Origin of the sequence: Thermus hydrothermalis (genome assembly GCF_022760925.1) — a bacterium.
Classification (GTDB): Bacteria; Deinococcota; Deinococci; order Deinococcales; family Thermaceae; genus Thermus; species Thermus hydrothermalis.
Genome location: NZ_JAKTNT010000008.1, coordinates 54,045 through 97,578 on the forward strand (window position 1 = coordinate 54,045; position 43,534 = coordinate 97,578).

At 67.4% G+C, this 43,534-nt stretch carries 51 protein-coding genes, 1 tRNA gene and 2 pseudogenes (1 of these 54 running past the window's edge); 27 read left to right on the top strand and 27 right to left on the bottom strand.

Going from position 1 to position 43,534, the window contains the following annotated elements; translation table 11 throughout:
- The 3 genes from L0C60_RS06705 to L0C60_RS06715 all read right to left on the bottom strand — a co-directional run.
- Positions 1-499, bottom strand: partial view of an ABC transporter permease gene (locus L0C60_RS06705; RefSeq protein ID WP_243092622.1) — the 5' portion only. 1,052 nt of this gene lie to the left of the window's left edge; only the first 499 of its 1,551 coding nucleotides appear in the window; its start codon is at positions 497-499; its stop codon lies off the left edge, out of view.
- Positions 500-502: 3 nt separating this feature from the next.
- Positions 503-1,504 (bottom strand): iron ABC transporter substrate-binding protein, encoded by a 1,002-nt coding sequence (locus L0C60_RS06710; RefSeq protein WP_234506504.1) that lies wholly within the window; start codon positions 1,502-1,504, stop codon positions 503-505.
- A gap of 64 nt (positions 1,505-1,568) precedes the next feature.
- Positions 1,569-2,345, bottom strand: a complete 777-nt coding sequence (locus L0C60_RS06715; protein ID WP_234506501.1) for a metalloenzyme — start codon at positions 2,343-2,345, stop codon at positions 1,569-1,571.
- Positions 2,346-2,419: 74 nt separating this feature from the next.
- Here L0C60_RS06715 and L0C60_RS06720 point away from each other — a divergent pair, with 74 nt between their 5' ends.
- The gene (locus tag L0C60_RS06720) at positions 2,420-2,848 is read left to right on the top strand and encodes an OsmC family protein (protein WP_234506498.1); all 429 of its coding nucleotides are present in this window, start codon (positions 2,420-2,422) and stop codon (positions 2,846-2,848) included.
- Here L0C60_RS06720 and L0C60_RS06725 read toward each other — a convergent pair.
- Genes L0C60_RS06725 through L0C60_RS06735 form a run of 3 tightly spaced genes read right to left on the bottom strand, consistent with a single transcriptional unit; the run spans position 2,845 to position 4,900 of the window.
- Positions 2,845-3,600, bottom strand: a complete 756-nt coding sequence (locus L0C60_RS06725) for a zinc ribbon domain-containing protein (RefSeq protein ID WP_234506495.1) — start codon at positions 3,598-3,600, stop codon at positions 2,845-2,847. The two genes, L0C60_RS06720 and L0C60_RS06725, sit on opposite strands and share 4 nt — an antisense overlap.
- On the bottom strand, positions 3,588-4,211 hold the full coding sequence (locus L0C60_RS06730; RefSeq protein ID WP_234506492.1) for an MBL fold metallo-hydrolase: 624 nt from the start codon (positions 4,209-4,211) through the stop codon (positions 3,588-3,590). The genes L0C60_RS06725 and L0C60_RS06730 overlap by 13 nt, the downstream gene beginning before the upstream one ends.
- Positions 4,208-4,900: a sulfurtransferase gene (locus L0C60_RS06735; RefSeq protein WP_234506489.1), complete on the bottom strand. Its 693-nt coding sequence runs from the start codon at positions 4,898-4,900 to the stop codon at positions 4,208-4,210. The genes L0C60_RS06730 and L0C60_RS06735 overlap by 4 nt, the downstream gene beginning before the upstream one ends.
- A gap of 98 nt (positions 4,901-4,998) precedes the next feature.
- Here L0C60_RS06735 and L0C60_RS06740 point away from each other — a divergent pair, with 98 nt between their 5' ends.
- Positions 4,999-5,463, top strand: a complete 465-nt coding sequence (locus L0C60_RS06740) for an Hsp20/alpha crystallin family protein (RefSeq protein ID WP_234506486.1) — start codon at positions 4,999-5,001, stop codon at positions 5,461-5,463.
- A gap of 24 nt (positions 5,464-5,487) precedes the next feature.
- Here the strand turns inward: L0C60_RS06740 and L0C60_RS06745 are convergent, their stop codons facing one another.
- The gene (locus L0C60_RS06745; RefSeq protein WP_234506483.1) at positions 5,488-6,570 is read right to left on the bottom strand and encodes a cystathionine beta-lyase; all 1,083 of its coding nucleotides are present in this window, start codon (positions 6,568-6,570) and stop codon (positions 5,488-5,490) included.
- A gap of 20 nt (positions 6,571-6,590) precedes the next feature.
- Positions 6,591-7,526: a tRNA (guanosine(46)-N7)-methyltransferase TrmB gene (trmB, locus tag L0C60_RS06750; RefSeq protein WP_234506481.1), complete on the bottom strand. Its 936-nt coding sequence runs from the start codon at positions 7,524-7,526 to the stop codon at positions 6,591-6,593.
- 72 nt (positions 7,527-7,598) lie between these two features.
- Here trmB and L0C60_RS06755 point away from each other — a divergent pair, with 72 nt between their 5' ends.
- A complete protein-coding gene (locus L0C60_RS06755; protein ID WP_234506478.1) occupies positions 7,599-8,216 on the top strand; it encodes a DUF4388 domain-containing protein in 618 nt (205 codons plus the stop codon).
- 2 nt (positions 8,217-8,218) lie between these two features.
- The gene (locus L0C60_RS06760; RefSeq protein WP_234506475.1) at positions 8,219-9,160 is read left to right on the top strand and encodes an HD-GYP domain-containing protein; all 942 of its coding nucleotides are present in this window, start codon (positions 8,219-8,221) and stop codon (positions 9,158-9,160) included.
- On the opposite strand, the gene L0C60_RS06765 is transcribed toward L0C60_RS06760, so the two are convergent.
- The 3 genes from L0C60_RS06765 to L0C60_RS06775 are packed head-to-tail and all read right to left on the bottom strand — an operon-like array spanning position 9,157 to position 12,640.
- Entirely contained in the window at positions 9,157-10,944 is a 1,788-nt protein-coding gene (locus L0C60_RS06765) for a menaquinone biosynthesis decarboxylase (protein ID WP_234506473.1), read from the bottom strand. The genes L0C60_RS06760 and L0C60_RS06765 overlap by 4 nt on opposite strands.
- 41 nt (positions 10,945-10,985) lie before the next feature.
- Positions 10,986-11,324: a YraN family protein gene (locus tag L0C60_RS06770; RefSeq protein WP_234506470.1), complete on the bottom strand. Its 339-nt coding sequence runs from the start codon at positions 11,322-11,324 to the stop codon at positions 10,986-10,988.
- Positions 11,312-12,640 (bottom strand): PASTA domain-containing protein, encoded by a 1,329-nt coding sequence (locus L0C60_RS06775; protein WP_234506467.1) that lies wholly within the window; start codon positions 12,638-12,640, stop codon positions 11,312-11,314. The genes L0C60_RS06770 and L0C60_RS06775 overlap by 13 nt, the downstream gene beginning before the upstream one ends.
- A 53-nt stretch (positions 12,641-12,693) precedes the next feature.
- On the opposite strand from L0C60_RS06775, the gene L0C60_RS06780 reads away from it, so the two are divergent.
- The 3 genes from L0C60_RS06780 (at position 12,694) to lysS (ending at position 15,345) form a co-directional block, all read left to right on the top strand.
- Entirely contained in the window at positions 12,694-13,236 is a 543-nt protein-coding gene (locus tag L0C60_RS06780) for an FAD-dependent oxidoreductase (protein ID WP_234506464.1), read from the top strand.
- Positions 13,237-13,278: 42 nt separating this feature from the next.
- Complete coding sequence (locus L0C60_RS06785) at positions 13,279-14,070, top strand: isoprenyl transferase (protein WP_234506461.1); 792 nt, start codon at positions 13,279-13,281, stop codon at positions 14,068-14,070.
- Positions 14,071-14,214: 144 nt separating this feature from the next.
- Positions 14,215-15,345 (top strand): homocitrate synthase, encoded by a 1,131-nt coding sequence (gene lysS / locus L0C60_RS06790; protein ID WP_234506459.1) that lies wholly within the window; start codon positions 14,215-14,217, stop codon positions 15,343-15,345.
- 2 nt (positions 15,346-15,347) lie between these two features.
- Here lysS and L0C60_RS06795 read toward each other — a convergent pair whose 3' ends face one another.
- The gene (locus tag L0C60_RS06795) at positions 15,348-15,554 is read right to left on the bottom strand and encodes a type II toxin-antitoxin system HicA family toxin (RefSeq protein ID WP_234506456.1); all 207 of its coding nucleotides are present in this window, start codon (positions 15,552-15,554) and stop codon (positions 15,348-15,350) included.
- Entirely contained in the window at positions 15,544-15,768 is a 225-nt protein-coding gene (locus tag L0C60_RS06800) for a type II toxin-antitoxin system HicB family antitoxin (RefSeq protein ID WP_234506451.1), read from the bottom strand. Before L0C60_RS06800 ends, L0C60_RS06795 begins: the two co-directional genes overlap by 11 nt.
- Before the next feature lie 22 nt (positions 15,769-15,790).
- Here L0C60_RS06800 and L0C60_RS06805 point away from each other — a divergent pair, with 22 nt between their 5' ends.
- From L0C60_RS06805 to L0C60_RS06865, 13 genes are read left to right on the top strand one after another with little or no spacing between them, the layout of a single operon-like run.
- Complete coding sequence (locus L0C60_RS06805) at positions 15,791-17,041, top strand: 3-isopropylmalate dehydratase large subunit (protein ID WP_234506448.1); 1,251 nt, start codon at positions 15,791-15,793, stop codon at positions 17,039-17,041.
- The gene (locus L0C60_RS06810; protein ID WP_234506446.1) at positions 17,034-17,525 is read left to right on the top strand and encodes a LeuD/DmdB family oxidoreductase small subunit; all 492 of its coding nucleotides are present in this window, start codon (positions 17,034-17,036) and stop codon (positions 17,523-17,525) included. Before L0C60_RS06805 ends, L0C60_RS06810 begins: the two co-directional genes overlap by 8 nt.
- Before the next feature lie 9 nt (positions 17,526-17,534).
- Positions 17,535-17,852 (top strand): TFIIB-type zinc ribbon-containing protein, encoded by a 318-nt coding sequence (locus L0C60_RS06815; protein ID WP_234506444.1) that lies wholly within the window; start codon positions 17,535-17,537, stop codon positions 17,850-17,852.
- A complete protein-coding gene (gene lysW / locus L0C60_RS06820; RefSeq protein WP_234506441.1) occupies positions 17,846-18,010 on the top strand; it encodes a lysine biosynthesis protein LysW in 165 nt (54 codons plus the stop codon). The genes L0C60_RS06815 and lysW overlap by 7 nt, the downstream gene beginning before the upstream one ends.
- A 51-nt stretch (positions 18,011-18,061) precedes the next feature.
- Positions 18,062-18,907: a lysine biosynthesis protein LysX gene (lysX, locus tag L0C60_RS06825; protein ID WP_234506439.1), complete on the top strand. Its 846-nt coding sequence runs from the start codon at positions 18,062-18,064 to the stop codon at positions 18,905-18,907.
- Complete coding sequence (argC, locus tag L0C60_RS06830) at positions 18,900-19,934, top strand: N-acetyl-gamma-glutamyl-phosphate reductase (protein WP_234506436.1); 1,035 nt, start codon at positions 18,900-18,902, stop codon at positions 19,932-19,934. Before lysX ends, argC begins: the two co-directional genes overlap by 8 nt.
- A 9-nt stretch (positions 19,935-19,943) precedes the next feature.
- A complete protein-coding gene (locus tag L0C60_RS06835) occupies positions 19,944-20,753 on the top strand; it encodes a [LysW]-aminoadipate kinase (protein ID WP_234506433.1) in 810 nt (269 codons plus the stop codon).
- A gap of 4 nt (positions 20,754-20,757) precedes the next feature.
- Complete coding sequence (locus L0C60_RS06840) at positions 20,758-22,320, top strand: 1,4-alpha-glucan branching protein (RefSeq protein ID WP_243092623.1); 1,563 nt, start codon at positions 20,758-20,760, stop codon at positions 22,318-22,320.
- Positions 22,321-22,329: 9 nt separating this feature from the next.
- Positions 22,330-23,205: a nitrilase-related carbon-nitrogen hydrolase gene (locus L0C60_RS06845; RefSeq protein WP_234506427.1), complete on the top strand. Its 876-nt coding sequence runs from the start codon at positions 22,330-22,332 to the stop codon at positions 23,203-23,205.
- Positions 23,192-24,037, top strand: a complete 846-nt coding sequence (locus tag L0C60_RS06850; protein WP_234506424.1) for an NAD+ synthase — start codon at positions 23,192-23,194, stop codon at positions 24,035-24,037. Before L0C60_RS06845 ends, L0C60_RS06850 begins: the two co-directional genes overlap by 14 nt.
- 2 nt (positions 24,038-24,039) lie before the next feature.
- Positions 24,040-24,690, top strand: a complete 651-nt coding sequence (locus L0C60_RS06855; protein ID WP_234506421.1) for a nuclease-related domain-containing protein — start codon at positions 24,040-24,042, stop codon at positions 24,688-24,690.
- Entirely contained in the window at positions 24,690-25,115 is a 426-nt protein-coding gene (locus tag L0C60_RS06860) for a CoA-binding protein (RefSeq protein WP_234506419.1), read from the top strand. The genes L0C60_RS06855 and L0C60_RS06860 overlap by 1 nt, the downstream gene beginning before the upstream one ends.
- Positions 25,112-26,110 (top strand): A/G-specific adenine glycosylase, encoded by a 999-nt coding sequence (locus L0C60_RS06865; protein ID WP_243092624.1) that lies wholly within the window; start codon positions 25,112-25,114, stop codon positions 26,108-26,110. Before L0C60_RS06860 ends, L0C60_RS06865 begins: the two co-directional genes overlap by 4 nt.
- On the opposite strand, the gene L0C60_RS06870 is transcribed toward L0C60_RS06865, so the two are convergent.
- Entirely contained in the window at positions 26,003-26,701 is a 699-nt protein-coding gene (locus L0C60_RS06870) for an FAD-dependent oxidoreductase (protein WP_243092625.1), read from the bottom strand. The two genes, L0C60_RS06865 and L0C60_RS06870, sit on opposite strands and share 108 nt — an antisense overlap.
- Before the next feature lie 36 nt (positions 26,702-26,737).
- Positions 26,738-26,813: transfer RNA gene (locus L0C60_RS06875), tRNA-Trp, on the bottom strand.
- 66 nt (positions 26,814-26,879) lie between these two features.
- Between L0C60_RS06875 and L0C60_RS06880 the strand changes: the two genes are divergently transcribed.
- The gene (locus tag L0C60_RS06880) at positions 26,880-27,677 is read left to right on the top strand and encodes a C40 family peptidase (protein ID WP_234506408.1); all 798 of its coding nucleotides are present in this window, start codon (positions 26,880-26,882) and stop codon (positions 27,675-27,677) included.
- Here the strand turns inward: L0C60_RS06880 and L0C60_RS06885 are convergent.
- Both L0C60_RS06885 and L0C60_RS06890 read right to left on the bottom strand, forming a co-directional pair.
- Positions 27,674-28,594: a nitroreductase family protein gene (locus L0C60_RS06885; protein WP_234506406.1), complete on the bottom strand. Its 921-nt coding sequence runs from the start codon at positions 28,592-28,594 to the stop codon at positions 27,674-27,676. The genes L0C60_RS06880 and L0C60_RS06885 overlap by 4 nt on opposite strands.
- Before the next feature lie 61 nt (positions 28,595-28,655).
- Positions 28,656-29,726: a prepilin peptidase gene (locus L0C60_RS06890; protein ID WP_234506403.1), complete on the bottom strand. Its 1,071-nt coding sequence runs from the start codon at positions 29,724-29,726 to the stop codon at positions 28,656-28,658.
- Between the two features lie 79 nt (positions 29,727-29,805).
- Between L0C60_RS06890 and L0C60_RS06895 the strand changes: the two genes are divergently transcribed.
- The gene (locus L0C60_RS06895; RefSeq protein ID WP_234506400.1) at positions 29,806-31,341 is read left to right on the top strand and encodes a carboxypeptidase M32; all 1,536 of its coding nucleotides are present in this window, start codon (positions 29,806-29,808) and stop codon (positions 31,339-31,341) included.
- On the opposite strand, the gene L0C60_RS06900 is transcribed toward L0C60_RS06895, so the two are convergent.
- From L0C60_RS06900 to L0C60_RS06920, 5 genes are read right to left on the bottom strand one after another with little or no spacing between them, the layout of a single operon-like run.
- Entirely contained in the window at positions 31,329-32,399 is a 1,071-nt protein-coding gene (locus L0C60_RS06900) for a YbfB/YjiJ family MFS transporter (RefSeq protein WP_234506399.1), read from the bottom strand. The two genes, L0C60_RS06895 and L0C60_RS06900, sit on opposite strands and share 13 nt — an antisense overlap.
- Positions 32,389-33,141, bottom strand: coding sequence for an ABC transporter permease (locus L0C60_RS06905; RefSeq protein ID WP_234506396.1), 753 nt, complete (start codon positions 33,139-33,141; stop codon positions 32,389-32,391). The genes L0C60_RS06900 and L0C60_RS06905 overlap by 11 nt, the downstream gene beginning before the upstream one ends.
- Positions 33,134-34,036, bottom strand: coding sequence for an ABC transporter ATP-binding protein (locus L0C60_RS06910; RefSeq protein WP_234506392.1), 903 nt, complete (start codon positions 34,034-34,036; stop codon positions 33,134-33,136). The genes L0C60_RS06905 and L0C60_RS06910 overlap by 8 nt, the downstream gene beginning before the upstream one ends.
- A gap of 4 nt (positions 34,037-34,040) precedes the next feature.
- Positions 34,041-34,625, bottom strand: coding sequence for an MBL fold metallo-hydrolase (locus L0C60_RS06915; protein WP_234506389.1), 585 nt, complete (start codon positions 34,623-34,625; stop codon positions 34,041-34,043).
- Positions 34,622-34,942 (bottom strand): nucleotide pyrophosphohydrolase, encoded by a 321-nt coding sequence (locus L0C60_RS06920; protein ID WP_234506385.1) that lies wholly within the window; start codon positions 34,940-34,942, stop codon positions 34,622-34,624. Before L0C60_RS06920 ends, L0C60_RS06915 begins: the two co-directional genes overlap by 4 nt.
- A gap of 22 nt (positions 34,943-34,964) precedes the next feature.
- Here L0C60_RS06920 and mgsA point away from each other — a divergent pair, with 22 nt between their 5' ends.
- On the top strand, positions 34,965-35,345 hold the full coding sequence (gene mgsA / locus L0C60_RS06925; protein ID WP_234506383.1) for a methylglyoxal synthase: 381 nt from the start codon (positions 34,965-34,967) through the stop codon (positions 35,343-35,345).
- On the opposite strand, the gene L0C60_RS06930 is transcribed toward mgsA, so the two are convergent.
- Positions 35,342-36,826 carry a YifB family Mg chelatase-like AAA ATPase gene (locus L0C60_RS06930; protein WP_234506380.1) on the bottom strand — a complete coding sequence of 495 codons (1,485 nt, stop codon included), beginning with the start codon at positions 36,824-36,826 and terminating at the stop codon, positions 35,342-35,344. The genes mgsA and L0C60_RS06930 overlap by 4 nt on opposite strands.
- 72 nt (positions 36,827-36,898) lie before the next feature.
- Here L0C60_RS06930 and L0C60_RS06935 point away from each other — a divergent pair.
- Positions 36,899-37,144: pseudogene (locus L0C60_RS06935) on the top strand (IS982 family transposase); the annotation flags it as partial.
- 71 nt (positions 37,145-37,215) lie between these two features.
- On the opposite strand, the gene L0C60_RS06940 reads toward L0C60_RS06935, so the two are convergent.
- The 3 genes from L0C60_RS06940 to L0C60_RS06950 are packed head-to-tail and all read right to left on the bottom strand — an operon-like array spanning position 37,216 to position 40,053.
- The gene (locus L0C60_RS06940; protein ID WP_234506374.1) at positions 37,216-38,355 is read right to left on the bottom strand and encodes an MFS transporter; all 1,140 of its coding nucleotides are present in this window, start codon (positions 38,353-38,355) and stop codon (positions 37,216-37,218) included.
- A 1-nt stretch (position 38,356) separates the two neighbouring features.
- Positions 38,357-39,169 carry a DMT family transporter gene (locus tag L0C60_RS06945; protein ID WP_234506372.1) on the bottom strand — a complete coding sequence of 271 codons (813 nt, stop codon included), beginning with the start codon at positions 39,167-39,169 and terminating at the stop codon, positions 38,357-38,359.
- A complete protein-coding gene (locus tag L0C60_RS06950) occupies positions 39,166-40,053 on the bottom strand; it encodes a DMT family transporter (RefSeq protein WP_234506368.1) in 888 nt (295 codons plus the stop codon). Before L0C60_RS06950 ends, L0C60_RS06945 begins: the two co-directional genes overlap by 4 nt.
- Positions 40,054-40,227: 174 nt before the next feature.
- Here L0C60_RS06950 and L0C60_RS06955 point away from each other — a divergent pair, with 174 nt between their 5' ends.
- Genes L0C60_RS06955 through L0C60_RS06965 form a run of 3 tightly spaced genes read left to right on the top strand, consistent with a single transcriptional unit; the run spans position 40,228 to position 43,009 of the window.
- Positions 40,228-41,355 carry an NAD(P) transhydrogenase subunit alpha gene (locus L0C60_RS06955; protein ID WP_234506365.1) on the top strand — a complete coding sequence of 376 codons (1,128 nt, stop codon included), beginning with the start codon at positions 40,228-40,230 and terminating at the stop codon, positions 41,353-41,355.
- Positions 41,355-41,657 (top strand): proton-translocating transhydrogenase family protein, encoded by a 303-nt coding sequence (locus L0C60_RS06960; RefSeq protein ID WP_234506362.1) that lies wholly within the window; start codon positions 41,355-41,357, stop codon positions 41,655-41,657. Before L0C60_RS06955 ends, L0C60_RS06960 begins: the two co-directional genes overlap by 1 nt.
- Positions 41,657-43,009, top strand: a complete 1,353-nt coding sequence (locus L0C60_RS06965) for an NAD(P)(+) transhydrogenase (Re/Si-specific) subunit beta (protein ID WP_234506361.1) — start codon at positions 41,657-41,659, stop codon at positions 43,007-43,009. Before L0C60_RS06960 ends, L0C60_RS06965 begins: the two co-directional genes overlap by 1 nt.
- A gap of 42 nt (positions 43,010-43,051) precedes the next feature.
- Here L0C60_RS06965 and L0C60_RS06970 read toward each other — a convergent pair.
- Positions 43,052-43,534 (bottom strand): annotated as a pseudogene (locus L0C60_RS06970) (E3 binding domain-containing protein); the annotation flags it as partial.

The window sequence follows — 43,534 nt, forward strand, 5'->3', positions numbered from 1 at the left end:
TCCGTGCAGCTTCTTCCAGCGTGGGGTCCAAACCCAAAAAGGCGGCCCGGAGGGAAAGGAAGAGATACGGATAGGTAAATAGGGAAAGGATCAGAAGCGCTCCCCAATAGCCTTCTGGGCGTGGCAAGGGAAGGAGGCTGGACGGGCCTGTGGCTGCTAAATAGACATAGGCTCCCACGTATCCCGGAATGGCCAGGGGAAGGCTAAGGAGGGTGGTGAGGAGGCGTTTTCCTTTCAGATCTGTGCGCGTGGTGAGAAAGGCCAAAGGTAGGGCGATGAGGGTGGTGAGGGCCAGGACCCCTACGAGGAGGGCTAAGGTGTTGAGGAGGAGTTCTAGGTTTTTGGGTCGGAGGACGATTTCCCTTAGGGTGTGAGGGTCGGCCTCGAGGGCTCTAAGGACCAGGTAGACGAGGGGCAGGGCCACCCCGCCCCCCGTGAGGAGGGCGGGGATTAGGAAGGGTAGGAGCCCCGAGCGGTGGGTTAGCGGATGAACGTTCAAGGTCTAGAGGATACCCAGTTCGCGCATGAGCTGCAGCGCCTGTTCCAGGGGAAGCTTCTCAAAGTCCAGGTTTGGCGTCTTCTTGAGTGCCTCTTCCAGGGGCAGGAGCCTGGGGTCAGGAACCACGTCCTGAACCACGGGGTACTCACCGATGTTGCCCACGAAGTACTGCTGTCCCTTCGGGGAGAGGAGGTAGGTGAGGAAGCGGGTGGCAGCGCTCAGGTTGCGGCTGTTGCGGTGGATGCCCGCACCCGTCACCAGGGCGAGATTCCCTACATCTCCGTCCCGGAAAGATGCCATGCCCACCTGAAAGCCTGCCCGTTGGAAGCGTACCACGTAGTAGTGGTTGGTGGAGGCGAGGTCAATTTCTCCAGCCCGGATGGCGTCCACCATGGCTACGTTAGAGGAGCCGTAGCTTTTGGGGTTAAGGGCCTTAAAAGCGGTGAGCCATTGGCGTGCTGCCTGCTCCCCATGGAGGAGGATAATGGCAGCCACCATGTCCTGGAAGCTAGAGTAGGTGGGGGTCCAACCTATCCTCCCCTGAAGACCCTTTTCCTGGACAAAGCGGGGTAGGTCTAGAAGGCTTTGAGGCAACTCCTCAGGCTTGAACTTTTGGGGGTTATAAGCCAAGACCCGAAGGCGCACGGTTACGGGTACCCACCGCTTGGAAGCGGGGATGAAGCCCACCGGCCGCTTGAGGAGGTTCTCGCTTAGAGGGCGGAGGAGGTTTAAGGCGGCAGCACGGCCTAAGGCGCCGGATGTGTTTAGCCAGACCACGTCTGCCGGAGACCGGCTCCCTTCCTCTTGGAGGGCCGCAAGGATTTGGGCGTCGGATCCGTAGCGAACCTGGACGCGGATGCCGGTTTCCCGCTGGAACTGCTGCACCAGGGGACCCACTAAGCTTTCACCCCGGCCAGAGTAAATCGTAAGGGTTTGTTGCTGAGCCAAGCCTAAACCAAGGCCTGCCAAGCCAAGGAGACCTACGAGGAAACTTCTCCGCACCATGGTTACCTCCAAAAGGAGAGGGCGCCCTCTCGGGGAACCACTCTAAGGGGGGTGAGCTATAAAGTCAAGTATTCCGGTCGGATTTTCTAAGTTTAAAAGCGATAATCACTTGCAACCAGGGAAGGACCCCCGCCAGGTCCTGCGGCCAGAAGGGGGCTTCCCCCGAGTAGACCAGGGGCACGGGGTTTCGGGTGTGCCTGGGGTGCCAGGGCTCTTCGGCGTTGCCGTGGTCCGAGGTAAGGAGAAGCTCGCCCCCTTCGGCCAGAAAGCCTTCTAGGAAGCGGGATAGCTCCCGAAAGCGCTCCCCTAACGTTTCGGGGGCGCGGTGGGCCGCCAGGTCCAAAGCCCAGTATTCCAGGACCACGAGGTCAAAGGCCCGGGACAGGCTGGCCGCCCGCGCGCCCATGCCGTAGGGATCTGCCCAGAAGGCGGGGGGAAGGGCCAAGGGGTGGCCTAAGGGGAGGAGGGGGAGGCCCGCCAGGCTTGCCGCCTGGGCGAAGGCGGAAAGGAGAAGCCGCCTCCCTTCCGTGGCCCGCCTGAGGTATTCCGGCCGGTAGGCGTTGGCGTGGAGGACCTTTAGGCCCGCCTCTTTAGCCCAGGCGTAAAGGCTTCGCCGGAGGAGGGGTCTAAGCCTGGGGCTAGGGAAGGGCCCCTGGTGGTGGCCGAGGAGCTGGGCGGCGTTGACCCCGGTGAGGAGGGTGGTCTGCCCCGTGCCCGACTGGGGGAGGCCCTCCACCCCCAAGGTGGCGTCCAGGGGCTTAGGGGAAAGCTCCAAAAGGAGGGGGAAGAGGCCTTCTAGCGCTTCCCCGAGCCCCAGGCCGTCCACGAAGAGGAAGAGCACAAGGCCAGTGTAAAGGTGCTTTGCCTTTCTATGGGCTTGGGGGATTTGGGTATTCTGGAACCGGAGGTAAAGCTATGCCGGTGCGCCAAGCGAATGCGGTATGGGAAGGCGGTCTCCGTCAGGGCAAGGGTATCATGCGGCTCCAGAGCCAGGCCTTTGAGGGGCCCTATTCCTTCCCCTCGCGCTTTGAGGAGGGGGAGGGCACGAACCCGGAAGAGCTCATCGCCGCAGCCCATGCGGGTTGCTTCTCCATGGCCTTGGCCGCCAGCCTGGAGCGGGAGGGCTTCCCCCCCAAGCGGGTTTCCACCGAGGCCCGGGTGCACCTGGAGATGGTGGAAGGAAAGCCCACCCTCACCCGGATTGAGCTCTTGACCGAGGCGGAGGTGCCCGGGATTAGTCCCGAGAAGTTCCAAGAGATCGCCCAGGCGGCCAAGGAAGGCTGCCCCGTCTCCCGGGCTCTGGCGGCGGTGAAGGAGATTACCCTTCAGGCCAGGCTGGTCTAGGCCTCCCCTTTCCAGAGGAGGCGGCCGCAGGAGGGGCAGCGGGTGAGCTGCCCCTGGATCACCTTTTGCGCCACGTGGGTGGGGAGGACCACGTTGCACCCCTCGCAGCGGAAGACCTGGCCCTGCCGGGCCATGCGCACGATCCCCATGCCCTTGCGGGCCCGGCGGATGGCCTCGTACTCCTTGAGGACGGGGGCGGGGATGCCTTGGGCCAAGGCCGCCCGTTCCTCTAGCCTGGCCTGTATTTCCGCCTTAAGGGCTTCCACCCGCACCCGATTGGCCTCCAGGAGTTCCTCCAGCCTGGGCCTAAGCTGGGCGAGCTCGGCTTCCAAGCGGGCGATCTCGGCCTCCAGGTTCTCCATGGCCTCCATGATGGGGGTGGAGAGCTCCAGGAGCTCGCGGATGCGGTCCTTGATCTGCTGGATGCGGTTCTCGTACTGGGTCTGCTCCCGGGCGCTTTGCGCTTGGCGCTGCTCGGCCTCCGCCTGCTTTTCCTTGGCGGTGAGGTCCTCTATGTCCAGGCTGTGGCGGTTGTACTCCTTCCGTAGCTCCGCCTGGCGCTCCAGCAGGTCCTCCAGTTCCCTTTCCAGGGCTTCCACCTGGGACTTTACGGAAAGCAACTCCTCGGGGAGGCTTTCCGCTTCTTGCTGGAGCCTATCTATTTCCAAATCCTTCTCTTGGAGCCCGAAGAGGGCCTTGAGCGCCTCATGTTGTCCCCTGTGGGGAGCGTCCGGCCCGTTCACGCTTCCCATTCTAACCCCGTGAGGAAGGGGTTCGTGCGGGCCTCGAGGCCCAGGGTGGTGGAGGGCCCGTGCCCCGGGTGGACCTGGGTGTCCGGGGGAAGGGCGAGAAGGCGCTTTAGGGAGGCGAAGAGGGCCTGGGGGTCGGCTCCGGGAAGGTCGTAGCGGCCGATGCTTCCCCGGAAGAGGAGGTCCCCGGAAAAGACCGCTTGGCCTTTGGGGTCCAGGAAGGCCACGTGCCCAGGGCTATGCCCGGGGAGGTGGAGGACCTGGAGGCCAAAAAGCTCCATCCCCTCCGCCAGGGGCTCCACGGGCAAGGGGGGTTTGGGGATGGCGAAGCCCCAGGCTTGCGCCGCTTCCGCCGCCCGCTCGTAAAGGGGAAGGTCCAGGGGGTGGAGGTAGACGGGTAGGCCAAAGGCGGCCACCAAGGGGGCCACGGCCCCCACGTGGTCAAAGTGGGCGTGGGTGAGGAGGATGGCCTTTGGGGCGAGGCCCGTTTGGGCGAGGAGGGCCAGGATCCTCTCGGGCTCGTCCCCCGGGTCTATGAGGACCGCCCCCTCGGGGGTTTCCACCAGGTAGGCGTTCGCCGCCAAGGGGCCTAGGACCAGGCGGTGGGCCCTCATGGTTCCGTGGGTAGCCCCTCCTGCAGCCACTCGTGCATGGAGCCCAGGTAGTTCTGGGCCCTTACCCCCAGGCTCCGCAGGACGAAGAAGGCCACGGCGCTCCGGGCCCCGGAGTGGCAGTAGACCCCCACCTCCTGCCCGGGCTCCAGGCCGAGCCGCTCTAGAAGGCCTTCAGGGTTGAGGAAGTGCTCTAGGGGAACGTTCCGGCTTCCGGGGATGCGCCCGCCCCGGGGGCAGCAGGGGGGGTGGACCTTCCCCTGATACTCCTCGGGGCTTCGCACGTCCAGGAGGAGGGGGTGGCGGGCGGCCTCGTCGGCGGTGAGGAGCCAGTCCCGCCTTAGGCGGGCCTCCACCTGGGTGCGCTCGGGTTTGGGTTCCTCCGTTTCCGTGGCGTAGGGCTCCCACCCCTCGGTCCAGAGCTCCACCTCGAGGCCCCCCAGGCCCAGGAAGAAGGCGGTGCGGCAAAGCCGGCTGGTGAGGCCCTCATCGTAGAGGACCACGGGGCTTTGGAGGCCGAGGCTTTGGAAAAGCTCGGTGAGGCCCGCCTCCAGCGCTTTCAGCTCCGCCTCCTCCCGCAGGCGGAGCCGGGGGGCGGAGAGGTCCAGGTGGCGGGCCCCCGGCAGGTGCCCCGCCTCGTAGGCGGCCCGGGGTCGGGTGTCCACCAAAACGGCGCCTTGGGGAAGCTTCATGCCCTTGATTATAGGGGACGCAAGGGTAGGCGCTTCCGGATGAGGATACTTGACAAAAGGAGGCGCAGGTGATATAAGCGTAATCGGAGGTGATGCGTATGGCCCTGGTGCGTAGGGACGCTCGCCCTCTGGAGATCACGCCCTTTAGGACCTGGGGCCCCTTCTCCCTCCTGGAAGAGGCCAACCGGCTCTTTGAGGAGGTCTTGGGCGACTTGGGCCGGCCCGCTGTGGCCTACGTGGCCCCCGCGGACCTCTACGAGACGGACGAGGCCCTGGTCCTGGAGATGGCGGTGCCGGGCCTTGCCCCCGAGGACCTGGAGGTGAGCCTCGAGGGCAACAAGCTCACCGTCCGGGGCCAGGTGAAGCCGGCCCAGGACGTGGGGGTGCGCCGCTACTACCTCCAGGAGATCCCCCACGGCTCCTTCGTGCGCACCTTTACCCTGCCCGTGGAGGTCAAGGGGGACGAGGCCAAGGCGGAGTTCCGCCACGGCATCCTCCGGCTCACCCTGCCCAAGGTGGCGGAGGCCCGGGCCAAGCGGATCCCCATCCAGGTGGTCCAGTAAGGGCCTAAAGGGCTAACCCCCAGGCTAGTCCTGGGGGTTTTTAGCTTTCAAGGCCCCTTCCAGGCGCCTTAGGGCCTCTTCCAACACCTCGGGGTAGGTGGCGAAGTTGAGGCGCACGTACCGGTCGTACCCTTCCCCGAAGCTCTCCCCGGGGTTTAGCGCCACCCGGGCCTCCTGGAGGAAAAAGGCGGCGGCCTTGGGGATTTCCGTCTTTATCCAGGCCAGGTAGGTGCCCTCAGGGGGGAAGTGCCCTAGGCCCACCCGCCTGGCCCAGGCCGCCACCCGCTCCCGGTTGGCCTTAAGGCGGGCGAGGATTTCCCGGAGCCAGGGCTCCCCTTCCCGCAAGGCCGCCTTCCAGGCGGCCATGGCCAAGACGTTGGGGAAGGTATGGGGGAGGTGGCGCTTCAGGGCCTCCACCAGGGGCTTGGGCCCCACCACGGCCCCCAGGGGTAGCCCCGCCAGGTTGTAGGCCTTGCCCGGGCCCAGGAGGGTGAGGGTGCGCTCGGGGAGGAAGCGGGCCAGGGGCACGTGGGGCCTTTCGTAGGTGAGGGGGGCGTGGAGCTCGTCGGAAACCACGATGAGGTCGTGCCTGCGGGCGATGGCGGCGAGGGCGGCAAGCTCCTCCTCGGTGAAGACCCGGCCCGTGGGGTTTTGCGGGTGGCAGAAGAGGAGGAGGCGGCTGGCGAAGGCGAGGCGCTCTAGGCCGGGAAGGTCCAGGCGGTAGCCCTCCTCCGTTTCCCGCAAGGGGTTGGCGAGAAGGGTGCGCTTCTGCTCGCGGATGGCGGCGAGGAAGGGGGGGTAGATGGGAAGCTGGGTCAAGACCCCTTGGCCAGGGGCGGTGAAGGCGGCCACGGCGGCGTAAAGCCCCACCACCACCCCGGGCATGAAGGCCACCTCCCCTTGCAGGCCCGTCTGTTCCAGGAGGAGGGCCTTGAGCTCGGGGTCCCCTTCCCGGGGCGGATAGCCCAAAAACCCCTCCGCCCGCTCCTTCAGGGCCCGCACGATGGGCTCGGCCACGGGGAAGTCCATGTCCGCAACCCACAGGGGCAACACGTCCTCGGGGTAGGCGCTCCACTTCAGGGAGTCCTTGCGGGGCGGTAGCGTCATGGGTTTATCTTACCCGGGGCCTAGGTGTGGTCCTGGACCACCTTGAGCCCCAGGGCCTTTAGCCTTTCCACCAGGGCCCGCACCGCCCCTTTCACCCCCTCGGTGATGAGGGGGCTTCCAAAGCGGCTCACCCCGGCGTAGACGCCGTGGGCGCTTGGCCGCACCTCCAGGAGGAGGTCTTGGGTGAGGTCCTCCTCCTCGAGGTGGGTGAGGACATAAAACCCCTTTTCTCCCTTTGCGGTTTCCAAAAACACCGCCACCCCGCCCGGCACCGGCACGGGGGTTTTCCCTAGCTCCAGGGCCTCGGGCAGGCTTCCTTCCAAGAGGGCGTGGGCCACAGCGTACCTCCTTATGGGGGGCCAAGGGGTGGGGTCCTCCCCCACCTTGGTGAAGACGGCGTGGAAGAAGGGGCGCCCCGCTTCCCGCCACTTGAGGGCGTACTTGGTCCTCAGGTGGGCCTCGGGGGGCGGCTTCACCTCCACCCGGTAAAGCCCCGTCTTGGCCGCCTCCTCGAGGGCGAAGCGGAAGTACGCCTCGTGGTCCGTGGTGAGGAGGAGGCTTCCCCCTTCCCGAAGCCGGGTGGAAAGCCTGCGGAAAAAGCCTTCCTGGAGAAGGCGCCTTTCCTGGTGCCGCTTCTTGGGCCAGGGGTCGGGGAAGTTCACGATGACTTCCTGCAGGCTTCCCGGGGGCACCAGGTTCCTTAGGGCGAAGGGGCCTTCCCCGTGATAAAGGCGCACGTTTTCCACACCAAAGCGGCGCATCCTCCTGTAGGCCCTGAGGACGCTCGCCGCCGAAACCTCGGCCCCCAGGACGAGCCAACCCGGACGGGCCAGGGCGTACTCCAGGGTGAAGCGCCCATCCCCAAAGCCGATCTCCAAGGCCAAGGGGCCTTCCCGCCCGAAGAGGTCCCGGGGAGCGGGCGGCCAGGTGGGGAGGAGGGCGGGGCGCACCAGCACGAGGGGGCATTATACAGGGCTTTCAAACCCCTTTCACAGGCCGGGCCTAGGGTGAGGCTAGAGGAGGTGCCCATGGCCCTATTTGGAAGCCTCAATTCCCTGCCCCTGGAGGAAATTTTGCAGATGCTTTCCCACAAGGAGGGGGCCTTGGAGATTTGGAACCTCAAGGGGATGCCCGCCACCACCCTGTACCTCAAGCCGGGCTTTATCCGCTCCGTGGACCAAAACGGCAAGCCCCTGGATCCCGTGGCGGCCAAGGCAACCCTTCAAGCCCTGCTTTCCGCCCGGGAGGGGAGCTTTGAGTTCCTGCCGGGGGCAAGGCCTTCCCACAAGGTGCGCTTAAATCTGCCCGTGGAGAAGGTGCTCTTGGGCTTTATCACCCTCCAAGACGAGCTAGAGCGGTACCGGCCATTCCTGCCCCACCCCGAGGCCCTTTTCCAGGCGGCGGGAAACTTTCCCAAGGACCCCCGTTTTAAGGAGTTCTTCTGTCAAGCCCTTCCCCACCTGGAGCGAGGCGCCTCGGCGCAGGAGCTCGCGCAAAAGCTCCAGCTACCCCTGGACCACGTGCGCCTCTACCTATATCGGCTTCAGCTTTTGGGGATGGTGGAGCGCCTTGAGGGCCAGGAAAGGGGTCAACTTGCTCGGGGCTTGATGGCCCAGCTTAGAGGCCTGTGGAACCGAAAGGGGTAGCTATGCGCCTCTTGGTGGTGGACGATGACCCGGTGCAGCGCCGCCTCCTCATGCGGGCCCTAGCCCCCTTGGAGGTGGAGGTGGTGGAGGCCAGGAATGGCCAGGAGGCCCTGGACCTTTTCAGGGATGGCTTGCCCCACGTGGTCCTCACCGACCTCCATATGCCCGTGATGGACGGGCTGGAGCTCACGCGGCGGGTCAAGTCCCAAGACCCGCTCCTTCCCGTCATCCTCCTCACCGCCGACGGCGAGCGGGAGATGCGGCTAAAGGGGATTGAGGCGGGGGCGGACGATCTCCTAAACCGGCCCGTGGACCTGGCGGAACTCCGCCTTAGGGTCAAGGGGCACCTGGAAAGACGGCGCCTCCAGGAACGCCTGGAGGACCTGGAGCGCACCCTGCTCGCCCTCATGCGGGCGGTGGAGATGAAGGACGCCTACACCGCCGGCCACAGGGAAAGGGTGGCCCGCTACGCCCTTTGGACGGCGGAGGAGCTGGGTGCCCGGGAGGAGGAGCGTAGGGACCTCTACCTGGGGGCTTTGCTGCACGATGTGGGGAAGATCGCCATTCCCGACCACATCCTGCGGGGCGGCTACACCCTCACGGAGGCGGAGTGGCGCCTTATCCGGGAGCACCCGGTGAAGGGGGACGAGATCCTGAAGCCCCTCAGGGCCTACCCCCGCCTCCGCCCCTACGTGCGCTGGCACCACGAGAAGCTGGACGGCTCCGGCTACCCGGACGGGATCACCGAGGTGCCCCCTTTGGTCCAAGCGGTGGCCGTCGCCGACATCTACGATGCCCTTACCAGCGTGCGCACCTACCGCCACCCGGCAAGGCCAGAGGAGGCCCTGGAAGCCCTGAGGAAGGAAGCGGACCAGGGCCGGCTTTCCCAGGAAGTGGTGCGGGCTTTTAGGAGCGCCCTTTTGCGAAACCGCGCCCTGCGTTAAAGCCCGTACTCCTCCCAGCGGGCCTCCACCAGGGCCTGCACCTTGGGGTCCATGCGGATCCGCTCGGGCCAGACCCGCTGGAAGCCCTCCTCGGGGAGCTTCCGGGTGCCGTCCAGGACCAGCACGGGGCCTTCCACCCCGGGCATCACCCGGGCGTCCCGCTCGGGGTCAATGTTGTTGAGCACGGCCCAAAGGAGCTCTTCCGGGGTCAGGGCGGTGTCGGCGTCTGCGAGGAGGAGGAGGCGGATGCCGGCGCTTTGGGGTGCCTTTAGGAGCCTTTCCGCCACCTCCCAGGCCTGGTGGGGCCGCCTCTTCTCCAAGGCCACCCCCCAAAGCCCCGGCCACTGCCGTTGGGCGAGGGCCTCCGGGTCCTCCGGGAGGGCGGCGTGGGCCTTGGGGGTGAAGGGCACCTCTCCTCCTTCTTCGGGGAGCTTGCGCGTGCCGTCTAGGAAGAGCTTCCCCCCGAAGGCGAAGGCGCGGGCACTATGGTCCAGGACGTCCACGGGGCCCCGGAGGAGGAGGGTGTCGCGGCCGGGGAGGGCGTGCTTTAGGGCTTCCAGGAGGGCGGCGAAGCCGGGTTTCACGGGCACCTCCCCGTCCACCGCCACAATGACCTTGGCAAACATCATCTGTCCGAGGCCCAGCATCCCGTAGGCCACCTTGTAGGCCTGGCCCGGGTACGCCTTCCTTAGGCTCACGTTCACCCAGTTGTGGGCCACTCCCTCGGGGGGCATGTGGTAGTCCACCACCTCGGGCAACACGAGGCGCAGGGCGGGGAGGAAGAGCCTTTCCGTGGCCTCAATGAGGTAGGCGTCCTCCATGGGGGGTACCCCCACGATGGTGGCGGGGTAGATGGCTCCCTTGCGGTGGGTGAGGGCGGTGACGTGGAAGCGGGGGTAAAGGTCCACGGGGGTGTAGAAGCCCGTGTGGTCGCCAAAGGGGCCTTCCTCCACCAAGGGCTCCTCCGGGTCAATGTAGCCCTCGAGGACGAACTCCGCCTCCGCCGGCACCGGGAGGTCCACCGTGACCCCCCGGGCGAGCTCCAGGGGAGCCCCCCGGAGGAAGCCCGCCAGGTGGAACTCGCTCACCCCGGGCAGAGGAGGAAGGGGGGCGGTGGCGGCGTAGGTGAGGACCGGGTCCCCCCCAAGGGCCACGGCCACCTCCAGCTTTTTCCCCATTTTTTTGGCCTTCTCCAGGTGGCGCCGGCCCACCTTGTGGAGTTGCCAGTGCATGGCGGTGCTCCTTTGGTCCAGCACCTGCATGCGGTACATGCCGAGGTTGATCTCCCCCGTCTCCGGGTCCTTGGTGATGACGAGGGGCAGGGTGAGGAAGGGCCCCCCGTCCAGGGGCCAGCACTTGAGGACGGGGAGGCGGCTTAGGTCCACCGCTTCGCCCCGATAGACCACCTCCTGCACCGGGGCGCGGCGCACCCGCCTGGGGAAAAAGCCCCTGAGGAGGGGGAGCTTGGGGAGAAGCCCCATGAGGGCGGAAAGCCCCCCCTTGCCCGGGTTCAGGGCCAGGAGGGCCTCCACCTTCTTGGCCAGCGCGTCCAGGTCCTCCACCCCCAGGGCGAAGGCCGTGCGCTCCCGGGTGCCGAAGAGGCCGATGGCCACCGGAAAGTCCTTTTCCAAAACCCGCTCAAAGAGGAGGGCAGGGCCGCCTTGCTTCACCATCCGGTCGGCGATCTCGGTGATTTCCAGCTCGGCGCTCACCGGGACCCGGATGCGCTTAAGCTCGCCCCGGGCCTCCAGGGCTTCCAGGTAGGCCCTCAGGTTCCTGAACACGCCCCTAAGCTTACCCAAAGCCCCAAGGGGCCAAAAGGGGCCTAGACCTCCAACACCCGGTGCTCCAACCGGAAGGCTTCGGGGCTTCCGTGGACCAAGACCGCCTCCAGGCGCACGGGGAGGTCGTCCCGTCCGAGGAGGTAGCGGGCGCTTTGGAGGAGGCGGGAAAGCTTCCTAGGGGTGAGGGCCTCGAGGGGGGTGCCGAAGCGGTCCGTGCGCCGTTGCTTCACCTCCACCACCACGTAAACCCCATCCTTTTCCATAAAAAGGTCCACCTCCCCGAAGGGGGTGCGGCGGTTTTGCCCAAGGAGCCGGTAGCCCTTTTGCCGGAGGTGGGCCAAGGCCGCCTCCTCCGCCCACCGCCCCTTCACGGCGCCCACTCCTGGAAGAGGACCCCGTCCAGGTAGAGCCGGAAACGGGCCTCCCCTCGCACGGGGTAGGTGCCTTCAAGCCTAAGCCCCGCTTGGCCTATCCCCTCGTAGACCACCCGTTCCCCATTTCCGTCCAAAAGGACCAGGCGCACCTCCCGTCCCTCCGCTTCCGGCGGGAGGTCTAGGGCCAAGGAAACGCTCCTTTCCGCCCCAGGGGGAGGCGAAGGGGGCAGGAGCACCTCGCCCCGGACCGCTACCCGGAGGCGCACCCCGCTCCCTTCGGGCATGGGGGTGCCGGGGGCGGGTTCTTGGGCGATCACCGTGTCCTGGGGGGCGCCGGAGGGCACCTCCTCCACCTCCACCTTGAGCCCAGCGGCGTTGAGGAGGAAGAGGGCCTCCTTGCGGGAAAGCCCCACCAGGCGGGGCAAGGGCCAGGTGGGCCCGGAGGGGGCCCCCTGGGAGAGGAGGAGCCGCACCCCGCCCCCCGGGGCCAAGGGGGTGCCGGCCGGGGGGAAGGCGGCGAGGACCGTGCCTAGGGGTTCTGGGCTCGGGAGCTCCGCTATCCCCTCCACCCGGAAGCCGAGGGCCCTAAGCCTGGCCTCCGCCTCTTCCCGCCTAAGGCCCAAAAGCTCGGGTACCGGGTTCAGCCGCGCCTGGTTGAGGGTGAGGCGCACCGTCCGGCCGGCCCTTAAGCGGGTGCCGGGCGGGGGGTCTTGGGCCAGGACCACCTCCTTGGGCTTGGTGGGGTCGTTCCCCTCTTCCACCGCGAGCGTTAGCCCGGTGTCCTTCAGGAGGAGGAAGGCTTCCCGGGCGCTTTTGCCCACCAGGTCGGGGACGGTGTACTCGGGGGGGTTGAAGTAGCGGTAGAGGCCTTGGGAGAGGAGGAAAACCCCTAGGGCGAGGAGGAAGACCCCGGGGGCCACCCCCAGGAGGCGGGGCCTTCGCCCGGGCGTGAGGGAGGAAGCCTTTTTCCCCAGGGGCCAGGGGGCGAGGTAGGCGACGCCGTCTTCCGCCATGGCCAGGTGCTCCCGGCCGAAGCCCAAGGGGGCCAGGGCCTCCAGGGCCTTCTTGGGCGGGGCCTTGCGGGAAAGGGGCTTTTCCGGGAAGAAGGCGTAGTGGCGGCCGGGTTTGGCGGAGACGTGGGCCTCGAGGAGCCCCAGCTCCATGAGGCGCCTTAGGGCCGCCCGGTAGCGGTAAAAGCGCTCCTTGTCCTCGGGGGTCTTCACGTCAAAGAAAAAGACGAGCCCGCCCTCCACCCGGTAGAGGGTGATGCCCTCCCGGCTTTCCAAGGTTTCCAGCACCGGGTAGCGGTCGTCCAAGACCATGCGCCGCCGATTATACCCCCCACTTGTCCCCGCCCCGTATACTCTAAAGGGTTATGTGGGACGTGCTTGTGGTGGGCGGTGGACCTTCGGGCCTTTCTGCGGCCCTTTTCCTGGCCCGGGCGGGCCTGAAGACCTTGGTTCTGGATGGCGGGCGCTCCCAGGTCCTCCAGGTGAGCCAGGTGCCCAACTACCCTGGGCTTCTGGACGAGCCCTCGGGAGAAGAGCTCCTCGCCCGCTTGAGGGCCCACGCCGAGCGCTACGGGGCCGAGGTGCGCCGGGGGGTGGTGAAGGGGGTCAGGGACCTGGGCGGGGTGTTTGAGGTGGAGACGGAGGAGGGCGTGGTGGAGGCGGAAAGGCTTCTCCTTTGCACCCACAAAGACCCCACCCTCCCCTCCCTCCTGGGCCTTAACCGCAAGGGCACCTTCATTGACACCGACGAGGGGGGGCGCACCAGCTACCCCCGGGTCTACGCCGCCGGGGTGGCCCGGGGCAAGGTGCCGGGCCACGCCATCGTGAGCGCCGGGGACGGGGCCTACGTGGCGGTGCACCTCATCTCCGACCTGCGGGGCGAGCCCTACAAGGACCACGCCAAGTAGGGCCTTCCCTTTCTCATCCTTCCCCCGTAGGGTGGGGAAGGTATGCTCCGGCGCCTCCTCTCCCTCACCCGCCCCCTTTACTGGTACTACGAGCGCCGCCTCCTGAAGGAGGTGAAGGGGGGGCCCATGCCCCGGCACCTGGGCCTCATCCTGGACGGGAACCGCCGCTACGCCAAGGCCTTGGGGCTTTCCCCCACCAAGGGGCACGAGTTCGGGGTGCACAAGGCCTACGAGGTCCTGGAGTGGTGCCTGGAGATGGGCATCAGGACGGTTACCGTCTGGGTCTTCTCCACGGACAACTTCAACCGCCCCCCGGAGGAGGTGGAGGAGCTCATGCGCCTCTTCGTGCGGGAGGCGGAAAGGATGGCGGAGGACCACCGGATCCTGGAGCACCAGGTGCAGGTGCGGGTGATCGGGCGGCGGGAGGGGTTTTCCGAGGAGGTGCTCAGGGCCCTTGAGCGCCTGGAGGAAAGCACCCGCCACCACCAGGGCATGGTGCTCAACATCGCCATGGGCTACGGGGGGCGGGAAGAGATTGTGGATGCGGTGAAGAGGCTTCTCCTCGAGGCCGAGGAAAAGGGGCTTAGCCCGGGCCAGGTGGCGGCCTCCCTCACCCCCGAGGAGATCGCCCAAAGGCTTTACACCGCCGGGCTTCCCGACCCCGACTTCATCATCCGCACCTCGGGGGAGATAAGGCTTTCGGGGTTTTTGCTCTGGCAGTCCGCCTACTCCGAGTTCTACTTCGCCGATGTGCTCTGGCCGGAGTTTCGCAAGATTGACTTCCTGCGCGCCCTAAGGAGCTACCAGGCCCGGGAGCGCCGGTTCGGGCGTTGACAAAATGCGGGGCTTCGTATACCCTTACAGGCAAGATGCTGGCCCGTGCGAAAAAACTCGGCCGCCGGGGGGTAGGATAGCCCTCTAAGGGTACCTTATCCCCCGGCCCGAGTTCGGGCCGGTTTTCTTTTTAGGGAGGGGCGCATGCGGGAATGGAAGATTATAGACTCTACGCTTCGGGAAGGCGAGCAGTTTGAGCGGGCGAACTTTTCCACGGAGGACAAGATTGAGATCGCCAAGGCCCTGGACGAGTTCGGCGTGGAGTATATAGAGGTCACCACCCCCATGGCCTCCCCTCAGTCCCGCAAGGATGCGGAAGTCTTGGCCTCCTTGGGCCTAAAGGCCAAGGTGGTGACCCACATCCAAACCCGCCTGGATGCGGCCAAGGTGGCGGTGGAAACCGGGGTGCAAGGGATTGACCTCCTCTTCGGCACCAGCAAGTACCTACGGGCGGCCCACGGCCGGGACATCCCCCGCATCATTGAGGAGGCGCGGGAGGTGATCGGCTACATCCGGGAGCACGCCCCCCACGTGGAGGTGCGCTTCTCCGCCGAGGACACCTTCCGCTCGGACGAGCACGACCTCCTGGCGGTGTACGAGGCCATCGCCCCCTATGTGGACCGGGTGGGCTTGGCGGACACCGTGGGTGTGGCCACCCCGAGGCAGGTCTACGCCTTGGTGCGGGAGGTGCGGCGGGTGGTGGGGCCCAACGTGGACATAGAGTTCCACGGCCACAACGACACGGGTTGCGCCATCGCCAACGCCTACGAGGCCATTGAGGCGGGGGCCACCCACGTGGACACCACCATCCTGGGCATTGGGGAAAGGAACGGCATCACCCCCTTAGGCGGGTTCCTCGCCCGCATGTACACCCTGCAGCCCGAGTACGTGCGGCGGAAGTACAAGCTGGAGATGCTCCCCGAGCTAGACCGCATGGTGGCCAGGATGGTGGGGATAGAGATCCCCTTCAACAACTACATCACCGGGGAGACGGCCTTCAGCCACAAGGCAGGGATGCACCTCAAGGCCATCTACATCAACCCCGAGGCCTACGAGCCCTACCCCCCCGAGGTCTTTGGGGTCAAGCGCAAGCTCATCATCGCCTCCAAGCTCACGGGCCGGCACGCCATCAAGGCGCGGGCGGAGGAACTCGGCCTCCACTATGGGGAGGAGGAGCTTCACCGCATCACCCAGCACATCAAGGCCTTGGCGGACCGGGGGCAGCTCACCTTGGAGGAGCTAGACCGCATCCTCAGGGAGTGGATCACGGCATGAGCCTAAAGGCGGCGGAACTCTTCTTCGGTGAGGCCTATCTGTTGCAGGATTTTCTTAAAGGTTCCCTTGGGCAGCTCTCCGCTGTGGAAGGGTACCACCACCATACGCCCATCGGGATGCGTATAAAGGCGGTGGCTCCCTTTACCCATCCGTTCGGTAAAGCCCAGGCGTTTGAGCTTGCGAGCCACCTCCTCTGGCCTAGGCGGCATCCACGCTTACCTCGGCTACCTGGACATCGGCGGGCAGGGGTTGTCCCTCCGACCGGAGGAAGGTTAGAACCAGTTCCAGGGCTTCCTTGGCACGGGCCAAAGCCTCTTCGGGAGTTTGGCCGAAGGAATGCGCCTGGGGTAGGGCGGGGAACTCGGCGATCCAGTACCCTGGGCTTTCTGGGTCCTCGTAGACGAGGGCCGTGTACTTGGGCATACCCTCATTATAGGAGGTGGGCATGGGCTTAACCCTAGCGGAAAAGATCCTCTCCCACAAGGCAGGGCGCCAGGTACGGGCGGGGGAACTGGTGGTGGTGGAGGTGGACCAGGTGATGGTGGTGGACTCCATCGCCGGGAGCTTCTTCAAGCGCCTAGCGTACCTGGAAGCCACCCCCCGCTACCCCGAGCGGGTTTCCATCGTCATAGACCACGTGGCCCCTGCGGCCAACCTGGAGGTGGCCAAGGCCCAGAAGGAGATCCGGGAGTGGGGCAGGCGGCACGGCATCCGGGTCTTTGACGTGGGGCGGGGGGTGTGCCACCAGGTCCTCGTGGAGGAGGGCCTGGCCCAGCCCGGCTGGATCGTGGTGGGCTCGGACTCCCACTCCACCACCTACGGGGCTGTGGCGGCCTTCGGCACGGGCATGGGGGCCACGGACATCGCCCTTGCGGCGGCTTCGGGCCGCACCTGGCTAAAGGTGCCGGAGAGCGTCAAGGTGGTCTTCCGGGGAAAGCTTGCTAAAGGGGTCACGGCCAAGGACGCCGCCCTAGAGATGGTCCGCCTCCTCACCGCGGAAGGGGCCACCTACATGGCGGTGGAGATCCACCTGGTGGACGGGGCAGAAAGCCTTTCCCGTGGGGAGCGCATGACCCTGGCCAACCTCACGGTGGAGGCGGGGGCCAAGGCGGGCCTTGTGGTGCCGAGCGGGGAGATCCTGGAGATGTACCAGGTGCCCGAGTGGCTTTACCCCGACCCCGACGCCCAGTACGCCCGGGAGGTGGAGATTGACCTCTCCGCCCTCACCCCCAGGGTTTCCGTGCCCTTCTACGTGGACAACGTGCACGAGGTGGCGGCGGTGAAGGGGAAGCGGGTGGACCAGGTCTTCATCGGCACCTGCACCAACGGGCGCATAGAGGACCTGAGGGCGGCGGCGGAGGTGCTAAAGGGCAGGAAGGTGGCTCCTTGGGTGCGGCTCCTCGTGGTGCCCGCTTCCAGCCAGGTCCTGGAGGAGGCGGCCAAGGACGGCACCCTTCTCACCCTCCTCGAGGCCGGGGCCACCATCGGCACCCCGGGGTGCGGCCCCTGCATGGGGCGGCACATGGGGGTCCTGGCCCCCGGGGAGGTGTGCGTCTCCACCTCCAACCGCAACTTCCGCGGGCGCATGGGAGCCCCGGACGCCGAGATCTACCTGGCAAGCCCCCGGGTGGCGGCGGCGAGCGCCGTGGCCGGGTACCTCACCACCCCGGAGGAGCTGGAGGTGGCCCATGCCTAGGGTGTGGAAGTTCGGCGACCAGATCAACACGGACGATATCCTTCCCGGGAAGTACGCCCCCTTCATGGTGGGGGAGGACCGCTTCCACCAGTTTGCCTTCGCCCACCTAAGGCCCGGGTTCGCCCAGGAGGTCCGCCCGGGGGACATCCTGGTCTTCGGCCGGAACGCCGGGCTAGGCTCTAGCCGGGAGTACGCCCCCGAGGCCCTCAAGCGCCTGGGGATACGGGCGATCATCGCCAAGAGCTACGCCCGCATCTTCTTCCGCAACCTGGTGAACCTGGGCATCGTTCCCTTTGAATCGGAGGAGGTGGTGGATGCGCTAGAGGACGGCGACGAGGTGGACCTGGACCTGGAAAGGGGGGTTTTGCGGAAGGGCGACCAGAGCTTCGCCCTCCGTCCCCCGCCCCCGTTCCTCCTGGAGGCGCTCAAGGAGGGTTCGCTCCTGGACTACTACAAGAAGCACGGGCGCTTCCCGGGGGAGTAAACTTTGGGCATGGAGGACCTAGAGATCGTCTGTCCGGTGTGCGGCGAGGCCAGCGTGGTGTTGGCCGAGGACCTGGAGACCCTCGAGGTGGGGGACGTCCTGGAGTGCGAGGCCTGCGGGGCCTTCTTGGAGGTGGTTTCCCTGGACCCCTTGGAGGTGGAGGTGACGGAGGAGGGCCTGGAAGGCTTCTTCGTGGACTGCCCCCGTTGCGGCTACACCTTTGAGGTGTCCGAGGAGGACCAGGGCCAAGAGGTGCAGTGCCCCGAGTGCGGCTTTGGCTTTGTCCCCGACTGGAGCGAGGTGGAAGAGGAGGACGAGGAATGGTAGCTACTTGTCCCGAGTGCGGTGCGGAGATTCGCCTGGAGAACCCGGAGCTTGGCGAGCTTTTGGTTTGCGAGGACTGCGGGGCGGAGCTGGAGGTGGTGGGGCTAGACCCCTTGCGCCTGGAGCCCGCCCCCGAGGAGGCGGAGGACTGGGGCGAGTGAGGCCCTGAGGACCTAGGGGAAGGCTTCCTGGCCTTCCCCCTTTTCTGAACCATGCTGGCCATCCTGTACGACCGCATTCGCCCCGACGAGAAGATGCTCTTTGAAAGGGCCGAGGCCCTGGGCATTCCCTACAAGAAGGTCTACGTTCCCGCCCTGCCCATGGTCCTGGGGGAAAGGCCCAAGGAGCTGGAGGGGGTCACGGCGGCCCTGGAGCGGTGCGTGAGCCAAAGCCGGGGCCTGGCCGTGGCCCGTTACCTTACCGCCCTGGGCATCCCCGTGGTGAACCGGCCCGAGGTGATGGAAACCTGCGGGGACAAGTGGGCCACCAGCGTGGCCCTGGCCCGCGCCGGGGTGCCCCAGCCCAGGACCGCCCTCCTCACGGACACCGAAGAGGCCTTAAAGCTCATGGAGGCCTGGGGCTACCCCGTAGTCCTCAAGCCCGTCATCGGGAGCTGGGGCCGGCTCCTCGCTAAGATTACGGACCGGGAGGCGGCGGAGGCCATTTTGGAGCACAAGGAGGTCCTGGGGGGCTTCCAGCACCAACTCCTCTACCTGCAGGAGTACGTGCGGAAGCCCGGACGGGACATCCGGGTCTTCGTGGTGGGGGAGAGGGCCATCGCCGCCATCTACCGCAAAAGCCCCCACTGGATCACCAACACCGCCCGGGGCGGCCAGGCGGAGAACTGCCCCCTCACCGAGGAAATCGCGGAGCTTTCCGTGCGGGCGGCCGAGGCTGTGGGGGGCGGGGTGGTGGCCATTGACCTCTTTGAGTCCGAGCGGGGGCTTTTGGTGAACGAGGTGAACCACACCATGGAGTTCAAGAACTCCGTGCACACCACGGGGGTGGACATCCCCGGGGAGATCCTGCGCTACGCCTGGGAGGTGGCCCGTGGATAGGAAGACCGTTTCCATCGTGGGGGCCTCGGGGTACGCCGGAGGGGAGTTTTTGCGCCTGGCCCTTTCCCACCCCTACCTGGAGGTGAAGCAGGTGACCTCGAGGCGCTTCGCCGGCGAGCCCGTGCACTTCGTCCACCCCAACCTCAGGGGGAGAACGAACCTCAAGTTCATCCCCCCGGAGAAGCTGGAGCCCGCCGACATCCTGGTCCTGGCCCTGCCCCACGGGGTCTTGGCCCGGGAGTTTGACCGCTACGCCGCCCTGGCCCCCATCCTCATAGACCTCTCCGCCGACTTCCGGCTTAAGGACCCGGAGCTCTACCGCAGGTACTACGGGGAGCACCCCCGGCCCGACCTCCTGGGGCGCTTCGTCTACGCCGTGCCCGAGCTTTACCGGGAGGCCCTTAAGGAGGCGGACTGGATGGCCGGGGCCGGGTGCAACGCCACCGCCACCCTGCTCGGCCTCTACCCCCTCTTGAAGGGCGGGGTGCTCAAGCCCACCCCCATCTTCGTGACCCTCCTCATCTCCACCTCCGCCGCCGGGGCCGAGGCCACCCCGGCGAGCCATCACCCGGAGCGGGCGGGGTCCATCCGGGTTTACAAGCCCACAGGCCACCGCCACACCGCCGAGGTGGTGGAAAACCTCCCGGGCCGCCCCGAGGTCCACCTCACCGCCATCGCCACCGACCGGGTTCGGGGCATCCTCATGACCGCCCAGTGCTTCCTGCAGGACGGCTGGAGCGAAAGGGACGTGTGGCAGGCCTACCGCGAGGCCTACGGGGCCGAGCCTTTCGTCCGCCTAGTGAAGCAGAAAAAGGGCGTCCACCGCTACCCCGACCCCCGCTTCGTCCAGGGCACCAACTACGCCGACATCGGCTTTGAGCTGGAGGAGGACACGGGCAGGCTGGTGGTCATGACGGCCATTGACAACCTGGTGAAGGGCACCGCCGGCCACGCCCTCCAGGCCCTCAACATCCGCATGGGCTGGCCGGAGACCCTGGGCCTGGACTTCCCCGGGCTCCACCCTTAAGGAGGCGCCATGATCGTGGTCAAGGTGGGCGGTGCCGAGGGCATCAACTACGAGGCGGTGGCCAAGGATGCGGCCTCCCTCTGGCGGGAGGGCGTGCGGCTCATCCTGGTCCATGGGGGGAGCAGCGAGACCAACAAGGTGGCGGAGGCCTTGGGCCACCCGCCCCGCTTCCTCACCCACCCCGGGGGGCAGGTGAGCCGCCTCACGGACCGCAGGACCCTGGAGATCTTTGAGATGGTCTACTGCGGCCTGGTGAACAAGCGCCTGGTGGAGCTTTTGCAACGGGAAGGGGCGAACGCCATTGGGCTTTCCGGTTTGGACGGGAGGCTTTTTGTGGGCCGCAGGAAGACCGCGGTGAAGTACGTGGAAGACGGCAAAATCAAAATCCACCGCGGGGACTACACGGGCACGGTGGAGGAGGTGAACCGGGCCCTTCTGGACCTCCTTCTGGGGGCGGGCTACCTTCCCGTGCTCACCCCACCCGCCCTAAGCTACGAGAACGAGGCCATCAACACGGACGGGGACCAGATCGCCGCCCTCCTCGCCACCACCTACCAGGCGGAGGCCTTGGTGTACCTCTCCAACGTGCCGGGGCTTCTCGCCCGCTACCCCGACGAGGGGAGCCTGGTGCGGGAAATCCCCGTGGACCGGGTGGAGGACCCCGAGTACCTGGCCCTGGCCCAGGGGCGGATGAAGCGCAAGGTCATGGGGGCGGTGGAGGCGGTGCGGGGCGGGGTGAAGCGGGTGGTCTTCGCCGACGCCCGGGTGGAAAACCCCATCCGGCGCGCCCTGGCCGGGGAAGGCACCGTGGTACGCTAGGCCCATGGCGCGCTTTGCCCTGGTCCTCCACGGCCACCTTCCCTACGTGCGGGCCCACGGGATGTGGCCCTTTGGGGAGGAGACCCTCTACGAGGCCATGGCCGAAACCTACCTGCCCCTTCTTCGGGCCTTGGAAAGGCTTTGGCAGGAAGGGGTGGAGGCCCGCTTTACCCTGGGCATCACGCCCATTCTGGCGGAGCAACTGGCGGACGCCCGCATCCGGGAAGGCTTTGTCGCCTACGCCCGCGACCGCCTGGAAAGGGCCCAAGGGGACTACCTCCGCTACCAGGGCACGGATCTGGAGAAAAGCGCCCGCCACCAGGTGGGGTTTTGGGAGCTAACCCTAGACCACTTCCATGCCCTTTCCGGGGAGATCCTCCCCGCCTTCCGCCGGGCCCAGGACCGGGGCCAGGTGGAGCTCATCACCTCCAACGCCACCCACGGCTACTCGCCCCTTTTGGGCTACGACGAGGCCCTTTGGGCCCAGATCAAGACCGGGGTGGCCACCCACCGCCGCCACTTCGCCCAGCACCCCACGGGGTTTTGGCTGCCCGAGATGGCCTACCGCCCCAAAGGGTTTTGGAAGCCCCCGGTGGAGGGTCCCCCGGAGGGGCTCAGGGCCGGGGTGAACGAGCTTTTGATGCGGGCTGGGATCCGCTACACCTTTGTGGACGCCCACCTGGTGCAAGGGGGAAGGCCCCTTGCCCCATACGGAGAGGCTAGCGCAGGGCCGGTGGAGAGCGGGGAAGCCACCTTTTACGTGCACGAGCTGGAGTCGGGGCTTAGGGTGCTCGCCCGCAACCAGGAGACGGCCCTGCAGGTCTGGAGCGCCGACTATGGCTACCCCGGGGAGGGGCTATACCGGGAGTTCCACCGCAAGGACCCCCTGTCCGGCCTCCACCACTGGCGGGTGACCCACCGCAAGGCGGACCTCGCCGCCAAAGCCCCCTATGACCCCGAGGCGGCCTTCGCCAAGGTGCGGGAGCATGCGGCCCACTTCGTGGGCCTGGTGGGGCGGCTTGCCCAGGGGCACCCGGAAGGGGTGATCCTCGCTCCCTACGACGCCGAGCTTTTCGGCCACTGGTGGTACGAGGGGGTGGCGTGGCTGGAGGAGGTGCTTCGCCTTCTGGCCCGGGAAGAAGGGGTGAAGGCGGTGACGGCCAAGGAGGCGGTCCAGGGGCCTGCCCTCCGCACCGCCTTGCCCGAGGGGTCCTGGGGCCGGGGTGGGGACCACCGGGTCTGGCTCAACGGGGCCACCTTGGACTACTGGCGGCAGGTGTACCGGGCGGAGGGGGCCATGCGGGAGGCGGTGCGGCGCGGGGTTTTGCCCCCAAAGGTCCTGCAGCAGGCCATGCGGGAGCTCCTCCTCCTGGAGGCCTCCGACTGGCCCTTCCTCATAGACACCGGCCAGGCCCGGGAGTACGCGGAGGAGCGGTATAAGGCCCATGCGGAGCGGTTCTTCCGCCTCCTCCAGGGGGTTTCCCCGGAGGAGCTTAAGGCCTTGGAGGAAGAGGACAACCCCTTCCCCGAGGCCGAGTATCGGCTTTACCTGGGCCTCGAGGGGTAGGATAAGGCCGTGGTCCGGCATGCCATCGTGCAGTTCCGGCCGGAAAAGGGGCGGATCCGGGAGAGCCTTGGCCGTCTGGCCGAAGCCCTCCGCCTCCTAAAGCCCCACGCCCCTGAGGTGGTGGTCCTGCCCGAGGCCGCCCTCACGGGGTACTTCCTGCAAGGGGGGGTGCGGGAGCTCGCCCTCACCCGGTACGAGCTATTGGAACTCCTCTCCCAGGTGTACAAGGAGGTGGGGTGGGAGGGGCTTTTGGACGTGGTGGTGGGGTTTTACGAGCGGGACGAGGGGGCTTACTACAACAGCGCCGCCTACCTAGAGCTTCCCCACCGGGTGGTCCACGTGCACCGCAAGGTCTTCCTCCCCACCTACGGGGTTTTTGACGAGGAGCGCTACCTGGCCCGGGGCCGGCGGGTGGAGGCCTTCAACACCCGCTTCGGCCGGGCGGCCATCCTCATCTGCGAGGACTTTTGGCACTCCGTCACCGCCACCATCGCCGCCTTGGACGGGGCGGAGGTCATCTACGTGCCGGCGGCGAGCCCGGCCCGGGGCTTCCAAGGGGAGCGGCCGGAGAACGTGGCCCGCTGGCGGACCCTGGCCCAGGCGGTGGCGGCGGAGCACGGGGTGTACGTGGTCCTGGCGAGCCTGGTGGGGTTTGAGGCGGGGAAGGGGATGAGCGGGGGGAGCTTGGTGGCGGGCCCGGAGGGGCGGATCCTGGCCGAGGCCCCCCTTTTTGAGGAGGCGGCCCTCCTCTTTGCCCTGGACCGGGAGCGGATCCCCCCGGTGCGCTACGATAGCCCCCTCCTCTCCGACCTCGAGGCGGGCCTTCCCCTTCTCCTCCAAGACCTCACCCGGGTCCTAAGCGGGAGGCGGCATGAAGCTCCTTGAGGCCCCAAAGGCGCACGAGGTGTTGGAGCTCAACTGGCCCCTGGTGGCGGACTTCCTCACCCGCTTCCTCCGGGAGGAGCTCGCCTGGCGGGGCTACGGGAAGGCCATCGTGGCGGTTTCGGGAGGGGTGGACTCCGCCACCACCTTGGCCTTGGCGGTGAGGGCCTTGGGGCCAGGGAACGTCCACGCCCTCTTCCTGCCCCACAGGGACTCGAGCCCCCTTTCCCGGGAGCACGCCTACCTGGTGGCGGCAACCTTCGGCGTGGCCCTGGAGGAGGTGGACATCACCCCCATGGTGGAGGGGTACGCCGCCCTAACCCCCGACCTCACCCCCCACCGGAAGGGGAACGTCATGGCCCGGGCCCGCATGATCGTCCTCTTTGACAAGTCCGAGGCCTACAAGGCCCTCCCCTTGGGCACGGGCAACAAGACGGAAAGGCTTTTCGGCTACTTCACCTGGCACGGGGACGACACCCCTCCGGTGAACCCCTTGGGCGACCTCTACAAGACCCAGGTGTGGCGCCTGGCGGAGTACCTGGGGGTGCCGGAGGCGGTGGTGAAAAAGCCCCCCACCGCTGACCTCATCCCCGGCCAGACGGACGAGGCGGACCTGGGGGTGCGCTACCTGCGGGCGGACGTGATCCTGGAGCACTACCTCAAGGGCTACCCGGACGCCTACATCCTAAGCCTCGGCTACACCGAGGAGGAGCTAAAGCGGGTGAAGGAGCGGGTGAACCGCACCCACTGGAAGCGGGCCCTGCCCACCGTGGCCCTCCTTTCCTCCACGGCCATCGGGGAGTTCTACCTGAGGCCCTTGGACTATAGGCTTTGAGCATGGCGCGCCAAGTGGGCAAAGCGGGAAAGACGCTTTCTAGAAAGCTCTGGCGGGTGGCCGGGGTTTTGCTGGGCTTTGGGTTTTTGGTCTGGCTCTTGGTAAAGCTCTTGGTCCCCTGGGCGGGGTTTTTGGCGCTACCCGTGGCGGTTCTGGTGGTGGCCAGACTCCTCCAGGACAAGGAGGTGGAGCGGGCGGTGGTGGCCAATGCCCGGGGCTACCTCGGGGAGGCCCGTGTGGGCCAGGTCCTGGCCGGCCTCCCCTCCACCTGGCGGGTCTTCCATGACGTGGACCTGGGTGGGGAGAACGCCGACCACGTGGTGGTGGGACCGCCTGGGGTCTTCAACGTGGAGGTCAAGAACTATACCGGCAAGATCCGGGCCACCCCCAAGGGCCTTTGGATCCGGGGGGAGCGCCGGGATGACCTCGTCCGCCAGGCTTGGCGCCAGGCGCATAAGCTCCGGGAGCTTTTGGGGGTGGAGGTGGAGCCCCTTCTGGTCTTTGTGAGCGGGGAGTTGGAGGGCCGCCAAGTGGGCCGGCTTCCCGTGCTCCGCCCCGAGGAGGCGGTGCCCTACCTCAAAGGACTTCCCCCCCGCTTGGGCTTTGCCGAGGCGCAAAGGATAGCCCAGGTTTTGGAAAGGAAGGTGAAGTGATGGAGGACGCGGCCTTGCGGGCTTACCTGGAGAAGGCCCGGACCATCGCCGTCCTGGGCGCCCACAAGGACCCTTCCCGCCCCGCCCACTACGTGCCCAGGTACCTGTGGGAGAGGGGCTACCGCATCCTGCCCGTAAACCCCCGCTTCGCCGGGGAGGTGCTCTTTGGGGAAAAGGTGGCGGCGAGCCTAGGGGAGCTTTCGGAGGGCGTGGACCTTCTGGACGTCTTCCGCCCCCCTTCCGCCCTCATGGGGCACCTGGAGGAAATCCTGGCCCTGAGGCCCGGCCTCGTCTGGCTCCAGTCCGGCATCCGCCACCCGGCCTTTGAGGAGGCCCTGAAGGGGGCCGGCATACCCGTGGTGGCGGACCGCTGCCTCATGGTGGAGCACAAGCGCCTCTTTAGGGGCCCCATTCCCTTGCCGTGAGGCTTCAGGAGGTCCTCCTCGCCTGGTACCGGGAAAACGCCCGCTCCCTGCCCTGGCGGGGGGAGAAGGACCCCTACCGCATCCTGGTTTCCGAGGTCCTCCTGCAACAGACCCGGGTGGCCCAGGCCATCCCCTACTACCACCGCTTTTTGGCCCGTTTCCCCACCCTAAAGGCCTTGCGGGAAGCGCCTTTGGAGGAGGTCCTCAAGGCGTGGCAGGGGGCAGGGTATTACCGCCGGGCGGAGAACCTTCACCGCTTGGCCCAAGCGGTGGAGGCCCTTCCCAAAAGCTTCGCCGAGCTCCAGAAGCTTCCCGGCCTAGGCCCCTACACGGCGGCGGCGGTGGCCTCCCTGGCCTTTGGGGAGCGGGTGGCGGCGGTGGACGGGAACGTGCGCCGGGTGCTCTCCCGCCTCTTCGCCCGGGAAAGCCCTTCCCCAAAGGAGCTCTTGGCCCTGGCGGGGGGGCTTCTCCCCGAGGGGGAGGACCCCGGGGAGTGGAACCAGGCCCTCATGGAGCTTGGGGCCACGGTCTGCCTTCCCCGGAAACCCCTTTGCCCCGCCTGCCCCCTAAAGGCCTTCTGCCAGGGCCAGGGGGCTTGGGAGCGCTACCCGAGGCCGAGGCGGCGGGAAGTGCCGGAGGAGCGGCTTGCCGCCTTGGTCCTTTGGGGCGAAGGGGGCGTCTATTTGGAGCGGCTTTCGGGGCGTTTCCGGGGGCTTTACGGGGTCCCCCTTTTCCCGGAGGAGGAGCTTGGGGCTAGGGCCCAGGCCTTTGGCGTGGCCCCCCGGTACCTCGCCGAGGTGCGCCACGCCCTCACCCACCGGCGGCTTCGGGTAAAGGTCTACGGGGCCCTTTGGGAAGGGGTGGGGGAGGACCCCAAGGCGAGGCCCCTACCCAAGCTCGTGGAGAAGGTGCTGGGCAAGGCGCTTCCCCTCCTCGCTCATGCGGGCGTAGTCCCCTTCCCCGACGCAAAGCCCCACGGCGTAGAGCCCCGCTAGGCGCTTGAGCCGGAAGGTTTCCGCTTCCCACTCCTCCGGGTGGAAGGCGTGGTAGCGCACCCGGTAGCCGGGGGTGGTGGGGGTTTCCGGGACCGCGCCCTCCCTTTCCACGAAGCGGAAGCCCAGGGCCCTAAGCGCCTCAAAGAGGTCGGGGTAGCTGGCCTCGGAGAGCCTTCCCGCCTCCTCCTCCACCTCCCCCAGGAAAAGCCGGGCCCCGAGGAAGCTTCCCACGGCGAGGACCACCCGCTCGGCCAGGGCCGGGGGGCCCTCCCAGGTCCGCACCCCCACCGCCCGCCCTCCCTCCAGGAGGAGGTCCGTGGCCGTGGCCTGGAAGAGGTGGAGGCGGGGTTCGGCCTCGAGGAGGTACTTGGCCCGGGCGTGGAAGGCCCAGACCCGCTCGTCCTTAGGGTCGTAGGCCTTTTCCAGGAGGCTTTCTGGGGGAAAAGGGGGCTTTGGGGGAAGGAAGGGCATCATCACCGAGTCCAGGCTCTGGGTGAGGAGGCCCACCTCCACCCCGGCCCGGGCCAGGTGCCAGGCGGCCTCGGCCCCGGCGAACCCCGCCCCCACGATGAGAACCTGATAGCGGCGCATGGCTCAACAAAAAGGCCCTCCGAGAGGAGGGCGCGCTGGCGGGCCGTGAAGGACTCGAACCTCCAACCCCCGGTTTTGGAGACCGGTGCTCTGCCAATTGAGCTAACGGCCCCCGCCTTGGGGATTGTAGCACACCCTAGCGGCCAAGGGGAAGGGGGCGGTGGGGTAAAATCGTTCCATGCCCCGCCTCCTTGTGGCCGTGGCCCTTTGCCTTCTGGCCTTCGCCCAAGAGGCCACCCACCGGGTGGCGCCCGGGGACACCCTCTTCTCCATCGCCCGGCGCTACGGGACCACGGTGGAGGAGCTCATGCGGCTGAACGGGCTAGAGAGCTTCCTCATCCGGCCCGGCCAGGTCCTGAAGGTGAAGCCGGGGGAAAGCCCCCCTTCCCCGACCCACACCGTGGCCCCGGGGGACACCCTTTTCTCCCTTGCCCGGCGGTATGGGACCACGGTGGAGGAACTCATGCGCTTGAACGGCCTCGCCTCCCCCGAGCTCAAGGTGGGCCAGGTGCTTAGGCTTCCCGCCAAAGCGGAGGAGGTCCCGCCCGCCCAGGGGACGGGGGATACCCAAGGGGAAGGGGGAGGCGAAGAGGACTGGGACCCCGAAAGCCCCCTCCTTCGGGTGGTATTCCGCTACCTGGGGGTGCCCTACAAGTACGGGGCGAACTCCCCCTTGGCCCTGGACTGCTCCGCCTTCGTGGCCCAGGTGTACGCCGAGCTGGGCGTGTCCCTGCCCAGGACCACGAAAGAGCAGTACCAAGCCTTTTACCCCGTGGACACCCTGCGCCCGGGGGACTTGGTCTTCTTTAGCTTCGGGGGCAAGGAGGTGGACCACGTGGGGATCTACCTGGGCCGAGGGGTCTTCGCCCACGCCAGTAGCTACGGGAGCCGGGTGGTGGTGGAGAGCCTCGAGGCCCCCTTCTACCAGAAGGCCTACCGGGGGGCTAGGCGGGTGGTCCAGGAGGGGGGGCGCTAGGGCCAGTCGGGTACCTCTCCCCGCGCCTTCCTGAGGGCGGTGAGGAGGGCTTCTCCTGGCCTCCCTTCGCCCCGGAAGGCTTCCTGTTCCCGCTCCAGCCAGGCCTCGCCCGGGCGGAAGAGGACCCCTCGGGCCTCGGCCAAGGCCTCCTCCAAAAGGGCCCCGAAGGAGTAGAAGGGGGCGCCTTGGGGCAGGTCAGGGTCAAAGCCCTGGCGGCTCGCCGCCCGGCCATAGGGCCTTTCCCGCTCCTCCATGGTCCCCCCTTGGGCGAAGTAGCGCCTTAGCACCCGGTTCCAGTCCCCCACCCGGCTATAGGGGGCCATGGCCTGGTAGGCCCTTTCCAGGTCCTCCTCGGCGTAGGGGTGGTAGTGGTCCTCGTGGACCACGAGGTCCCGGGGAAGCCTGGGCCTTGGCGGGCCCTCCTCGTCGGGCACGCCCACGGCGAGCCCCGCCACGGGCAGGACCCCTGGGGGAAGCTTGAGGAGGTCAATGAGGGCCTCTATTCCGTTCAGTACCCCGCCGATGAAGCAGACCCCATACCCTAAGGCCTCCGCCGTGAGGGCCAGGTAGGCCCCAGCAAGCCCCGCATCCAGGATGGCGAAGTGGAGAGCGGTCCGGGGCCAAGGGGCCATGGCCTGGCCCCGGTGGGCGAGAAGCCTTTCCAGGCGGTGGATGTCCGCCAGGAGCACGAAGAACTCCGCCGCCTGCCGGATGTGCTCCTGCTCCCCGGAAAGCCTGGCGATGGTGTCCCGGAGCGCGGGATCTTTCACCCGGATGACGGAGTAGAGCTGGGCGCTGGCGTCCGTGGGGGCGCGCTGCAGGGCGAAAAGGAGCTTATTTAGGTCCCCCTCGGGAATGGGCTCGGGCTTGAAGCGGCGGACGCTCCGCCTTCGGGCGAGGACGGCCAAGAGGTCCACGGAGGCCAGGATACTACTTGGAGGGAAGCTCCATCCGCACCACCCTCCACCCGAAAAGCCCCTAGCCGAGCCCAAGCCAAGCCAGGTAGGCCCGCCACAGGGTTTCTCCAAAGAAGAAGGCCGCCACCCCCCCAAGGGCCAAATAGGGGCCGAAGGGGATTTTGCGTTGGCGGAAGAGGAGGCCCACCACGGCTCCGGCGAAGACCCCAAGGAAAAGGGCCAGGAAGGCGTAGGGCCCAAGCCAAGCCCCTAAGGCCCCAAGGAGCTTCACGTCCCCGTAGCCCATGGCCACGGGCTCCTCTTCCTCGCCCTCCGGCACCGGCCGGAAGGCCCAGTAAAGCCCCCCGGCCAGGGCCAGGCCCCCGGCGGCGAGGAGGGCCCCCTTAAGGCTTAGGAGGAAGTCCAGGTCCAGGGCGGGGGCGAGGAGGAGGGCGAGGGGCAGGAGGGGCAGGGTGAGGCGGTCGGGGAGGACCACGGGCTTCCCCGTTCGGGCGGAAAGGGCCCAGGTGAGGAAGGCCAGGGCCATCCCCACCCCGGGGCCCAAAAGCGCCCCGAAAAGGGCTGCCATATGCACCTGGTGGGGGCCCACGGGCACCTCCGCCCGGCCCTCTTGGAAGCGCCTCAGGAAGAGGTTGGCGTAGCCGGCGATGAGCCCAAGCCCCCCCGCCGCCAGGAGGGCCCCGTCCAGGGCTTCCCGGAAGGGAAGGGGAAAGGAGCGGAGCCAGGCGGAGAAGAGACCCAGGAAGAGGAGGCCGTAGGTGAGGGCATCGGGAAGCTCAAAGGTGTCCAGGTCAATGAAGGAAAGGGCCACCAGGAGGCCCAAGAAGGCGAAGACCAAAAGGGCTTCCACCGAGGGCGGGTAGAAGAGGGCGGCGAGGAGGAAAAGCCCCCCGGTTAGGCCCTCCACCAGGGGGTAGCGGGGGCTTATGGGCTTGCCGCAGTAGCGGCACCGCCCCTTAAGGGCCAGGTAGGAAAGGACGGGGACCAGGTCCATGGGGGAAAGCCGATGCCCGCAATGGGGGCAACGGGAAGGGGGGAAGGCGATGGACTCCCCTTTGGGCAGGCGGTGGATGACCACGTTGAGGAATGAGCCCACCACGAGGCCTAAGACCAGGGCGAAGAGGGGCCACATGGGGGCATTCTACGCACCCTGGGGTGGGGGGCGAAAGGCCTTTTGCCAAGCTTTCACGGCCCGGGTGTAGGATGCTTCCGTGACGCCGGAAACCGCTTACCAAAACCTCTTGGAGTTCCAAAGGGAAACCGCCTACCTGGCCTCCTTAGGGGCCTTGGCCGCCTGGGACCAACGCACCATGATCCCCAAGAAGGGGCACGAGCACCGGGCAAGGCAGATGGCCGCCCTGGCCCGGCTCCTCCACCAGCGCATGACCGACCCCCGGATCGGGGAGTGGCTGGAGAAGGTGGAGGGTTCTAGCCTGGTGCAGGACCCCTATTCGGATGCGGCGGTGAACGTGCGGGAGTGGCGCCAGGCCTACGAGAGGACCCGGGCCATTCCCGAAAGGCTTGCCGTGGAGCTTGCCCAGGCGGAAAGCGAGAGCGAAAGCTTCTGGGAAGAGGCGAGGCCCCGCAACGATTGGCAAGGTTTCCTCCCGTATCTGAAGCGGGTTTTCTCCCTCACCCAGGAGAAGGCAAAGATCCTCTATAGCCTTCCCCCCGCTCCTGGGGACCCGCCCTACGGGGAGGTCTACGACGCCCTTTTGGACGGGTACGAGCCGGGGATGCGCGTGGCGGAGCTTTTGCCCCTCTTCGCCGAGCTCAGGGAGGGATTGAAGAAGCTTCTGGACCAAATCCAGGGTAGCCCCAAGCGGCCCAGGACGGAGGTCCTCCACCGCCATTACCCCAAGGAGGCCCAGCGGGCCTTTGCCCTGGAGCTTCTTCAGGCGTGCGGGTATGACCTCGAGGCCGGCCGCCTGGACCCCACGGCCCACCCCTTTGAGATCTCCATCGGCCCCGGGGACGTGCGCATCACCACCCGGTACTTTGAGGACTTCTTCAACGCCGGCATCTTCGGCACCCTGCACGAGATGGGCCACGCCCTCTACGAGCAGGGCCTGCCCAAGGAGCACTGGGGCACCCCCAGGGGGGAGGCGGTCTCCTTGGGGGTGCACGAGTCGCAAAGCCGCACCTGGGAGAACCTGGTGGGCCGCTCCCGGGGCTTTTGGGAGCGCTTCTTCCCCCGGGCGAAGGAGGTCTTCCCCAGCCTCGCCGACGTGCACCTGGAGGAGTTCCACTTCGCCGTGAACGCCGTGGAGCCCTCCCTGATCCGGGTGGAGGCGGACGAGGTCACCTACAACCTCCACATCCTGGTGCGCCTGGAGCTCGAGGTGGCCCTCTTCCGGGGCGAGCTCGCCCTGGAAGACCTCTCCGAGGCCTGGGCGGAGAAGTACCGGGCCTACCTTGGGGTAGCGCCCAAGGACTACAAGGACGGGGTCATGCAGGACGTCCACTGGTCCGGGGGGCTTTTCGGCTACTTCCCCACCTACACCCTGGGCAACCTCTACGCCGCCCAGTTCTTCAAGAAGGCGGAGGCGGAGCTTGGGGCCTTGGAGCCCTTCTTCGCCCGGGGGGAGTTCCGCCCCTTTTTGGACTGGAGCCGGGCCAAGATCCACGCCGAGGGGAGCCGCCTCCGCCCCAAGGCCCTGGTGGAGCGGGTGACCGGGGAGGCCCCAAGCGCCAAGCCCTTCCTCGCCTACCTGGAGCGCAAGTTCAGCGCCCTTTACGGCCTCTGAGGCCAGGCGGGGAGGAGGGCGAAGGCCAGGAGGCCGCTTGCCACCCACAAGGCCCCCTCTCCCCGGCCCAGGGCCTCGGCCCCCAGGCCCGCCAGGGCCGGGCCTAAGGCTTGGCCCAGGGCGAAGGCTGCCGTGGAAAGCCCCATGGCCCTAGGCCAGGCGGAAGGGGGGAGGAGGGCGCGGAAGGCCTGGGTGATGGCGGTGATGACCCCCAGGAAGGAGAGGCCAAAGAGGAAGGCGCTAAGCCCGGGAAGCCCTTGGGCCAAGGGGGGTAAGCTTCCCAGAAAGAGCACCAGGAGTACGTGGAATAGCCCCCGCCTCCCCCCCACCCGCTCCACCCAGGGGCCCCAGACCACCCCCGTGAGGAGGGCCCCCAGGCCGAGGAGGGTGAATAGCAGGGTCCAGTCCCCCACCGCCGTGGTCACGAAGGTCATGTAGCCGATGTACCCCGCCCCGTAAAGGCCGTAGGCCAGGAGGAGGGGGAGGATGGGCCTGAGGCTTCCCTCCCCCCGGGCGGGGGGCGGGGGTTCCTTGAGCGCTCCCCAGGCGGCGAGGGGGGCTAGGGAGAGGAGAAAGCCCCCAAGGCCAAGCCGCCCGAAGGCCCCTTCCGGCGTGTCCGCCCCCAGGAGGAGCCAAGGGGCGAGGAGGATGCCAAGGCCCACCCCGCCGTAGTAGGCGCCCAAGGCCCGGCCCGTACCCCCAAGGGCCATGAGCAGGGCAGCCCCGCCCACGAAGACCAGAGCCCCGAGCGCGCCCTGGAGAAGCCTCAGGCCAAAGGCCCAGGTGTAGCCCCCCGCCCCGGTGAGGGCAAGGACCCCTCCTTGAAGGAGGAGAGCCAGGAAAAACCCCCTTCGGTAGCCGAGCCATGCCAGAAGGCGGTGGCTAAAGAGGGCCCCCAGGAAGTAGCCCAAGGTGTTGGCGCTACCCAAAAGCCCCCCCTGGGCGTAGGAAAGCCCCCAGGCGGCCTGCATGAGGGGGAGGACCAAAGCGTAAGCGAAGCGCCCAAGGCCCAGGGCCACCCCTGGCCCCAGGGCGAGGAGGAGGGCTTTAGTAGCCATGGAGAAGCCCAAGCCGCTTGGCCCGGCGCACCGCCCCCTGGAAGAGGAGGACGCCCAAGCCCAAATAGGCGAGCCCGTTGAGAAAGGCAAGGCCTAAGGCCCCGGGGTCCAAGGGCGCGCCCTCCGCCAGCATCCCCCGGGCCAGGGCCGCCCCCGGGGCCAAGGGCAGGAGGGCGAAAAGCCCCTTGCCCGGAGCCTGGAGGAGGAAGAGGAGGAGGAACTGGGAAAGCCCCAGAAGCTGGCCCACCCGTTTGTAGAGGAGGGCAAGGCTACCCATGGCGAAGCCTAGGCCATAGCCGCCCAAAAGCACCGCCAGGAAGGGGAGGACCACCCCAGGGGCGAAGGCCAGGCGGGCCCCGGTGAGGGCCATGAGCACCAGGGCGATGAGGAAGACCAAGAGCCCCTGGGAAAGGAGTCCCGCCAAGTTCCGCACCAGAAAGAGGGGGATGGGGCCATAGGGGGTGAGGAAGACCTGCTCCAGGGTGCCCGTCTGAGCTTCCTCCATGAGGCCGAAGGAAAGGCCGTTGTAAGCGGATAGGGCAAAGGTCCAAAGGAGGTAGCCCACCAGGACCGCTTCCAGCCTTCCCCCGAACTCCGCCCCCGGTCCCGCCAGGAAGCGGGCGCCCAGGAAGAGGAGGTAGAAGATGAGGCTCAGGGTGACCACCGCCCCCAAAAGCTCCAAAGGATAGCGGCGGAGGTAGAGGAGGCTTCGCCAAAACTCGGCCAGGAAAAGTTCAAGCATGGCCCACCACCTTTAAGAAGACCTCCAAGAGGTCCGCTTCCGCCTTGGCCACGCGCTTTAGGGGGAGGGGCTTTAGGACGTCCAGCACGGCCCAAAGGGCCTTTCCATCCCCCCGGAAGAGGAAAGGCCCCTCCCCTTCCACCCCCAAGGCCCGAAGCCTTGCGAGCACGGCCTCTGGGAGGGGGGCTTCCACCTCCAGCACGTAGTGGTCCCCGGCGAAGCGGGCGAGGAGGGCGTCCTTTTCCTCCTCCAGCACCACCTCCCCCCGGTGGATGATGGCGATGCGGTCCGCCAGGGCCTCGGCCACCTCCAGCTGGTGGGTGGTGAGGAGGATGGCCTTGCCGCTTTGGGCAAGGGCGCGAACCTTTGCCCGCACCAAAAGGGCGGTTTCCACGTCCAGGCCCAGGGTGGGTTCGTCCAAAAGGAGCACCTCCGGGTCGTGGATGAGGGCCTGGAGGAGGGCGAGCTTCTGTTGCATGCCCCGGGAGAGGTGGCGCACCTCGGTGTGGGCCTTTTCCAAAAGGCCGTACTCCTCCAAAAGGGCCAAGGCCCGCTTCCTGGCGGCTCCAAGCCGAAGCCCCCGGGCCACGCCGAAATAGACCAGGTTCTCCAAGGGCGTAAGCCGCCAGTAGACGTTGCGGTTTCCCTCCAGCACCGCCCCCAGGTGGCGGAGGGCCCAAGGGTTCTGGAAGGGGTCTTGCCCCAAAAGGCGCACCTCCCCCGCATCGGGTAGGAGGAGGCTTGCCAGCATCTTCACCGTGGTGGTCTTGCCGGCCCCGTTTTTGCCCAAGAAGGCCAGGACCTCTCCGGGGCGCAGGGCGAGGCTTACGTGGTGCACTGCGGTTAGGGACCCGAAGCGCTTCACGAGCCCCCGGGCCTGGAGGAGGGGTTCCATGGCCCTAGTCTAAAGGGCGCACCGGCCCGTGGCCCGGGTAAACGAGGCGGGCGCCCTTGGCCCGGAGGGAGGCCCAGCTTTGTAAAGCCGAGGGGTTGTTCCAAGCCCCTTCCTCCGGAGGCAGGTCCCCGGTGAAGGCCCGGCCGTCGTCCAGCAAAAGGGAAACGCAGTGGTCCGTGTGCCCTGGGGTGGGGAGAATCTCCCCCGGGATGCCCAAGGAGGCCAGGAAAGCCCGGCTTTCGGCGAAGGAGAGCAGGCGGTTGCCCGCAGGCTGGATCGCGCGGTAGCGGTCCTGGGGTTTGGCGAAGCGCTTCATGAGGGGAATGGCTTCCACCTGGCTTTCCATGACCAAAAGGGTCATCCCCGCTTCCTTGAGCTCCTGGGCCAGGCCTGCGTGGTCTATGTGGTAGTGGGTGGCGAGGCCGAAGCGCACCTCCTTTAGGTCTACGCCCACCCGTCTTAGCGCCACTTTTAGGGCGCCGAAGGTGCCAGGCCAGCCCAGGTCCACCAAAAGGCGGACCGGTCCTTGGCCGATGAGCCAGTAATGGGTGGAGCGGTAGCCCACGTCCAAGACGGGAATGTCGCTCACGGACGGCTCCAGCGCTCGGCGTCCCGCTTTTGGTACTTCTCCATGGCCTTGCGGAAGGCCTCCTCCAGGTCAATCCCTTCCCGGTTGGCCAAGGAGATGAGGACGAAAAGGAGGTCGGCCAATTCCTCCGCCAAATCCCCTTCCGCCTCTCCCGGCTTGGGCTTCTTGCCGTGGCGGTGGGCCAGGACCCGGGCTACCTCCCCAAGCTCCTCCGCCAGGCGGGCGAGCATGAGGAGGGGCGGGAAGTAGCCCTCCTTGAACTGGGAGATCCAGGCGTCCACCTGGCGTTGCGCCTCCTTGAAGGTGAGGGGCTCCATGCCCCAAGCGTACAATGCCCCCATGCGGGCCCTTGCCCTCATCGCCCACGATGCCAAGAAGGAGGAGATGGTGGCCTTCTGCCGGAGGCACCGGGAGCTCCTCGCCCGCTTTGCCCTGGTGGCCACGGGCACCACGGGCAGGCGGATAGAGGAGGCCACGGGGCTTAAGGTGGAAAAGCTCCTTTCCGGGCCCCTGGGTGGGGACCAGCAGATGGGGGCCCGGGTGGCGGAAGGGCGGATCCTGGCGGTTTTCTTCTTCCGCGACCCCCTCACCGCCCAGCCCCACGAGCCCGATGTCCAGGCCCTCCTGCGTGTCTGCGACGTGCACGGGGTGCCCCTCGCCACCAACCCCACGGCGGCGGAGGCCCTCATCCCCTGGCTTCGGACCCTGGTGGGGGGCTAGAGGCTCTTGCGGTAGGCCAAGGCCTCGGCCACGTGGGCCTCCTCCACCCGTTCCGCCCCCATGAGGTCGGCGATGGTGCGGGCTACCCGCAAGAGGCGGTCGTAGCTCCTTGCGGAAAGGAGCATCTTCTTGGCGGCGGATTGCAGAAGGGCCTCGGCGCCGGGGGTGAGGCGCACCTGCTCCCGCAGGGCCTTGCCGGCGAGTTCCCCGTTGGGCCTTCCCTGGCGGGCGAGCATCCTTTCCCGGGCCCTATAGACCCTTTCCCGCACGGCCTCGGTGCTTTCCCCTTCGGGGGCGCGGGCGAGCTCTAGGGGGGTGAGGCGGGGGACCTCCACCACCAGGTCAAAGCGGTCCAAGAGGGGTCCGGAGATCCTGCCGGCGTAGCGTTGCCGGGCGGAGGGGGTGCAGGTACAGGGCCTTTCCGGGTCCCCGTACCAGCCGCAGGGGCAGGGGTTCATGGCGGCCACCAGGAGGAAGCGGGCGGGGAAGGTGAGGCTTGCCCGGGCCCGGGCCACGGTGACCACCCCGTCCTCCAGGGGTTGGCGGAGGGCCTCGAGGGCGTCCCGGGAGAACTCGGGAAACTCGTCCAAAAAGAGCACGCCCCGGTGGGCCAGGGAAACCTCCCCTGGCTTGGGGATGGCCCCGCCCCCGATGAGCCCGGCGTAGCTCACCGTGTGGTGGGGGGCGCGGAAGGGGGGCGTGCGGAGGAGGCCCTTGACGGGTTTGCCGGCGGCGGAGTGGATGCGGGTGACCTCGAGGGCGGCCTCCCGGGGGAGGGGAGGGAGGAGGAAAGGAAGGCGCCTCGCCAGCATGGTCTTCCCCGAGCCCGGGCTTCCCACCATGAGGAGGTGGTGGTACCCGGCGGCGGCGATCTCCAGGGCCCGTTTGGCCTTGGCCTGGCCCTTCACGTCCCTGAGGTCCAGGACCTCTAGGGCCTCCAGGGGGTCTTTGGGCGCCAGGGGGGAAAGGGCTTCCTCCCCCTTTAGGTGGGCCACGGCCTCGGCCAAGGTCTCCGTCCCCAGGGCCACCACGCCCTCCACCAGGGCCGCTTCCTTGGCGCTTTCCTTGGGGAGGAGGAGGGCCTTCCCCTCCGCCAGGGCGCCCAGGGCCAGGTTCACCGCCCCCGGCACGGGGCGGAGCGTCCCGTCCAGCCCCAGTTCCCCCGCCACGGCGAGGCCCGCCAGGGCCTCGAGGGGCACCACCCCTTGCGCCGCCAAAAGCCCCAGGGCGATGGGAAGGTCAAAGTGGCTCCCCTCCTTCTTGAGCTCCGCCGGGGCCAGGTTCACCACCACCCGGGCCTGGGGGTAGGGGAAGCCAGCGTTTTTTAGGGCGGCCCGGACCCTTTCCCGGCTCTCCTCCACCGCCTTGTCCGGAAGGCCCACCAGGGCGTAGGAGGGAAGCCCGGGGCTAACATCCACCTCCACGGTCACGGGAACTGCGTCCAGGCCGAAAAGGGTGTAGCTTCGCACCTGGGCTAGCATGTAAGGAGTTTAACAGGGGTTTGTTAACCCAAGTTGCCACCTATCCCCGGCTTTGAAACCATAGCGGCCGGTATGCTTTCGCGCATCATACCGGCCCTCTGCATAGACGATGCCCTCCAAGCCCTGGGCCACCGGGATGACCCCCAAGCCAAGACCCCCGCATCCGCCATCCTCACCCTGGCCAGCTTGGCCGCCATGGAACGGGGAGGCAAGCACAACAAAGCCCTGGCCCTCGCCAAAGACCTGAAGCGCTTCAGCCACATCCCCTCCCCAAGCCGCTTCCACCGCAGGCTCCACGCCCTCTCCCCCCTCCTCCTGCTCCCTGCAAAGCTCCCACCCATCCGGCCCGACTGGCCTGACCGGGTGGCCGAACTCCAGCGCCCCCTCTTTCACCCAGAGGACCTCTGAAGCAGGGGCAGGTAAAGCCCCAGGGCCAAAAGGAGCAAAAGGAGAAGCCCCCCAAAGGCCCACGTGTACCCCAGGCTTCCCACCACCACCCCCACCCCCCACTGCAGGAGGAAGGTGCCGCCGATGCCGAAGAGGTTCACCAAGGTGGTGCCCCGCCCCACCAGGTGGCTTGGCACCAGTTCCCGGGCCTGGGTGAGGGTGAGGATGTTGAAGGCCCCGAAAAAGCCCAGGAGGGCGTAGGCGGGGACGAGGAGCTTTAGGAGAAGGAGGAGGAGGCCCAGGGCGAAGGCCAAGGCGGAAAGGAAAAGTACCCTTGCCGTGCCGAAGCGGTCCGCCAGGTATCCGGAAACCAAAAACCCCAAGACCGCCATCCCCGAGTAGAGGAAAAGGAGGTTGCCCACCGCCACCGCCGAAAGCCCCAGGTGGTAGCCGTAAGCCCCCGCCCAAAGGGTCTGGAGGGCGAGGAAGCTCCCGGCGAAGGCCAGGGCCAGGAAGGCCACCCTTAGAAGCCTTCCGTTCCCCCAGACCTCCCGAAGCCCGCCCGCTCCTCCGGCCTTGGGCCAGGCAATGCCCGGGGGGGTGTTCCGCACCCCCAGGTAGATGGCGAGGGCCACCAAAACCACTCCCAAGGCCCCCAAGAGGAAGACCCCCCGCCAGCCCAACACCTCCTTGAGGAGGGCCAGGGGCGTGGCCGCCAGAAGCCCGCCCGTGGCCCCAAGGCCCACGAGAAGCGTGGACACCGTGGCGTAGTTCTTGGGAAACCAGAGGCTAAAGGCTTTTAGGGCCCCCATGAGGGCCGCCGCCATGCCCACCCCGATGAGGGCCCGGCCTAGGGCCAAGACGGGAAAGCTCGGCGCCAGGGCGAAGACCACGCTCCCCAGAGCCGCCACCAGGAGGAGGGCCGGGGTCACCACCCGGGGCCCCATCCGGTCCAAGAACCCTCCCAAGGGGAGTTGCACGGCGGCGAAGGCCAGGTAGAAGAGGCTCGTCATGAAGCCGAGCTCCGCCGGTCCAAGCCCCAGGTCCTGGGAGAGGTCCTTGGAAAGCACGGCGTTGGCCGAGCGGTAGAAGTAGGAGAGGAAGTAGCCCAAGGTGAAGAGAAAAAACACCCGTAGAGCCATATCACCTCCGGTTTAAGGCTACCCCCAAAAGGATGAGGCCACCCCCCAAAAGCGCCTCCGGCCGTAAGGGCTCGCCCGCTAAGGGCCAGGCGAAGAGGGCCCCGGCCACGGGTTCCAGCATGGCGAGGAGCGTGGCCTCCCGGGCGGGGACCACCCGCACGCCCTGCAGGAAGAGGGCGAAGGGGAGGAGGGTCCCGAAGAGCACCAGGTAGGCCACCCCGCCCCAGTCCTCGAGGCCCAAGGAAAGGAGCCCGGGCAGGTTGAGGAAGAGCGCAGGAAGGGCGAGGAGGCTTCCCACCCCCGTGGCCACCCCCAGGCTCACCAGGGGTGGGGTCTTGAGCCCCTGGGAGGTGGCGGCGTAGAGGGCGAAGGAAAGGGCGGCAAGAAGGCCAAAGGCCACGCCCACGGGGCTACCCTCTAGCCCCTCTCCCCCGGCCACCAGGATGTAGGCCCCGAGGAGGGCCAGGGCTACCCCAAAAAGGGCCCGGGCGGGAAGCCTTTCCCGGCACAGGAGGGCGTAAAGGGTGAGGAGGGCGGGGGCCAGGTACTGGAGGAAGATCCCCGTGGCCACGGTGGTGGCGTGGATGGCCAGGTAGTAAAAGGCCTGGGCCCCGGAAAGGGCGAACCCCACGCCCAGGAGGCGGCGCCTTTCCTCGGGCCTTGGGGGGTAGCGGAGGACGAGGGGAAGGAGGAGGAGAAAGCTTAGGAGAAAGCGCAAGGGGATGAGGAGCCCTGGGGGGATACCCTCCATGAACCGCCCGGCCAAGGCGCCCCCCAGGCCCCAAAGGAGGGCGGCCAAGACCACGAAAATCACCGCCTACCTCCCACCACGGCGAGGCCCACGCCGAGGAGAAGGACCAAGGCCCCAAGGAGCACAGGTAGCCCAGGGAGCTCCCCGAAGAGCAGGAAGGCGAGGAGGCTTGCCCCCACCGGCTCAAAGAGGATGGCCAGGGTGACGAGAACCGGGGGGATGTGCCGCGTGGCCCAGTTGAAGCTGGTGTGCCCCACGAGTTGCGGGAGGAGGGCCATGAGGAGGAGGTAGCCGTAGACGGCCAGGGGGTACCCCCCGTACCCGCCCCCGAAGAGGTAGGGGAGGGGAAGGAGGACCAAAGCCGCCGTGGTGTAGGCGACCCGGATGTATTCCAGGGTGGAGAGCCCCCGCCTTTGGGCTTCCCGACCCAGGAGGAAGTAAAAGGAAACCGTCACCGCCCCCAAGACCGCCAAGAGGTCCCCGAGGAGGGGGTTTTTCCCTCCTCCTCCCTCCGCATCCCCAAGCCCGATGCATAGCCCCCCCACGAGGGCCACGGCCACCCCGAGGAGGGTGGTGCCGGAGGGCTTTTCCCCAAAGAAAAGCCAGCCGAAGAGGGTGACCCAGACGGGGTTGGTGGTGACCAAAGCGGTGCTGGCGGCCACGGAGGTGTAGGAAAGCGAAGTGATCCAGAAGGCGAAGTGGAGGGCCAAGAAGACCCCGGCGGCCACGGCGAAGGGAAGGCCCTTGCGGGAGGAGAGGGGCTTAAACCACCCTGGGGCGAGGAGGAGGGCGGCGAGGCCCAGGCGCCCGGCGCTCATCACCAGGCTGAAGGCGAGGCTTCGGTCCCCCGAGGCCTCGAGGCTCAGGCGCACCAGGATGCTGCCGAAGCTGATGGCCAGGATGCCCAGGAGGAGGACGGCGAGGATTTGGGGCCTCGAGGGGCGCATGCCGGTATTCTTCCACGGAAGCGGGGTTCTTGCGAAGGGGTTTTCCCTCTTGCGGGGTGTTTTGGCCGCGGGTTTGGGCGGTGTAGACCCTTTTTTGGGGTGGTGTAAAGGGGGGCCTCCGCTTGGGACAGGCGTCCTTACCCGTGCTGGTATACTTCCCCCGAAGGAGGTCCTATGGTGACCGTAGCGGTTCCCAAGGAACGGGCTCCGGGAGAGCGAAGGGTAGCCCTGGTGCCCGAGGTGGTGGCCCGCCTGGTCAAGGGGGGCGCCCGGGTGCGGGTGGAACGGGGCGCCGGGGAAGGCGCCTATTACCCGGACGCCGCTTACCAAGAGGCGGGGGCGGAGGTGGTGGAGCGAGGCGAGCTCTTAAAGGGCGCCAACCTCCTCTTCACCGTTCAGCCGCCCCCGGAAGACCTCATCGGGGCGCTGGAGCCTGGGGCGATTGTGGTGGGCTTTGTCCAGGCCCACAAGAACCCCGAGCTGGTGCGGGCGCTTGCCGCCAAAAAGGCCACGGTGATCGCCATGGAGCTCATCCCCCGCATCACCCGGGCCCAGAGCATGGACGCCCTCTCCAGCCAGGCCACGGTGGCGGGCTACCTGGCGGCGGTCCACGCAGCTCGGCTTTCTCCCCGCTTCTTCCCCATGCTCACCACGGCGGCGGGCACCATCCGCCCGGCCAAGGTGATGGTCATGGGGGTGGGGGTGGCGGGGCTCATGGCCATCGCCACCGCCAAGCGTTTGGGCGCCCAGGTCTTCGCCTACGACGTGCGCAAGGCGGCGGTGGAGCAGGCGGTCTCCTTGGGGGCCAAGCCCATTGAGCTTCCCATTAGCGCCGAGGGGGAGGGCGGCTACGCCCGGGAGCTCACCGAGGAGGAGAAGCGCATCCAGCACGAGGCCTTGCGGGAGCACGTGGCGGGCATGGACGTCCTCATCACCACCGCCCAGGTGCCGGGCCGCCGCGCCCCCATCCTCCTCACCGAGGACATGATGGAAAGGCTCAAGCCCGGCACCGTGGTGGTGGACCTGGCGGCCGAGAGCGGGGGCAACTGCGTCCTCACCAAGCCGGGGGAGGTGGTGGAGGTGAAGGGGGTGCGGATCTATGGCCCCTTGAACCTCCCGAGCGAGCTTTCCGTGCACGCTTCGGAGATGTACGCCAAGAACCTCCTCAACCTCTCCAGCCTCCTTATTGAAAAGGGCGAGTTCGCCCCCAAGTGGGAGGACGAGATCATCCAAGGAGCGCTTCTGATGAGGGAAGGGGAGATCCTGCACGGGCCCACCAAGGCCCTTCTGGGAGGTGCGTGATGGAGTTCGGCTTCTGGTCGGCCCTTTACATCTTCGTGCTCACGGCCTTCTTGGGCTACGAGCTCATCACCCGGGTTCCGGTGATCCTCCACACCCCCCTCATGTCCGGGTCCAACTTCATCCACGGGGTGGTGGTGGTGGGGGCCATGGTGGTCCTGGGGCATGCGGAAACCGGCTTGGAAAAGCTCATCGGTTTCCTGGGCGTGGTCCTAGGGGCAGCCAACGCCGCCGGGGGGTACGCCGTCACCGTGCGTATGCTGGAGATGTTTGAGAAAAAGCCCGGCAAGGGGGGTGGTCAGTAATGGACCTCATCCAGGCAGCGTACTTCGTGGTGGCCATCCTCTTCATCGTGGGCCTGAAGCGCATGGCCCACCCCACCACCGCCAAAAGCGGCATCGTCTGGGCGGGCTGGGGCATGGTGCTGGCCGTTTTGGCCACCTTCTTCTGGCCGGAGATGGGGAACTTCGGCCTCATGCTCCTGGCCTTGGCGCTGGGCTCGGTGGTGGCCTGGTGGGCGGCGGTGAAGGTGGCCATGACGGACATGCCCCAGATGGTGGCCATTTACAACGGCATGGGCGGGGGTGCCGCCGCCACCATCGCCGCGGTGGAGCTCCTGAAGGGGGCCTTTGAGAACCCTGGGCTCATGGCCCTGGCCATCCTGGGCGGGCTCATCGGCTCGGTGGCCTTCACGGGGAGCCTCATCGCCTTCGCCAAGCTCCAGGGCCTCATGCGAAGCCGCCCCATCCTCTTCCCGGGGCAGAAGGTGGTGAACGCCCTGGTCCTTCTGGTCACGGTGGTCTTGGGCTTCTCCCTCCTTTGGAACGACCCCACCCTTAGCATCGTCCTCTTCTTCCTCCTCGCCCTCCTTTTTGGCGTGCTCATGACGCTTCCCATCGGCGGCGGGGACATGCCCGTGGCCATCTCCTTCTACAACGCCTTTACCGGTATGGCCGTGGGCTTTGAGGGCTTCGCCGTGGGGAACCCGGCCCTCATGGTGGCCGGCACCCTGGTGGGGGCGGCGGGTACTCTCCTCACCGTGCTCATGGCCCGGGCCATGAACCGCTCGGTGTGGAGCGTCCTGGTGGGCGGCTTTGGCGTGGAGCAGGAGGCGGGGGAAGTCAAGGGGAGCCTGAAGCCCATTGACGTGGAGGACGCCGCCGTGATGCTGGCCTACGCCAACAAGGTGGTCTTCGTGCCCGGGTACGGCATGGCCCTCTCCCAGGCCCAGCACAAGGTGAAGGAGCTCGCCGACCTCTTGGAAAGCCGGGGCGTGGAGGTGAAGTTCGCCATTCACCCCGTGGCGGGCCGGATGCCGGGGCACATGAACGTCCTCCTGGCGGAGGCGGGGGTGGACTACGACAAGCTCAAGGACCTGGAGGAGATCAACCCCGAGTTCCCCACCGTGGACGTGGCGGTGGTCATCGGGGCCAACGACGTGGTGAACCCCGCCGCTCGCCGTCCGGGGAGCCCCCTCTACGGCATGCCCATCCTGGACGTGGACAAGGCCAAGAACGTCATCGTCATCAAGCGGGGGCAGGGGAAGGGCTTCGCCGGGGTGGAAAACGAGCTCTTCTACGCCGACAACACCCGCATGCTCTACGGGGACGCCCAACAGGTTCTGACCCAGCTCACCCAGGCCCTGAAGAAGCTCTAGCGCCAGAAGAGCCTGCCCCGGGGTTTCCCCGGGGCAGGCGTTTTAGGCCAAGAGGAGCACGGGGTTTTCCAGGTAAAGGGCCACCCTTTCCAAAAGTTTCCGGGCCACGGGGGCTTCCAGGCCCGAGGCGGCGAGGACCCCTTCCGGGGAGAGGAAAAGGCTTGGGCGGCCCGTGTGGACCTCCTCTTCCCCGGCGAAGCAGAGGAGGCCCTCCCCCTCTTCGCCCCCTTCCTGGCGGAAAAGGGCGAGGAAGCCGCCTAGGGGCTTCACGCCATAGACCCTTTCCCCCTCCGCATGGCCCCGCAGGGCCCGCAAGGGAAGTTCCAGCTCCGCCAAGGCCCTTTCCGCACCCCTAAGGAGGAAGGGCAAGGGGTTTTGGGGTACCCCGTGGATGCGGGCGAAGGCCTCGAGGGCTCCCTTTAGGGGGGCGGGGTCAAACCGGCGGCGGTAGACCTTGAGGAGGGTGGGCGTTGCCGGGGTGGGGGCCATTGGGGCGGCCACGCCGGGGGTTGGGGTGGGGATGGG

Coding starts and splice junctions, on each gene's coding strand:
- L0C60_RS06755 (WP_234506478.1), top strand. CDS start 7,599: ATGGCCCTATTTGGAAGCCTCAATTCCCTGCCCCTGGAGGAAATTTTG.
- L0C60_RS06950 (WP_234506368.1), bottom strand. CDS start 40,053: ATGCGCCCCTCGAGGCCCCAAATCCTCGCCGTCCTCCTCCTGGGCATC.
- L0C60_RS06850 (WP_234506424.1), top strand. CDS start 23,192: ATGAAGCTCCTTGAGGCCCCAAAGGCGCACGAGGTGTTGGAGCTCAAC.
- L0C60_RS06720 (WP_234506498.1), top strand. CDS start 2,420: ATGCCGGTGCGCCAAGCGAATGCGGTATGGGAAGGCGGTCTCCGTCAG.
- L0C60_RS06840 (WP_243092623.1), top strand. CDS start 20,758: ATGGCGCGCTTTGCCCTGGTCCTCCACGGCCACCTTCCCTACGTGCGG.
- L0C60_RS06805 (WP_234506448.1), top strand. CDS start 15,791: ATGGGCTTAACCCTAGCGGAAAAGATCCTCTCCCACAAGGCAGGGCGC.
- L0C60_RS06710 (WP_234506504.1), bottom strand. CDS start 1,504: ATGGTGCGGAGAAGTTTCCTCGTAGGTCTCCTTGGCTTGGCAGGCCTT.
- L0C60_RS06760 (WP_234506475.1), top strand. CDS start 8,219: ATGCGCCTCTTGGTGGTGGACGATGACCCGGTGCAGCGCCGCCTCCTC.
- L0C60_RS06780 (WP_234506464.1), top strand. CDS start 12,694: ATGTGGGACGTGCTTGTGGTGGGCGGTGGACCTTCGGGCCTTTCTGCG.
- L0C60_RS06835 (WP_234506433.1), top strand. CDS start 19,944: ATGATCGTGGTCAAGGTGGGCGGTGCCGAGGGCATCAACTACGAGGCG.
- L0C60_RS06940 (WP_234506374.1), bottom strand. CDS start 38,355: ATGGCTCTACGGGTGTTTTTTCTCTTCACCTTGGGCTACTTCCTCTCC.
- L0C60_RS06890 (WP_234506403.1), bottom strand. CDS start 29,726: ATGTGGCCCCTCTTCGCCCTGGTCTTAGGCCTCGTGGTGGGCTCATTC.
- L0C60_RS06965 (WP_234506361.1), top strand. CDS start 41,657: ATGGACCTCATCCAGGCAGCGTACTTCGTGGTGGCCATCCTCTTCATC.
- L0C60_RS06745 (WP_234506483.1), bottom strand. CDS start 6,570: ATGACGCTACCGCCCCGCAAGGACTCCCTGAAGTGGAGCGCCTACCCC.
- L0C60_RS06910 (WP_234506392.1), bottom strand. CDS start 34,036: ATGGAACCCCTCCTCCAGGCCCGGGGGCTCGTGAAGCGCTTCGGGTCC.
- mgsA (WP_234506383.1), top strand. CDS start 34,965: ATGCGGGCCCTTGCCCTCATCGCCCACGATGCCAAGAAGGAGGAGATG.
- L0C60_RS06930 (WP_234506380.1), bottom strand. CDS start 36,826: ATGCTAGCCCAGGTGCGAAGCTACACCCTTTTCGGCCTGGACGCAGTT.
- L0C60_RS06730 (WP_234506492.1), bottom strand. CDS start 4,211: ATGAGGGCCCACCGCCTGGTCCTAGGCCCCTTGGCGGCGAACGCCTAC.
- L0C60_RS06905 (WP_234506396.1), bottom strand. CDS start 33,141: ATGCTTGAACTTTTCCTGGCCGAGTTTTGGCGAAGCCTCCTCTACCTC.
- L0C60_RS06870 (WP_243092625.1), bottom strand. CDS start 26,701: ATGCGCCGCTATCAGGTTCTCATCGTGGGGGCGGGGTTCGCCGGGGCC.
- L0C60_RS06785 (WP_234506461.1), top strand. CDS start 13,279: ATGCTCCGGCGCCTCCTCTCCCTCACCCGCCCCCTTTACTGGTACTAC.
- L0C60_RS06795 (WP_234506456.1), bottom strand. CDS start 15,554: ATGCCGCCTAGGCCAGAGGAGGTGGCTCGCAAGCTCAAACGCCTGGGC.
- L0C60_RS06955 (WP_234506365.1), top strand. CDS start 40,228: ATGGTGACCGTAGCGGTTCCCAAGGAACGGGCTCCGGGAGAGCGAAGG.
- lysW (WP_234506441.1), top strand. CDS start 17,846: ATGGTAGCTACTTGTCCCGAGTGCGGTGCGGAGATTCGCCTGGAGAAC.
- L0C60_RS06800 (WP_234506451.1), bottom strand. CDS start 15,768: ATGCCCAAGTACACGGCCCTCGTCTACGAGGACCCAGAAAGCCCAGGG.
- L0C60_RS06960 (WP_234506362.1), top strand. CDS start 41,355: ATGGAGTTCGGCTTCTGGTCGGCCCTTTACATCTTCGTGCTCACGGCC.
- L0C60_RS06810 (WP_234506446.1), top strand. CDS start 17,034: ATGCCTAGGGTGTGGAAGTTCGGCGACCAGATCAACACGGACGATATC.
- L0C60_RS06815 (WP_234506444.1), top strand. CDS start 17,535: ATGGAGGACCTAGAGATCGTCTGTCCGGTGTGCGGCGAGGCCAGCGTG.
- lysX (WP_234506439.1), top strand. CDS start 18,062: ATGCTGGCCATCCTGTACGACCGCATTCGCCCCGACGAGAAGATGCTC.
- L0C60_RS06900 (WP_234506399.1), bottom strand. CDS start 32,399: ATGGCTACTAAAGCCCTCCTCCTCGCCCTGGGGCCAGGGGTGGCCCTG.
- L0C60_RS06855 (WP_234506421.1), top strand. CDS start 24,040: ATGGCGCGCCAAGTGGGCAAAGCGGGAAAGACGCTTTCTAGAAAGCTC.
- L0C60_RS06880 (WP_234506408.1), top strand. CDS start 26,880: ATGCCCCGCCTCCTTGTGGCCGTGGCCCTTTGCCTTCTGGCCTTCGCC.
- L0C60_RS06920 (WP_234506385.1), bottom strand. CDS start 34,942: ATGGAGCCCCTCACCTTCAAGGAGGCGCAACGCCAGGTGGACGCCTGG.
- L0C60_RS06740 (WP_234506486.1), top strand. CDS start 4,999: ATGGCCCTGGTGCGTAGGGACGCTCGCCCTCTGGAGATCACGCCCTTT.
- L0C60_RS06775 (WP_234506467.1), bottom strand. CDS start 12,640: ATGGTCTTGGACGACCGCTACCCGGTGCTGGAAACCTTGGAAAGCCGG.
- lysS (WP_234506459.1), top strand. CDS start 14,215: ATGCGGGAATGGAAGATTATAGACTCTACGCTTCGGGAAGGCGAGCAG.
- L0C60_RS06735 (WP_234506489.1), bottom strand. CDS start 4,900: ATGAAGCTTCCCCAAGGCGCCGTTTTGGTGGACACCCGACCCCGGGCC.
- L0C60_RS06725 (WP_234506495.1), bottom strand. CDS start 3,600: ATGGGAAGCGTGAACGGGCCGGACGCTCCCCACAGGGGACAACATGAG.
- L0C60_RS06860 (WP_234506419.1), top strand. CDS start 24,690: ATGGAGGACGCGGCCTTGCGGGCTTACCTGGAGAAGGCCCGGACCATC.